The organism is Marinitoga sp. 38H-ov (assembly GCF_011057715.1).
Taxonomy (GTDB): Bacteria; Thermotogota; Thermotogae; order Petrotogales; family Petrotogaceae; genus Marinitoga.
In genome coordinates this window covers 1-57,671 of sequence record NZ_LNGH01000002.1, presented here as the reverse complement: position 1 = coordinate 57,671, position 57,671 = coordinate 1, and the positions used below count along the sequence as shown (strand labels likewise).

The following is a 57,671-nucleotide window of genomic DNA, read 5'->3' as shown; positions in this document are numbered from 1 at the left end:
AAAAACAAAAATGAACTTACAATAAAAGAGGTCGGATTACCAGGTAACCCTAATATCACTTTTTCATTTGTTTTTCCGAAAATAACTGGTTTCCCTGGTTTAACCTGAACTCCATTATACAAAACTTCTCCAAAATGCTCTATTGTAGATAAAGAATAATCTCTTGCTCCTAGTGAACTTCCTCCAGATATAACTACTACATCTCCATTTTCTAATCCCCAATTTACACCTTCTTTAAATTCATCAGGGTCATCTTTTATCAACCCATATCTTTTAACTTCAAATCCAAAACTCTTTAACCATGACATTAAAGTATATGAATTCCCATCCCTAATTTGTGTTTTAACTCTTTTTTTAGTTGGTTCTACTACTTCATCTCCTGTGGGAACAATACAAACTGTTGGTTTTTTATATACTTTTATCTTTGTTATGCCTAAGCTCATTAAATTATGTATATGACCAATATTTATTTTTTCTCCTTTGTTTAATACTATAGCATCTTTTTTTACATCTTCATCTTTTGATAATACGTTTTCTCCTGGAGCTACAGATTTATATATTTCCACTCGTTTTCCAAATTCCTTTGTATTTTCAACCATAACAACAGCATTTGCACCTTTCGGTAACATTCCACCAGTTGGTATTTTTACACACTCTCCAGATTTTATTTCACCAAAATAATTTTCACCCATTAGTACTTCTCCGGCAATTTTTAAAAATGCTGGATTACCGTCTCTAGATCCAAAGGTATCTTCTGCAAATACCGCATATCCATCAACTGTAGATTTATCAAAACCAGGCAAATTTTCAGGTGAATATATATTTTCTGCACTTGCATACCCTAATGCGTCTTCAGTATTTATTTCAATTACTTTAGTTCTTATATCTAAATTATTAATAAAATTATTATAAACCTCGTATCTAGGTACAAACACTTGAAATCTTTTTTTCATAATACTACCTCCCATATTTTCCCTGTATCTTTTAATATATATCCACCAAGATTATATGCTTCTTCTTTAAATTCCTTAGAAGTAATTATATTCATAATTAATTCAAATCTTTTATCATTTATAAAGCTCTCATGAATTAGTAAATCATATCGTTCTAATGCTATTGGTACAAAATCAAGATCATATATATTTGCAGCTGCCTTAATACCTAAACCCACATCTGCCATATCTTTTTTTATTTTCAAAGCTAGATTTACATGTGAATATTCTTCATCTGAATAACCATGTATTTTTTTAGGAGAAATATCTTTTTTATCAAGGTAATAATCTAATAATATTCTTGTTCCTGCAGTTTTTTGTCTATTAATATACCTTACCCCGTCTTTAGTTAAATCTTCAAAGTCTTTAATATTTTTTGGGTTCCCTTTTTGAATTATAAACCCTTGTTCTCTATATGATAAATTCATTAATTTAAAATTATCCATATATTCTTTTATATAAGAAATGTTGTATTCCCCAGTTTCTGGATCAAGCAAATGCATACCTGCCATATGTGCATATCCCTTAGCAATTGATAAAATACCTCCTAAACTTCCTACATTCGCAGATACAATATTTATATCCTTATCATACTTTTTTATAAAATCTGCTAATAAATCTAATAACAAATCATGACTACCTGTAATTAATATATTATTATCTATTATGCTTTTGCTTCTTCTTAAATGAATAAATAGTTCATCCCCATCTTCAACAACCTCTACACCTTTATCAATAAAAACAATACCATCTTGATTAGAAATTGAAGAAATGTTAGCGGCACCTCTTTTTAAAGGTATTGCTATATAATTATTCTCTACTTTTCCAACACCAACTCTTAAATATTCTTTTTCAGTTATCGAAGAATGTATTCTTTTAGCAGAAATTCCTTCAATTTTTTCATTATCATAATATATTTCATATTTTGTTTTATTTAATAGTAATGGTTTTACTATATCTTCCATAATAATATTACAAGATACAGGAAAACCTGGTAATCCTATAACAGGTTTTTCATTTACTATACCTAATACAGCTGGTTTTCCTGGTTTTATGTTAATCCCATGAATGATAACCTTTCCAAGATCATTTATTGCATGATATGTAAAATCCTTTGAACCTGCTGAAGATCCAGCATTTAAAAGAATTAAATCATATTCTTTTATTTTTTCAAAAATTGTACTTTTTATTATTTCTAAATCATCAGAAAGTATTTCATTTACATCAACAATTGCATTAAGCTGTTCTAAATAGTTTTTTATCATTAAGGAATTTGTTTCTGGTATTTGGAAACCTTCCGTTAATTCTTCGGGTTTAACTATTTCATTACCAGTTGGTATTAATAATATTTTCATTTTTTTTATTACTGGAATTTCAAAAACCTTAGCCATCATTAAAAATGAGATATCAGCAGCTGTTAATGTATGGTATCTTGGAAACAGCATTTCACCTTTACAAATATCTTCCCCGACTTTTCTCACATCTTTATACGGATAAACGCTATTTCTTATTTGAACATGCTCATCATCAATTATCTCTATATTTTCAATCATAATAACACTGTCATATGGATTATTAATGGGGTACCCAGTGTTTATATACTTAAAATCTTTTTCTTTTTCTAAAATAATAGGGTTTGATTCATTAGTTCCATATGTTTTTTTGCTTACAACAGCTATTCCATCCATAGCACTACTATTATACGAAGGAACATTTTCATTTGCAAATATAGGTAACGCTGTAATTCTATTCATCCCTTCTCTTGTATTTATATATTCTAATTCATCTTTAGAAAAATAATCTTTTAGCTCTTTAAAATATACTGAAATAGATTCTTCTAAATCTTTTTTATTAAGATAAAATCTCCTTTTCAAAAAAATCCCCCCTATTTTATTTTATTTAAATTATACAATAAAATAACAAAAAAATGAAGATTATTATTAATTTAATCTATGAGAAATAAAAATTCCGGGTTTTGTAAAAAAAATGAAAAGTGATATAATTTTCTTGAAAATTTCTTTTCAGTAAAATATAAAGTTTTATTTATAAGGGGGGAATTATGATGAATTCATATGTAGTATCAATAAATATTTCAAGGAAAAAAGGAGTTACTAAAGAGCATGTTGATTTTGCTATTTTAAAAGAAAATTGGGGAATTGAGGGAGATGCCCATGCCGGTAATTGGCATCGTCAAATTTCAATGCTTTCAGAAGAAAGTATTGATAAAATGCGAAAATATGGTTATGAATTAAATTATGGTGATTTTGCTGAGAATATAACTATAAAAAATGGTGATATATATAAACTTCCAATAGGCACAAAGGTAAAAATTGGTGATACATTATTAGAAATAACGCAAATTGGAAAAGAATGCCATACGTCATGTGCAATTTCACAAACTATAGGTAAGTGCGTTATGCCATTAGAAGGTATATTTTTAAAAGTATTAAAAGGTGGAGAAATAAAAGTTGGTGATGAAGTAATATTTTTTATAAACGAAAAACTTAATGTATAAGGAGGAAAAATGGAAAGAAATATTCATAAAAATTATATTCATAAAAAAATATTTATCATAATATTATTGATGTTGTCTATAATTTCTTTTTCGGATAATTTAGTTATTTTTCATGCTGGGTCATTAACAAACATATTAAATGAATTAAAAAATAATTTTGAAAAAATACATCCTGAAACTAATGTTAGATTAGTAAGTTCAGGAAGTCTTGTTTTAGTAAGGAAAATTTCTGAATTAAATCAAAATGCTGATCTAGCCTTTGTTGCTGATTATTCTTTAATACCTAAATTTTTATATCCTAAATATGCGAAATATAATATTATTTTTTCTAATAATAGTATAGTCTTAGCATATACTGATAAATCAAAATATAATGATATTATTACCAAAGATAATTGGTATAATATTATTTTTAAAAAGGGAGTTATTTATTCACATTCAAATCCTAATTTAGATCCTTGCGGATATAGAACATTAATGACATTGCAATTAGCCGAAAAATATTATAATTTAAACGGTTTGTATAACAACTTTATAAATTCTAAAAATAGAATGATATTAAAAAAATCTGTAGATATCATCGCTTATTTAGAAGCAAACGAAATTGATTATGCGTTTTTATATAAATCAAATGCTATTCAAAGTAACTTGAAATATATTGATCTTCCAAATGAAATTAATTTATCTTCAAATAAATTTGATGAAATTTATAAAAACGTGTTTGTTGAAGTCCCGAGAGATGGTGAAAAAACAAAAATTTACGGAAAAGCAATTAATTATAGTTTTACAATATTAGAAAATGCAAATAATAAAAAAGATGCTATAGAATTTATAAAATTCATATATTCAGAATTAGGCAAAAAAATTTTTGAAGATAAATTTATGAATTTATTTGTAGATGTTGATAATCCAAATAATCTACCTGATGAATTAAAAAACATGTGGGGGTATTAAATGAATTTATATATTAAAAATATATTTATCAAATTAGATAAATTTGAATTAAAAATTGATAATTTAAAAATAAAATCTGGTGAATATATTTATATTATTGGACCTACTGGTTCAGGCAAGACTTTATTATTAGAAAGTATAGCTGGTTTTATTATTCCTAAATCTGGTGAAATTTTTTTTGATAATAAAAATGTAATTTCATTACCTCCAGAAAAAAGGAATGTTGGATTTATGTATCAAAATTATCACTTATTTCCACATTTGAATGTAAAAAAAAATATCGAGTTCGGATTGAAAATGAAAAAAAATTATGATAAAAATTTTTTAAATTATATAGTATCTAAGTTAAGTATAGGAAAATTACTAAACAGAAATATACAAAATTTATCTGGAGGGGAAAAACAACGTGTTGCATTAGCAAGAGCATTGGTAATAAAACCCAAAATACTTCTTTTAGATGAACCTTTGTCCGCGCTAGATCAAGATACTAAAAAAGATATTTTAAAATTATTACACGAATTAAATTTAGAATATAAATTAACAACTATACATGTTACACATGATAGGAATGAAATAATAAATGATTGTAGAGTATTTAAAATAAATAATGGAATTTTATCGGAGGAACAAAATGTTCAAGAATATAATTATAACTATTAGTTTATTATTTATTATTTTCATCATTTTACCTTTTATAACTGTTTTTTTAAATGTAGATTATAAATTATTATTTGAAATTTTCAAAACACCTGAATTTTTAAACGCTGTTAAAACTACATTTTTAGCTGCATTAGTTGCAACTATATTTGCTATAATATTTGGAATACCCTTTGCATATGCTATAACAAGGTATAATTTTCCATTAAAAAGTCTTTTTGAGGCGATAATAGATATTCCGCAAACAATTCCGCATACAGCAGCTGGTATAGCATTATTAATGACATTAGGACGTTCATCTGTTTTAGGAAAAGGCGCATCAATAATAGGTATTTCTTTTGTACAAACATTTTGGGGTGTAGTTGCTGCTATGGGATTTTTAAGTTTTAGTATATTAGTTAACTCAGTGAAGGAAGGGTTTAAAAAAGTAGATATTCGTTATGAAAAAGTAGCTCGCTCTTTAGGAGCAACACCTTTTAAAGCATTTTTTTATGTATCTCTACCTTTAATAAAACACGACATACTCACTGGTGCATTGTTAATGTGGGCTAGAGGGATTTCAGAATTTGGTGCTGTAGCTATATTAGCTTATTATCCAATGACATTATCTGTACTAACTTATGACAAATTCCAAGGTTATGGTCTTAAACAAGCCTTGGCTATTACGGCTTTAATATTTATTATGTCGATGATTATTTTTATTGTTATAAGGATAATTCAAAATATATGGAAATATACAGAATCGAGGTAATTCGTATGATTGATAAATATAATAGAGAAATTGATTATGTCAGATTATCTATTACTGATAAATGTAATTTCAGATGCAATTATTGTATGGATGAAAACGCTAAATTTATGAAAGAAGAAGAATTACTTTCTTTAGATGAAATTAGAATTTTAGTACGTACATTAAAGAATTTAGAATTCAAAAATATAAGGCTAACTGGGGGAGAACCAACTCTCAGGAAAGATATTATTGATATATCGAAAATAATTCAAGAAACATTTGGTAAATTTAGTATTACTACTAATGGATCTTTAATGAATATTCTTGCCAAAGACTTAAAAAAGAATGGTTTGGAAAATGTAAATTTTAGTCTCGATTCATTAAACAGATATACGTTTAAAAAAATCACAAAAAGAGATGACCTAAATAATGTTCTTTTAGGACTAGAAAAATCTTTAGAAATAGGTTTAAATGTAAAAATAAATACAGTAATTCAAAAAACGAATTTAAGTGAAGTTTTTGATTTAATAGCTTTTGCTGCTAATCACAAAATACCTATTAGGTTTATAGAATTAATGCCTATTGGAAATAATTATAACGATGATGATTTTATAAGCGAGGATATTCTTAAAGCAAAAATTGAAGAAAAATATACATTAATTCCATATAACAAAAATATTGGAATTGGTCCTTCAAAATATTATATTGTAAAAGAATTAAATTCTTACATTGGGTTTATATCTGCTATTACACATAATTTTTGTTCATTATGCAATAAAATTAGAATCTCTGCTAAAGGAGATATTTATCCTTGTCTTGCCTTTGATTATCATGTTTCACTTAAAAATTATTTTTATAATGAAAAATCTTTAGAAAAAAGAATACAAATGGCAGTTTTAGAAAAACCTCAAAAACATTATTTAAACGAAATTAAAAAAATTACACCTATGCATAAGATGGGAGGATAATATGAATTTTACTCATTTAGATGAAAATGGAAATGTGAAAATGGTTGATGTTTCAAATAAGGAAATTACTTCTAGAATAGCTAAAGCACATGGCAAAATTATAATGAAAAAAGAAACATTGAAAGCTATATTAAATGGCGATATTTTTAAAGGGAATGTTTTAACAACAGCCAAAATTGCAGGAATTATGGGGGCTAAAAAAACCTCTGAATTGATACCTATGTGTCATAATATTTTTATTTCTAAAATAGAGATAGAGTTTAAAATAAATGAAGATAATATAGAGATTTTTTCTTTAGCAAAAACAGAATCAAAAACTGGGATAGAAATGGAAGCGTTAACTGCCGTTAGCATAGCAGCTTTAACAATATATGATATGTGTAAAGCAATTGACAAAGAAATGGAAATCACTGAAATATATCTTTTAGAAAAAGATGGAGGAAAAAGCGGACATTTTAAAAGAGGTGATAATTGATGAAATATTATGTATTAACCTTAAGTGATAAAGGTTCAAAAGGTGAAAGAGAGGATATAAGTGGAAAAGTAATACAAGAAATTATGAATTCTATAAATGGAGAATTAGTTGGATATAAAATTTTACCGGATGAAAAAGATTTAATAACTAAAGAATTAAAAGAATTAATAAATAAAGATATAGACATTATTTTAACTACAGGTGGCACAGGATTAACACCTAGAGATGTTACACCAGAAGCTACTTTGGAGGTTATTGAAAGAAGAATTTATGGAATGGAAATTGCTATGATAGTTGAAGCATTAAAACATACTCCTCATGGGATGTTATCAAGAGCTATTGTTGGTGTAGCAAAAAATACTATTATTATAAACTTACCTGGAAGCCCAAAAGCTGTAAAGAAAAATTTAAATGTACTATTACCTGCAATCCCTCATGCAGTAAAAAAAATTAATAATATTGGCGGTGATTGTGCAAGATAAATGACATTATAGTGTCATTTATCTTATTATGAGAATATCTTCTAAATCTTTTCTTGCGTATTTATGTTTATTATCTATTGAGTATCCAATTGGAAGTATTACTTCAAGTTTGTAATTTTCTGGTGGATTTATAAATCTTGATATTTCATTATAATTAGAAGGCGTATATGTAACTGTTGATAATCCTTTTTCTTCCAACGCTAAAAGTAAGTAACCAATTGATATCCATACAGATTCTTTTGAGAATGGTGATTTTGAATTTGAAAATACAAATAATAAATATGGGGCTTCTGATAAAAAATCTTTTTCCCAAGAAAAGCTCATTTTATCCAACCATTCTTTTAATCTGCCTTTAGAATTTTTATAAAAAGCTTTTTCTCCTTTTTCACAAATTTCTCTAATTTTTACTTTTTCTTCTTTGTTTGTTATTAAAATAAATAACCAAGGTTGATCATTTTTTCCAGATGGGGCTTCTTTTGCAATATTTATAGCATATTTTATATCTTCTATTGGTGGAATATCCTTAGAAAACTTTCTGACTGTTTTTCTGTTTTTTGCTAATTCTAATATATTCATTTTATACCTCCTATATATCAATATCGTATTTTACATTATAATTTTCTTCATAAACTGCTTTTTTTGCTAGTTCATCAGATATTTCATTATATTTTTCTCCAGAATGTGATTTTATCTTTTTGAATCTTATTTTAAAGAAATTACAATAATAGTTATATTTTTCTTTATATATTTTTGTTAAATCCGCATTTGTTTTCCATAGACCTAAAGCCCATTTTTCTATACCTTCATAATCATAATTTATTTCAATACATTTTAAATTTTCATTTTTTGCATATTCAAATGCAAGTAATGCTGCAAATATTTCTCCAGCCACGTTCCTATGTTTTATATACTCTTCTTTTATATATCCTTTCCAATATTTCTCAATAGTATCTTTTAAAACTACAAATCCCGCTCCAAATTTTCTAATATTATGATCATAACTGCCATCTATATAAATTTTTATACATTTTTCGTTTTCTATATAATTATTTTTTTCTATATCATTTTTCTGTAATTCTTCCATATTATTTTGTTTTTCTAAATCAAATATATTTAAAAATTCAAAAGCTGTTTTTTCATCTGTTGATTCCATTACCTTTAACCGTGTAGGTTCGAAATTTTTATTATAATATAATTGAACTTTTAAATATTCATTGTTCTTTTTTATATAATATATTTCTTGATATTTAAAATGTTCAACACCGATTATTTCAAAATATTTATCTGAAATTATATCTCTAAAAGCAAGATATAATTCTTTTAAATGAGAATTTGAAAAATTTAAATTATAAGAAATATTTATATTTTTCTTTATATAAAAATCATTCTTTAATTTCAATTTGTTATATGGAAATGTTCTTATAGGTAATTCTTTAATATATACACACTTCTTTGCCCTTGTTATAGTTGTATATAGCCATTGATAATATTCTTTTGTTTTTGGTGAATTATAATAATATGGATCAATAAATACTTTATCCCATTCACCGCCTTGTGCTTTATGTGCTGTTATAGCATAACCATATTTCACATGTAAAGCATTAAAGTATGGATCATTTTCCATAATTCTTATAATAAAATCTAATGGTAATTTTGTTTCTTGAGATAAGTTATTTATACAAAAACTATAGATAGCTTTTTTTAAATTAATATCTATATCTGTATTTTTTGAAAATAATGAATTTGATATTATTTTAAATTTTATAATTTCATCTGAAAATACATTTTTTAAAGCCAAATCATAAAAATCTAAAATTATATGTTCATTCTTTCCGACAAAAGCATCTTTTTTTTCATGGTTTAATATATCAATGACTTTAAAAAATTCTCCATTAAATATAGTTTTTTCATTAAAATAGGTATTTTTTGTATTTAATAATATATCGCCTATTTCAATTTTATTTTTAAATCCTAATTTATTTCTAATTTTTAAATTATATTCTATAGCTTTTTCATTTGTTGAGGTTATTATTATATCTTTTCCAAGTTCTTTATAATTATATTTGTTTGTGAATAAATCAGTCTTGATAAAATTATTATTGTATTCAAGTTTTAGATTAATAAAAGTATTATTATTAATATTTTCTTTAATTTTATTAGCGTTTTTTAAAATATAACTTTCACTTTTTTGTCTAATAACCTCATTTAGAAATAGTTTTTCTCCTTTTATATTAAAATTTTTTTCAATATATTCAATATTTAGAGCTGGAGAATATCTTGAGTTTATTGGAGGAAGTTGATATTCATCTCCTAAAAATATTATTTTATTAGATTTCCCCATTTTTATATAATTTATAAGATCAGATAAGATTTTTCCACTACCAAATATCAAATTATCATCTAATTGATGTGTGTCTGATATCATAGAGCTTTCGTCTAATATAAAAATTGTGTTATTATAAATTGTGTCTTTTAATTTAAAATAAATTTTAATTTCATCATTATTTAAATTTATCTCTTTATGAAATAAGCTATAAATTTCGCTATGGATAGTTTTAGCTTTAAAATTTGACTTCATATAAATGATTTTAGCCGCTCTTCCTGTGGGAGCTAAAATCATAAAGTTTAAATTTTTTCTATGTAGATATTTTACAAACTGAGAAATTAAAAATGTTTTACCAGTACCAGCACTACCTTGAATAATTAAAAAATCTAAAGAGTTATAAATAAATTTATCTAATTCTATAGCTACATATTTTTGATCTTTAGTTAAATTATAATTATAAAGAAAATCTAAAAACATTTTTATCACCTAAATATATTTTTTTTTAATTATATCATATATATAATTTTTTTTAATGTTTTATGTAATTATGATATAATTTTATAAATAATGATTTTGGAGGGATTTTATGAAAAAAGCTATTATTATTGATTTAAATAAAAAACATTTTGAGAATATTTCAAATTTTTTGATCCCAATATATGAATCAGATCCATTAAATTTTGTATTTCTTGGGCCTTCAGGCGATTATGTAAAACAAGTAGCAGAAAATGTAGCAAAAAAAATAAATAAAACATTAAATAGAGATGCATTTAGGGTTATAAATCAATATATTGTTGAATTATTTAAAAAATATGAACCATCTTCGCTTTTTATTGATAGAGAATTTTTAAAAGCCTATATAGCAAAAGAGTTAGAGGACTTAATAGAAATAGAAAAAAATAATATCGAATTTAAAAATTATATAAAAACTTTATCTAAATCAAAACAGTCAATTGAATATTTATTAGAAATTTTTGAAAGAAAATGGGAAATTAATAGAATATCAGAAAAAGATATTATTGAAAAAAATAAGTTATATTCTGAAATAGATAAAGATATTGAAAGTGATGACAGATTATTAAAATTATATAAACATTTAGAGGAAAAATTAGAAAATATATTAAATGAAAAGTTTGATAATTCAAGGACAGAAAATAAAAACTACGATCAAATTAGCGTATTTAAGTGGTTTTATGAAGATTTTTCAAAAGTTAAAAAAAAGCTAGGAAATACTTTGGTAATTGGTGGTTTTTTCGACTTACAACCTATTTTACTGAAAGTATTAAATGTATTATTTAATATGTTTGATAATGTATATTTTCTTGCTTGGAATTCAGTAAATGAAGAATCATTTGATAGTTTAAATAGAATACAATTGTTTTTAGAAGAAAATGGTTTTATTATTAATAATAAAATAAATGATTTGAAAAATATTTTTTCTAATACCAAATTTTATAAAGCAAAATTTAAAAATAATGTTTTGGAAATAGAAAATATTGCAAAGGAAATAAAAAGAAAAATATTATATGAAAATTTTGAGCCTCAAGATTTCGGAATAATTGTTCCTGATAGTCAAACTGCAAATGCATTTGCAGAGTTTTTTGAAGAGTTAAAAGTTCCATATAGATTAAAAAATGATATTCCACTTTCAGAAAGCTTAGTTGTTTCAAAATTATTATTACCTTTAAAAACGAAATATTCCGGATATGAGATAAATGATTTAATCGCATTAGTAGAAACAGGATATGGAGGAGAAAGAACATTATCGATAGATGAAATAGAAAACATATTAAAAAATTTAAATTTATTCTATGATTTCCCAAAATCTTCATTAAAAAATAGAAAAAATAAATGGTTGAACACAATGCAAAAAAGAATAAATGAAATAGAGGATGAAATTAATTTTTCAGATGAAAAAGAAAGACTTGAAAAACAGTTGGAAGAAATAAAAGAAGTATATTCTTTATTTGGATCTCTATTTAATCTTTTAGAAGAAATAGATAAAAATGATTTTGAACTTTCATATTATAGAAAACTATTAAATAATTGGATAAACGCTGGAATAATTAATTTTAAAAACTTAGAAAAGGTAGAAAGCGAACTAAATGCGTTATATAAGTTTCAAGAATTATTATTAAAAACAGAAAAAAACTTAGAAAAACTACTTACAGGTAATATCAAACTTTCAAAATTCTATAATATTTTATCTAGTTTAATAGAGACGGAAAAATATAGAATTTCAGAACGCTACTCAAATACTGTGGAAATTTTTACTTTAAATGATTCAAGATTTGTATACAAAAAATATAAGATTTTTGTATCTTTTACTGATAATAATTATCCATCTATAGGCATCAATCCACTTCTTTCATATATTACAGAAAATAATAATTATTCTAAAATTTCTGAACTACAATTTAGAGAAAATTTATATATTTCAATGATTTTTGCTGATAATATTATTTTCACATATCCAAAAGCTACTCTTTCTGGAGAAGAAATATTATCTTCTCCATATGAAAAGGATTTTGAAAAAATATTTAAAATACAAGAATATAATTTCCTTTCAAAAAGTGAAGAAATCATTCCTGGAAATACAAATGAAATTTATTCGTTTAATCAAGCTGCATTGTATTTTTCATATAATAATTTAAATTCTAATATAGATGAAATTAATAAAATTATTGATGAAGTAAATGAATTAAGCAATATAAAAAATAATTGGATTTTAAATGAAGAATTTGATATTGGAGAGATTAGTCACAATAAAATATCTACATATGTGGACTGCCCTTTTAAATATTATTTAAATTATATAGCAAAAATAAAAACAAATAAGGATTTTTCCATATTTTATAAAGGTAATTTGAAACATAAGATAATGAAAGAATTATTTGATAAATATCCCAGTTATAATAATATAAAAACCAAATTACAAAATACAGATGAACTATATAAGGAAATAAAAAGTATTGCGTATGATGTTTGGGATAATTCCGGCGTTGAAGAATTAAAAACATATAATATAGTAAAAGAAATTGAAATAGAAGAAACTTCTGTAGAATTAGTGAATGTAATTGAAAAATTAATAACCTCTTATATTTATTTTGGTTCTGCAAGATCAAAAAATAAAGAAGAAAAAACTATATTATATAACAAGGTATTAAAAAGCGAATATTCTATTAAAGGAGATTATAATAACTATTCTTTATTTTCAAGAATTGATAGGATAGATGAGCTAAATGAAGACTTAATTTTTGAATACAAAAAAAATGAATTAAAACCAAATAAAAAAAATGAAGAACAAACATATTCTATTATTGATTATAAGAATAAAAATAGTTTTCAATCAGAACAACTATTTTTTTATTATTTACTTCTATTAAACAATGATGAATGGAAAAGACTAATAAAAGACAAATCAACTTTTCTTAGTTTTTTACCAATGAGTGAAATAAATGGAAAATACAAATCATTACAATGGATAAAAATAGAAAATGAGAGTATATATATTAAATATCCAGGAAATTCCACATCATATGAACAAGTTAGCTTAAGAGAATTTGAAAACTGGTTTAATGATATTATTAATTCCATTAAAAATGCAGAATTTTTCCCTGCTTTTATTAATGAGAATAACAATTTAAAGCTTAGATTTTTAGATTATTTAAAAGATAAAGGTTATAATGTACAAAATTCTAATGAAAAATATTATTCTTGCATAATAGGGAATGGGGATTATTGCGAATACCAAAAATTATGTAGTCTATTATTATGGACCGGTGATTATACACTAAAAAATAGAAGTCATATTACAAGAGGTGAAAATAATGCCTAATGTATTAAATATTGAAGAAATGAAAAAAAACTTAGATAAAAACTATTTTATATCTGCTTCAGCTGGCACAGGAAAAACATATACTATAACACAATACTATTTAGCAATATTAGAAAAATACGAAAAGGAAAATAATCCCGATATTGTTCAAAATATATTAGCAGTTACATTTACTAATAAAGCTGCGGGTGAAATGAAAGAAAGAATTTTAGAAGAAGTAGATAAAAAATTAGAAAAAGGGAAAAATTATAAATATTGGAGACAAGTAAAAACTAATTTAAATAGATCATGGATAATGACTATAGATAGTTTTTGCTCTAAAATATTAAGAGATAATAATATTATTATTGGTGTTGATCCTAATTTTACCATTATTAATGAATTAAGAATGGAGTTGGAAATAGAAAAAGCTATATATAATACTTTGAAAATATTATTTCAATTATACGAAAATACAGAATATGACTTAAATGAATTAACTAATTTTTTAAACGATAGAAAATACACAGTCAATAAATATTTAAAAGAAATATTAGAGAATAAAGAAATATTTGAAAAATCTTTAAAATATATACTTAAAGAATTGAAATTAGATACATTTAAAAATGTATTGTCTGATACATTAAAAAATTGGAGAACAGAAATGAAATTAAGTTCTGTTCCAGAATTAGATTTAATCAATAAAGATTTTAATGATGTATTATGGTTATTTAAAATATCTGTATTAATTGCTCAAGAAATATATTATTCATATACAAATGATCAATATCAATTTGATTTTAAAGGAGTACTTGATAAAACACTGGAAACTTTAGATGAAGAAAGAATAAAAGAAAAATACCAAAGAAAATTTAAATATATTATAGTTGATGAGTATCAAGATACAAATTTTCTTCAAAAAGCGTTATTTGATAAGATTCATAATAAAAATAATTATATATTCTATGTTGGAGATAGAAAGCAATCAATTTATAGATTTAGAGGTGCTGATGTATCTGTTTTTGCTGTTACAGAGAAAGAGTTTGATGAAAATAGCAGATTTCAATTAAACATAAACAGACGTTCAAATGCTTCAATTGTAGAATTTGCAAATGCTTTCTCAAAAGATGTTTTGTTTAATAAAGAGTTTTTAGAAAATTATTCCAAAGAAGAATACATAGACGTTTTTAATAGCTTATTATATAGTGAAGATAAGGATAAATCAGAATATGAAAAAGAAACCAAAGATGACGTTATTCCAACTATTGGGAATAATGATATACATAGAATAAAATATGTGTTTGTTTCTAAAGATAACAAGAATTATGTGGAATATGAAACAATTGCTAAAACTATTAATTCTTTAATTGGGAAAAAAATGAAATTTAGAAAAAGAGAAAATGGAAAAATAGTTTTTGAAGAAAGAGAAATTAAATATAATGATATAGCTGTTTTGGTTAGAGAATTAAAAAATTCAGAAGAACCTATTAGAATTGCTTTTAAAAAGTATAATATTCCTTTTTATATTTTAGGTAGTAAATCATTCTATAACAAAAACGAGGTTCAGACTGTATTACTAGCATTAAACGCTGTACAAAACCCACATAATGATTTTAATTTTATAAGCTATATGATGTCTTTAATGGTTGGAATGAATTTTGAAAAATTAAATAAATTAGTAAAAATTAAAAAAGAAAAAAAATATGAATCATTATATGAAACAGTTGAAAAAGAAAATATATTATCTGATTCTGAAAAAAAAGGATTTGAAGTTTTAAAAAAGTATGTAGAATTAAAATATTATTTAAAGCCCACTATTATCTTAAAAGGGTTAATTACAGAAAATAATTATTTATCCAAATTAACTATACTACCTGATTCTCATTATGCAATAGCTAATGTGAAAAAACTTATAAACGAAGCAGAACAATATAATACATTAGCGGTTTCGTTTTCAGAATTAATTAGATTACTTAGAAAAACATCTGAACTTACAGAAAGTGAAGCAGCTATAGAAGATGAAAAACAAAATGTTGTAAGGGTTTTAACTATACATAAATCAAAAGGTTTAGAATTTCCAATTGTGATTTTAAGTGGATTAGATAAAAAATCACAAATTAATAGTGAAGAAAAAAGTGATGAAGATATGAAAATATCTAAAGAAAATGTTGAATTTTCTCTTCCGGATAATAATATAAGATATTTCATATTAAAAAAATTATTTTTAAAAAAGATAAAAAGTATGGATATATCTTCACTGTCTATGCAGGATAAGATAAAAATAGAACTTGGTGAAAAATATTTAAAAATGTTTGATATTAATAAATTTTTAGAAGATACCGAAGAATTAAGATTGCTATATGTAGCTATAACAAGACCTAAGGAAATGTTGATTCCTATTATTGTTGAAAATAAAAAATCCAATACTTTATCTGAATTATTTAAAAAAGTTAAATATGAAAAAATAGATATCATTTCTTCAAATGATATAAAATACGAAATTAAACCTAAAGAAAATATTAATAATAATATGACGGCTGATATTAATGAAAAAAACTTAAAAGATTTAAATTATTTTGCGTATAAGAAATATATTGCACCTACATATATCATAAATGAATTAAAAAGAGAGGAAACCAGCGAAGATTTAACAGATGAAAATTATATAAAAGTGGATTTAAATGATTTCTTTTCTGAACAGGAATATATTTTTAAGGGCACTGAATTACATTCTTTAATGGAAAGTATAAATAGTTTTAGCCAAATAAAGAATCTAATTAAATTAGATATACTTCCAAAAGAATTAGATAATAATTTGATAAAAAGATTATTTTCATATGAAAATTATAAAACAGAATGGCGATTAGTAAAAAGAAAAATAATAAATAATAAAGAATATATGATTTTTGGGGTTCCTGATAGGGTCGTCTTTGAAAATAATAATATTGAAATATTGGATTATAAATATTCTGATTTAAATAATCCTGAAAAAATTAATGATTACAAATTCCAATTACAGTTTTATATGTATCTTTTAAAAGATTTTGGATTCCCTAAAAAAGGTTATGTTATTAGTTTGAAAAATGGGAAAATAATAGAAGTAGAACCAAATGAAAAATTTGAAAAGCTATTAGAAGAGAAAATAATTAAATTATAATTGTAGGTGAAAAAATGAAGATATTGCATACATCTGATTGGCATTTAGGAAGGCGCCCTGTTGGTGGTATTGGTGAATATTCTAAAACAAGATATGAAGATTATTTTAATGCGGCTGAATATATAGTTAATGAAGCTATCAAAAATAAAGTAGACGTATTTATAATCGCAGGAGATTTATTTGATAGAAGTTCATTATTACCTGATATATTATTTAGAACTGAAAAAATATTAAATAAATTAAAAGAAAATAATATAGATGTGTTATTAATTGAAGGTAATCACGATAAGATATATACTCATGACGATTCATGGATAAAGTATTTAGAAAATAGGAATTTAGTTATAATGCCAAAAACTAAAAAAATTAATGATAATTTTATTTTTGAACCATATATCAAAGATAATATTTATTTCTATGGAGTGCCGTATCAGGGAGTAATAATTGATGAAGTTTTGATTGAATTATCAAAAAATATTGATGAAAATAATAAAAATATTGTTATTGTTCATACCGGTATTGGAGGAAATTTTATTCCTGGATGCACAAAAAGTGAAATTATTGACCTTTTTAAAGGTAAAGTTTTATATATAGCTGGAGGTCATTTGCATACATATAAATATTATCCTAAAGAAAATCCATATTTTTTCGTACCAGGATGTCCAGAATACTGGGATTTAAATGAAAAAGGTAATAAAAGTTATATTATATATGATACCGAGACAAATAAATATGAATTTTTTGAATCAAAAAAAAGAAAAATATCTACATACAATTTTGATTCAAATTTTTTTGAAATAAAAAATTTAGATATTGAAAAAGGTGAAATAATTAAAATAAATATTAATTCAAAAAACAGTATTGATAATATCGATAATTATGAAAAAATATTATTAGAAAAAGGTGCGCTAAAGGTGATATTTAATATAAATTATTCTAATATATCAGAAAGTTATGATATAGAAAACATAGATAAAAAAGTTATAGAAGAAAATATTATAAAAACATGGGATAATATTTATTCTGCAAATAGTAAAAAAACTATTGAATATTTGGAAACATTAAAAAATAAGGTATATGATAATTCACAAGAAATCTTTGATTCATTTGATCATTTTTTAGATGTGATTTTAGAAGGTGAAGAAAATGAAAATTAATAAAATTCAATTAAGAAACTATAGAAATCATAGAGATACTACACTTGAATTTAAATCTGGAATAAATTTATTATTAGGTAAAAACGGTGCAGGGAAAAGCTCCATTTTTGAAGCTTTAGGCATAGTTCTTTTCGATGTTGAACCAAGAGATAACAACTTAAAAAACGCTGTAAGCAAAGAAGAAAAAACAGCAACAATAATTGTTGAATTTACTGGAAATGATTTTGTTGATTATATTGTAGAGAGAAAAATAGGCAGTCAAAGCAAATATGTTTTAAGGGATATAAATGGAAATATTATATCTGAAAGAAAAAATATTGTTTTAGAAAAAATTGGTGAATTAGCTGGTATAAATGGTAAAAATACTAAAGATATTTTTAAAAATATAATTAGTGCATATCAAAATGATTTAGTAAATATTTTTAATCTAACCCCTGCTTTAAGAAAAGAATTGTTTAATAAAATATTTGATACAGAAATTTATGAAAAAATATTTTCTTCGCTTTTAAGTGTTGAAAATGAATACAGTAAAAAAATATTAGCAGATAATGAAAAAATTAATATATTATCTGAACAATTGAAGAATTATGAAAATATTGAAGACAACATTAAAGATATTAAAAATAATATTTTTAATATTGAAAAAGAAAAAAATGAGTTAGAAGAAATATTTTCTAATTTAGAAAATGAAAGAAAAGCCATTCAAAAAAAACTTGATGATCTAAAAACATTAAATAATACTTTATATAACGAAAAAGAAAAGAAGAAAATTTTAGAAAAGAATAAAAATACTATTGAAAAACAAATAATTGAATCTCAAAAAGCTACAGAAATAGTTAATAATACTGAAAGTGGATATAATGAATATATTGAAATAGAGCATGAATTAAATAATTTGTATATGAAAGAAAGAGAGTTGAGAAATAAAGAAAAAGAACTTAAAAAAATACAAGAGGATATAAATAAAAAATTAAATAATATTAACGTCTTAGAAGTTGAAATAAAAAATATTAATGAGAAAATAGAAGAAAGTGAAAATTCTATAAATGAATTATTAAGCGAAAACTTAAAACTAAACAATAATTTAATAGAGAAAACAAATGAATTGAATAATATTATTAATACTGAAAAAAAATTATTAGAAGATTTTGAGTTATTTAAAAGAGATTATGAAAAGTATAAAGAATTAGAAAGAAGTATAAATGACATTAACAATAAAATTTCAGAAGAGGAATATTTAAGAAAAATTTTAAAGGAGAAAGAGGATGAATTGAATATTTTTCAAAATTCTTTAGATGATATAATTTTGAAATTATATGAAAAAAAAGAATTTGAGTTTAAGCAAAAAGAAGTGATTTTAAAATTAGAAAATATAAAAAAATCTAAAGAACAACTACAAGATGGTATTTGCCCCATTTTAAATGAAAAATGTATTAACTTAGAAAAAAAAGGCGGGAGTACTAATTACTTTGATTTAAATATTATAAATTTAGAAAAAGAAATAGAATTTATTAATGAAAAATTAATATCTTTAGTAGATTTAGAAAATAAAAAGGGCACATTGGAAAATAAAATTAATGATGTCAAAGTACATATTGAAACTATAAAAAATAAGTTGTTAGATATAGAAAAAATTAAAAATCAAAAAGAGGAAAAAATTATTGAAAAAAATAATATAGAAAAAATATACGAAAATCTATATGAGAAAAAAAATGATTTTGAAAATAAGAAAAATAATATTATTTTTAAAAAAAGCAAATTGGAAAATGAATTAAAAAATCTAAAGGAAAATATAGATAAAAATAATGTGGAAATAAACAAATTAAAAAATAATATTGATGATTTGAATAAAAACAAAGAATCACATTTATTGGAAATAAAGGAATTAAATAGTGGTATACATACTTTAACTTTAAAAGAAAAAGAATTATCAAAAATATTAGTAGAAGTAGAAAGCATTGAAAACAATATTAGAGAAAAAGAAAAGAAAAAATTATTATTAAAAGAAAAATACGAAGATTATATAAAAAATAAAGATTTAGCTGAGAAATTAGAAAAATTCAATTTAGACTTAGAAAAAATAAATAATGAAATATCTCATATATCAAATAACATACTAAATCTCAATAAGAAAGTAAATGAATATGATAATATAGAGGTATTAAACAACGAATTATCTAAAATCGAATCAAAAATTAGCGATTTACACAAAAAAAGCACTGAAATTTCATCTAAGCTAAGCGAATATAAAAATGAATTAAAAAATCTAAATATAAAATTACAAGAAAAAATGGAAATTGAAAAACAAAAAAATAAATATGAATTAAGTTTAAAAAAATACGAATTAAAATTAACCCTAACAAAAGATTTTAGAAATAACATAAAATCTATGGGAAAATATGTTAGTTCCGAATTTACAAAATTCATATCATCATTAGCTACAGAAAATTATAGAAAGATGACTGGAAAAAATGAAACTATTATTTGGGATTCTGAAAAAGATTATTTAGTAATACTTGAAGATCCATCAAAAGGTAAAAGAGAATTTTCAATTTTATCTGGCGGTGAACAAGTAAGTGTTGCTATATCACTCAGAACAGCTTTAGCAAATTTATTATCAAAAGCTAATTTATATATATTAGACGAACCTACTATAAATCTTGATGAAGAAAGAAGAAATATGTTAGCTGAAAACCTTAAAAATATGCTGAACGAAATTGAACAAGCTTTTATAGTAACTCATGATGGAACTTTTTCTGAAATGGCAGAAAATATTATTGAGTTATAAATTTAATAATATCAAAGAAATTAAAATTGTAAAAAGGCCAACTTTTTGATTGATACTAATTTTTTCTTTGAAATAGAAATAACTAACTAATGTAATTAATAATATACTTCCTGTAGAATAGGAAATAAATACAATTGGAGCTGATATATTATCTAATGCCAATATTAAGAAATATGAAGAAAACAAATTTGGTATTCCCACTAAAAAGCCTATAATAATATCTTTTTTTGATAGTTTTTTTACTTTAAATAAACTAAATATCATAGCTGATAAAAATACAAAAAATAAGAATATATCTTTTTGTTCAATCATACCGTATTTCTGAAAAATTTTGTTAGTAAATTCGGATATTCCTCCAAATAAAGATAATAATATTAAATCGGAATTTATTTTTATCCCTTTAGCAGGAAAATAAATGATTATTATTCCTAATATCGCTAAAAATATTCCCGCTAAGTTAATAATTTTAGGTATTTCTTTCCATATTACCATTGATAAAAAAACTGGATATAAAATACCTAATTTAGCAAAAGCTCCAGAAAGTGTTGCTCCATTATTTTTAATGCTTTTTTGGTAAAATAAGAATGAAAGAAAAAATATTAATCCTGTTGGAATACCAAGTAGAATTGGAAAATTTGTAAAATTTTTATCTATTAAAAAAAAACTAATCATTGATGCTATAAAATAATTAGCTGAAGTTACTAAAAAAATATTTGGTTTGAATTTTTGTGAATATTTAAATATTAAAGCGATAAGAGAACTGCATATTATAGCTAAAATTAAATTAATCATAAATACCTCCTATGAAAGGGTGATAAAGTGAAAAAAGTATTTTTTATTATTTTTAGTGTTATTATAGTTGTTTTAGTGATTAATTTTTTTATTCCAAAACAAGAATTTCAAAACATATCTCCTAAAGAAGCTTATGATTTGATTCTAAAAGAAGATGTAATTATTTTAGATGTAAGAACACCTGGAGAGTTTAATTCAGGACATATAGTAAATGCCATTAATATTGATTATTATAATTCTTCTTTTAAGTCTGAACTCTCTAAATTAGACAAAAACAAAACATATATTATCTATTGCAGATCAGGCAATAGAAGCGGGAAAACATTAGATATTATGAAAGAACTTGGATTTAAAAATGTATATAATATCTCAGGTGGAATATTAAGTTGGAATTCATATAATTTACCATTAAACTAGTCTATATATTTTAATTAATTTTATTTATATTATCTTGTTTATATTATCGCTAGCGGCTTTAGCTGAAGAAAAAGCCCATTGAATATTATATCCTCCGGTGTCCCCGTCTACATCTAATACTTCGCCTATAAAATATAAATTTTCAACTAATTTCGATTCCATAGTTTTGGAATCGATTTCTTTTGTATCCACGCCACCTAAAGTAACTATTGCAATGTTAAAGTCTCCAACTCTTTCAATAACAAAACTTTGTTTGAATAAATAGTTGATTATTTTACTTCTTTCTTCTTTACTTACATTATTACATTTTTTATTTCTTTTTAAATCAAGTCTTTTAAACATTATTGCTATAAATCTTTTTGTTAAATTATATCTTTTTAAAGCATCAAATAGAAATTCATTCTTATTTTTATTTAATAATTCTAAAAAATCACTTTTAAATTTCTCTTCGTTGTCAATATTTACAAAGGAAACTGTTATATTATCGCCATCATTAAAATATCTAGACGAATTTAATATCACTGGTCCAGAGAATCCTTTGTGAGTAAATAATAAATTCCCTTTAAAGATTTTTTTCTCTTTTCTTATTATAACATTCATTGAATTCCCTGATAAATCTTTAAAAGGAAAATCTTTAATTATAATAGGGGTTAAAGCAGGTTTTGGTTTAACAATATTATGACCAAAGTTTTTTGCAAATTTATATCCATCCCCATTTGAACCTAACACTGGATAGGATTTACCGCCTGTTGCTAATATTAAAAACTTTGAAGTATATTTTCCTTTATTAGTATTTACCATAAACTTTTCTGTTTTATCAATGTTATGAATCTCTATATTATATTTAATTTCTACATTCTTTTTATTATTTTTTTCTAACAACCAATTCAAAACAGTTTTTGATTCCATGCTTTTTGGAAATGCTTTTCCGTCGTCTGTAATTATATATTCAAAATCAACTTCATTTAATAAATCTTTGTTAGAATAATTATATAATGCTCTTTTAACAAAGTTTTTTTTCTCACCATAATGAGTATATAATTCTTTGATATCATCAATATTTGTAAAATTACATTTACCTCCACCTGTAATTAAAAGCTTTTTTCCAGGTTTTTCATTTTTTTCTAATATTAATACTTTCTTATTTTTTATTTTATAAGAGCAGAACAATCCTGCTGGACCTGCTCCTATTATTATTACATCAAATTCCATATTTACCTCCAAAAGAAAAAAGACAGCAAAAACTGTCTTTTAATTAACTAAATTATCAATTATATCTTTATAAAATTTTATGATATTATTATACTGAGATGCAAATATATCAACTATAATTTTTTTATTTTTTAGATTATTTAAGATAGAATTGTCATAATTAACATTAGAAATTATTATTTTTTCTTGAGTAATCAATTCGTCTTCATTTAAAGTAGAGTAATTAATATTATATCTTTTATAAAAATGAACAAAAGTATTATTCACATCTAAAATATTTATTTTTTTATCTTTAATAACTTTTGAAAATTCATCAGATAAATCCACTAGTTTTTGTGTAAAAGATAATAAATTATTTCTAAACTCATAGGCTTTTTCAGGATAAATGCTTTCTAATTTTTTTTCTATTTTATATGCAATTACTACTGTATATAATGGATCAGCCCATAAAAAAGGATTTTCATTATAAGGATAATATAATACTCCTTCTGATAATTTAACAAAATTTTGTTTTTCATTTAAATCTATTTCATTATCCAAAACAATAAATAAATCAATATTTTTAAAATCTTCTACGTTAAAATCACTATTTTTATAAACAGTTATAATATTTGCATTTGATACTAATTCTTTTGTAACCAATTCTAATGGTTTAACAGAAGTAACGATGTTTATTGAAAATAAATTCAAATAGAGAAAAATTAAAAAGATTAATAGAATATATTTTTTCATCTTTTACCTCCAGTAATTTTTTTGACTGAATTATTATAACATAAATTTTTTAAAAACAAAATTATTAATTATATATGTTTCAACATAAATTAAAAAAATTTTTCTATCTAAGGAGATGATATAGTGAAAATAACGAGTATTGTAGATAATTTTAAAATCCATCCTCTGTTGAAAAGAGATTGGGGAATATCTATTCTTATAGAAAGTGAAAAAAAAATTCTTTTTGATACTGGAGCTGATTATAGAATATTGGAACACAATATTAAACATTTAGGTTTAGATTTAGAATATATTGATGCGCTTTTTTTAAGTCATGACCATGATGATCATACTGGTGGTTTAGATTTTGTTTTAGATAAATTTAATGTCAAAAAAGCTTATATTCCTTCAAATTTTTCAAATGACTTAATAAACAAATTAGAAAAAAAGACTAAAGTAAATATGTGTGAAAAAGTAGTTGAAATTAAAAAAAACATTTATTCTACTGGTACTTTTGATGAAAACGTATCAGAACATTCCCTAGTTTTAAAAACTAATAATGGTTTAATAGTAATTACAGGATGCGCCCACCCGAAAATTGAAAGTATCCTTGAATTTTCAAAGGAATATTTTAATGATAAGATTTATGCAGCAATAGGTGGATTCCATTTTTATAAATTATATGAGGAAAAATTATATGTAAGATTAGATAGAATTAAAAAAATAGGTGTTGATTACATATTGCCATCTCATTGTACTGGAATTGAATCAATAAATGTAATGAATGTTGAATTTAAAGATAGAATAATAAAATTTGGTGTTGGATCAAAAATAGAAATTCAATGAGGCTTTCGCCTCATTTTTTTATAATATTTAAAATAAGTATATAAAATTATAAAATTAAACTTGACAAATTATAAAAAATGGTTTATAATTTTATATGTAGGGGGTGATTATTTTGGTTGGAGCATCAATATTAATTATTTTAGGTTTAATATTAATATTTTTAGGATCAAAATTTTTTTGGCATCATTCTTTATACTGTTAGGATTATATATAATTTATACTTATTATTCATCTTTCAAAAGAAAAAGAGAACAAAAAAAACTTTTAAAAAATTCGATTGTAAAAATTATTAAAGAAAATGATCCAGATACTGCAGCAAATATAATATCTAAAAAAATCGATTTTCCAGTTGGAACAAAAATCGTTATTAACGTAGTATCTGAAGACACAAAAGTTAATTTAGTTTTCCCATTAGGTATTCTTACCTTAACCAAACCATTATTATATTCATTAAAACCATTTTTAAAAAAATCAATAATGTCAAAATTATCTAAACAAGAAATAAATGACGAAGTTATAGATAATTTAATTGAATCATTAGATTTTCTTTCAGAATTTTACGGAGATTTTGTTGACGTAGAAACAGATAATGGTAAAACTAAAGTAAAAATATTTGTTGCTTAAGGAGATGGGAAGATGTACAAAGCGCCTGTTATTTGCCCAGTATGTAATAAAAAAATGCATATTGAAGTATTAAGATGTTTAAATTGCCATTCAAAATTAGAAGGGAACTTTGAATTAAATGAATTCGCTACATTGAGTAATGAAAATATAGAATTTTTACGGTTATATTTGCTGAATAGAGGAAACTTATCAAAAGTTTCTGAATTATTAAAGTTATCTTATCCTACAGTATTAAACAAGTTTAATAAATTATTATCTGATTTAGGTTATGATGTAAATGATATATCTAAAAATACAGAAAAAACTGTTATTGAAAAGAAAAAGATTATTGATGACTTAGAAAAGGGATTAATAGATCCTAAAGAGGCTATTAATAAATTAAAAACTTTAAAGGGGGAAAAATTATGAGGGAAGAGTTGGTAAGAGTATTAAATATGGTTAAGGATAATAAAATCGAGGTAGAAGAGGCAGCTGATTTAATAGAAGCATTCTTCTATACAAACAGTAAAGAGGTTAAAAAGGGAAATTCAAAAAGAAAGTTAGTTATTAAAGTTGATTCGGCAAATGGAGATAAGGTAAATGTAAAAATTCCGCTTGGATTAATAAAAATGGCTAAAGCTATGATACCTTTAAGTTTATCGCAACAGGGAACAAATATGAGTAAAGAACAAATTGATCAAATTATTGAAACAATTGAAAATATTAACTTTGACGAATATGAAGGAGAAACTATAATTGATGTTAATTCTGAAGATGGAGATATTGTAAAAATATATATAGAATAATTTAAACAATAATACTTGACTAACAAGGCTTTTAATGGTATAATATTTTTGGTTTTGCCGAGGTGGTGGAATTGGCAGACGCGGTGGACTCAAAATCCACTGAGGGTGAAACCTCGTGCGGGTTCAAGTCCCGCCCTCGGCACCATTGACCAGCGTTAGCTGGTCTTTTTTTTATATTAATTCTTGTTAATAATGTTTATTTTTGTTATAATATAAATATATCTGATATCTTAATTTGGGGGTGTATTATGCCAAAAGTTGCTTTTACATATGAAATTCCTGAAATAGCTGAAAAAAAATTAAGGGAAGCTGGATTTGATATTTGGATAAATAAAGAAGATAGAACATTAAGTCACGAAGAAATATTAGAATTAGCTAAATCAAATGATGCTTTAATAACTTTGTTAAGTGATAAAATTGACAAAGAAGTTATTGAAGCAGGAAAAGGTAATTTGAAAGTTATATCTAATTACGCAGTTGGATATAATAATATAGATGTTGATGCTGCAAAAGATGCAGGGATATTTGTTACTAATACTCCTGGTGTATTGAGTGATGCTACTGCAGATTTAGCTTGGGCATTGCTATTTGCTGTTGCTAGAAAAATTGTAGAAAGTGATAAATTTGTTAGAGAAGGAAAATTTGTAGGTTGGAGACCAAAATTATTTTTAGGTTATGATATAAAAGGTAAAACTTTAGGCATTATAGGAATGGGAAGAATTGGAAGAGAAATGGCTAAAAGAGCATTGGGATTTGATATGAATGTATTGTATTATAAAAGAAATAGATTGTCAGAGTTAGAAGAAAAAGAACTAGGTATAAAGTATGCGACAATAGAAGAAATAGTTAAAAATTCTGATTATATTTCTTTGCATACTCCATTAACAAATGAAACATATCATTTATTAGATGAAAAAGAATTTTCCTTAATGAAACCTAATGCAATTATTATTAACACAGCTAGAGGACCTGTAATAAATGAAAAAGTATTAATCAAATATTTAAAAGAGAAAAAAATAGCTGGTGCTGGTTTAGATGTTTATGAAGAAGAACCTAAAATACCTCAAGAATTACTAGAACTAGACAATGTTGTATTGACTCCTCATACTGGTAGTGCTACATATGAAACAAGAGACAAAATGGCTGAAATGGTTGCTGAAAATGTTATTGTTGCATTGAAAGGGGATGTGCCACCAAATAATGTTTATTGATTTAATAGATATTTATCAGAAATTATATTCTGTATATAATATTCCTGATGGATGGTGGCCGGGAGATAGTAATTTTGAAATAATGGTAGGTGCATTGCTGACTCAAAATACGAATTGGAATAATGTTGAAAAATCACTACACAATTTAAAAAATTTATTAACTCCTATTTCATTATATGATTTACCTATTGAAGAATTAGAAGAACTTATTAAACCTTCAGGATTTTATGGAGTAAAAGCTAAATATTTAAAAAATTTATTAGAATGGTTTAAAAAATATGATTTTTCGTTTGATGAGCTTAATAACAAAGAAAAAGATGAATTGAGAAATGAACTATTAAATATTAAAGGGATTGGTAAAGAAACCGCGGATTCAATTTTATTATATGCATTTAACAAATTATCTTTTGTTATAGATTCATATACTATAAGAATGTTTTCAAGAATAGGATTAAATATAAAAAAAGATTATGATACTTACAAAATTTTTTTTGAAAATAAATTACCAAAAAATATTATATTATACAAAAATTATCATGGATTAATTGTGGAACATTCAAAAAAATATTGTAAAAAAAAGCCGTTATGTAAAAATTGTTTTTTAAAGAATTTATGCTTGTTTGGAGAAAAATATGTGCGGTAGATACACTTTTTTTGCAAAAAAAGAAAATATTGAATTTAAAATTAAAAATATAAACTCTTTTGATTTTAAAGAAGATTATAATATCTCTCCTGGAAGAGAAATAAGGGGTATTATTAAGAAAGGAAATAACTATTACTTACAAAAGTTTATTTGGGGGATGCTACCAAATAAAAACAATTTTAATAATAATTTTAATAAAAGTAGTTCAAAATATTTTATTATTAATTCAAGGAAAGAAAGTCTTTTAGACATATATTATGATTCTTTTAAGAATTTTAGGTGTGTAATTTTAGCTTCTGGATTTTATGAATGGAGAATAGAAGGAAGTAAGAAAACACCTTATTACTTTAAATTTAATAACAACAAAATAATTTACTTTGCTGGTATATATAAAATTAGAGAAGACGGATTTCCTACATGTTCTATTATTACGGTAGAATCAAACGATAAAATAAAAAATATTCATGACAGGATTCCTGCTATTTTAGATTATAATCATGCTAAAATATGGTTAGATGAAAATAATGATGATATTTTATTGAATATATTAAAACCAGTAAATAATTTAGAATTTTATGAGGTTAATAGAAATGTAGGTAATACTGTGTTTAACTCCGTGGAAACCATTCTTCCATTTAAAAATGATTATAAATTATTTGAATGATTGGAGGGGGAAAATGTTAACTACTGTTTCAAATAGCGATTTCAAAATGTCAAGAATTGTTCAGGGTATGATGAGATTAAATAATTGGGGAATGAATATAGATGAGTTGGAAAACTTTATTTTAGAAACTATTGATTTAGGAGTTACATCATTTGATCATGCAGATATATATGGAGGGAATCATCTTTGTGAGTCAATATTTGGCGAGGTTTTGAAAAAAAATAAATATATAAGAAACAAAATTCAAATAATAACAAAATGTGATATTAGATATAATCATAATAGTAACGCTTTGGTGAGAAAATATTACGATACTAGTAAAGAATATATTATAAACACTGTCGAAAAATCTTTAAAAAGTTTAAATACAGATTATATTGATTTATTTTTAATACATAGGCCAGATCTTTTAATGAATCCAGATGAAATTGCTGAAGCTTTTTATGAATTACATAAATCAGGTAAAGTGCTATATTTTGGAGTGTCCAATTTCACTCCACAGCAATTTAAAACTTTACAATCAAGATTAAACATAAAATTGATAACAAATCAAATAGAAATATCACCATATTCTTTAGAACATTTCTATAATGAAAATGTTTATTTTTTAATGGAAGAACAAATTAACCCTATGGCATGGTCTCCATTAGCAGGAGGAAAATTATTAAATCCTGATGATGATAAATCGGAAAGAATAAATAAAGCATTAAAAATGGTAGCTAAAGATATTAATATAGATGAATTAGATATCATAATTTTTTCATGGTTGTTAAGTCACCCATTGGGCATATTCCCAATTTCTGGAAGCGGTAAGATAAACAGATTAAAAAACGCTGTAAAAGCTTTAGATGTGAAACTAAATAAAGAACAATGGTATGCTATTTACACAGCATCTCTAGGATATAATGTTCCTTAAACCCCACCAAATTGGTGGGGGTTTAATTATTTATGTTGGGGATGTTCGTGATTATGACCATGATGATGTTCATGGTTGTGATGTTCATGGTGATTATGAAATTCTATATCTTTTAGTTTATTTTCTTTAAATAAAGTCATTATTTCATCAATAGTGCCATTAGCTCCTCTAATAACCTCTATGCCAAATTTTTTTAAAATCAAGTATCCTCTTTCACCCATACCTTTTGCAATCACTAAATTTATACCATTTTCTTTCATAAATGTTGGGACTTCTCCAGGTTTATGAACAACTAAAGGATTTTCAATTATTTCTAATTCATAATTTCCATTATATTCAATTAATCCAAAATATGGAGCTCTACCAAAGTGATCACTTATTCTTGATTCTTTACCTAAATTTTCAATTAACGGAATTGCTATTTTCATCTTTACCACTCCTTTCATATTCTTCTAAAAATTTATTTAATATATTTATTCTTTCTTTTATTTCATTAGATAATTCATTTAAATATATTTCACCTAATTTTGTAATATAGAAAACTTTTTTTGGTGGACCTTCTTCGCTTACTTGTATATTTGAAAATATATATCCCATTTTTTCCATTTGCTTTAGTTTTCTGTATATTATAGTAGGTTCATTTATTTGAAATCCTATTTCTTTTAGTTTTGATATTAAATTATATCCGTGATTAGGTTTTTCTTTTAAAAAAAGTAATATATATGCTTCAAATAACATTGTTCCTTTAAATTTTTGACATTTTCTTTTCATATTATACCTCCTACTATTAATTATATATCACTAGTGACAATTTGTCAATATTAAAATTATAAATATTATTAATTTTAGAACAATATTAAGTAAATAATTTAATATTGAATAAAAAATTAACAAGATTTTTTATTTTTAATAAATAGTATATTTATTCCATAATTTATCAAATTCATTTTCGTATTCTTTGGATATATATTCACTATATATAATGAGAGAATTTTCATCATTGTTGTATTGTGCTGAATTAGTAAAATTAAAAGATCCTGTTAAAGTTATCTTTCCATCTATTATCATGGTTTTATAATGAAATGTTTTATTGTTTTTATCTAAAATTACGTTAACTCCATTTTCTTTTAAATAATTAATTTGTGCCCATTTATAATTTGATTGATATTCTTCAGCTATAACTTTAACATCAATACCATTGTTTTTAGCTCTTATTAAAGCATCGGCTATTTCTTTTTTGCTAAATGTAAACATCATAACATGTATAGAATTTTTGGCATTGTTTATTAATTCTATAATTCTATCTGTTAAATCATCTTCTGGTGTAAAGTATGGTTTTATAAGACCGCTATCAAATTCTACTTTTTTATATGGTTTATTATCCAACGATTGTTTCCCGTAATATTCATATTCGAACATTTCATTAAATTCATTCATATAATCTTCTGCTAACTCATTTGAAAATATAACAATGGAATTATTGGAATTATATCCAAATCCATTATTTGTAAAGTTTGTACTACCAGTTATTACACAATATCCATCAATAATCAAAAATTTATTATGCATTAATTTATAATTTTTGTCGTGTTTTGTTTTTATTCCAATTTTACTTAATTCATTTATATATGAATTTATATTATCAGTTTCATAAACTAATCTTACATCTATACCTTTCTTTTTTAACTCTTTTAATTCGTTTATAAAAGGATAATAATTAACATCATAAATTGCCATCCACACAAACTTTTTTGCTCTATCCAGTAATGATTTTATATATTTCCAATTAGCTTTTTCACGATTACCTTCATCAAAAAATAATACCGTAGAATCATCTGTAATATGATGAATTTCCAAATTAATACTAGTTGCATCTTTTAAGTCTTCAAGATGATAATCTGCTCTCCAAAAATATTCTTTTCCATCAAAATATACTCCTGGTAAATCAGATTTTTTTGATGATACTATCCATTCTCCTTCAGAAATAGCAAATGACGATATTATAAATGTTAGAAACAATAACAATGCTTGAAACTTCTTCATACATATACCTCCTATAACATAGTTTTTGCATATACCTCTTGAATTTCATACTTAAATGTAGTATAATTAATGTAGTTATAAATAATAAAATTATACATAAACTGGGTGATATTATGGATGTAAATGAAAAATTAAAAATATTATCGGCATCTGCTAAATATGATGTTTCATGTTCTTCAAGTGGAAGTGAGCGAGCAAATTCCAAAAAAGGGTTAGGAAAAACCATTAGTAGCGGTGTATGCCATAGTTGGACGAATGATGGTCGTTGTATCTCTTTACTTAAAATTCTACTTTCTAATGCTTGTATATATGACTGTGCATATTGTATTAATAGATCAAGTAATAATATTAAACGTGCAACTTTTACTGTTGATGAAATAGTTAATATAACTATAAATTTTTATAAGAGAAATTATATTGAAGGTTTGTTTTTAAGTTCCGCGATTATTAAAAATTCAGATTATACAATGGAACAAATGCTGAAAGTTGTAAAAAAACTTAGATTAGATGAAAATTTCAATGGATATATTCATTTAAAAGTAATACCTGGTGCTGATTTAAAATTAATTCATGAAGCCGGATTCCATGCAGATCGTTTGAGTGTAAATATCGAATTACCTAGTGAGAAAAGTTTAAAATTATTAGCTCCTCAAAAGAAAAAAGAAAATATAATAAAACCAATGAGTTTTTTGGGACAAAATACATTAGCTAATTTGGAAGAAAGAAAAAAATATAAAAAAGTTCCGTTATTTGTTCCCGGTGGTCACACAACACAATTAATTGTTGGTGCATCACCAGAAAATGATTTTCGGATTTTAAAACTAGCTGAAGGTATGTATAAAAAATTTAATATTAAAAGAGTATATTATTCTGCATTTATTAAGGTCACAGATGATCCTAAACTACCAAATATAAAACCTCCATTAAGAAGAGAAAATAGATTGTACCAAGCAGATTGGTTATTAAGATTTTATAAATTTTCTGCAAATGAGATTCTTGATGAGAAAAATCCGTTTCTAGATGAAGATATTGATCCTAAAACATCATGGGCTTTAAGAAACTTTAACTACTTTCCTGTCGAAATTAATAAAGCATCATATGAAATGCTATTAAGAGTACCTGGAATAGGTATAAAATCTGCCTTAACTATTTTAAAAATTAGGAAATATGTTCCTATTACTTTTGATCAATTAAAAAAAATTGGCGTTGTTTTAAAACGGGCTAAATATTTTATAACTTGTAGCGGGAAATATTATTCAAATGTCCTTTTAAATCCAGAAATAATAAAAGAAGAATTAATAAAAAGTGAAAAAAAATTAATTCCAATATTTCCATTAACTGATATTAAGAAGGTGGTGTAAATATGAATATTTATACATATGATGGCACGTTTCCGGGTTTTTTAAGTTTAATTTATCATTGTTATAATACAAGAAAAATACCTGATATAGTTTTTAGAAATTATAATCCTACTATTTTTAATTTAATAGAAAATATAAAAACAGACTATGAAAAAGCTAGAATTGTTATAGTTTTTATTTTAAAAAATTTAGATAAAGATGTATTAAGAAATATTTATTTATCATATTTATCTGAAATTGAAAATATAGAGGTTGATATTATAAAATACTTTAATTTATCAATTAAAATAGGCTGGAATGCAGAATTTTATATAGATAAAAATTATGTTTTAAAGTTAAAAGATTCTATTCAAAAAGTCATTAATGAAACACATAGATTTAAAGGATTATTAAGATTTAGAGAATTAAAAGATAATACTCTATATGCGCCATTTGAACCAGCTCATAATATAATAACATTATTATCTTCTTATTTTAAAGATAGATTAAAAAACGAAAATTGGGTAATTCATGATTTGAAACGCAATTTGGCACTTGTGTATAAAAATGAATGTACAGAGTTATTTGAAGTAGCAAACAATGAACAAAATTTTTATTTAAAAGATGAAAATCTATCATATTTAGAAAATGAATATCAAATTTTTTGGAAAAATTATTTTATTAGTTCTGAAATACATGAAAGATTAAATCCTAAATTGCAAAGGCAATATATGCCTAAGCGCTATTGGAAGTATCTTACAGAATTTTGATTAAGTATATATATTTAAAAATATTTATTAAACATGAAATATTATGATATAATAATATACATCAATATAATTAATAATAATATTTATAGAGGTGTAATATGGTTGGAATAAGAGGAGCAACATCAATAGAAAAAAATGAAAAAAGTCATATAATAAAACGTTCTACAGAATTATACAATGAAATTATAAAAAATAATCATATAAAAGATATTATTGCAATATTAGCTTCCGTAACTCCTGATATTACAGCATATAATCCAATTACGGCAATAAGAGAAGAATTTGATTTAAAAGATATTCCATTAATGACATTGCAAGAAGCAATGTTTGAAGAGTCTCATGAGGGTATAATAAGATTATTAATTTTATGTGAGAGTGAAACTAAAAATTTTGTGTTTTTGCATAAAGCTAAAAAATTAAGGGAAGATTTATTCCCTTGATTTACATAAAAAGTTTTCCTTATATGCCTCACAAATTTCTTTAAAATTACACCACTTGCAATTATAATTTGAAGGTTTGGCTAGAAAATATTTCTCATTTTTAGGAATATTTTTTTCTTTATCCAATAAATAATGTTCCATTATATCTATTCTATTACATATATATTTTTCAACTTCTAAAATACTTTCTTTAGGAAATGTTCTTTCTTCTCTTTTCCCGTTTAACAAGTATTCATTTACTAAAATAGTGTTTTCTAAATCAATATTATAATTCTTATAAGCGTATAAAGCATATAATTTTAACTGAAATTCATCATCCTTTGACTTTTTTCCTGTTTTCCAGTCAACTATATAAATAATATTATCCTTCTCATACATAAAATCTACTATAGAATAAATTTTGTAATTTTTTACATAAAAATTAGTATAATTTTGTTCTTTGTCAATTTCTATTATTCTAACACCTTGTTCCACATCTTTCAGTGTTTTAGAATTAAAATAGTTTTTTAAGATATTTTGAGTTTTAGTTTTTATTTCATAACCTAAATTATTTTTAAAAACATTTCTTGTATTATAATAAATTGAATGAAACATAATAAAATTCTTGGGATTCATTTCCCATTCTTTTTTTAGATTATATGACGAATATATAGCATTATTAAATTTATTTCCTATATAAAATATAGCAGAATTTAAATCTTTAGTTTTTAAAGAAGATATATTATTCGCAATATAATCATGAATTAATGATCCTAAAAATTGTTCTATAGTAGTTAATTTTGTTAATAAATAAGCTTTTCTTTTTCTTTCTGGGGCGTCAAAAAACCAGCCGCCCCACATCAAAAATTTTGAAAAATAATATGCTTTAGGACAAGAAGATAATAATTTATCTTTTGAAAAAGACCAAGATTTTTCAGGATATTCTGTCATTATATCACCTCTAAATAAGATACATAATTATTATACAATTATAATTTAAATAAATCAATTATATAGTATAATATATTAAAAAATAATAAGGAGGAATTTTATGAATAAATGGTTTATTGTTTTAATTATTATATCTATACTAGGAGCATCTTCAATAGCATTATTCAATTATGTTAATTATGAATCAGAAAATATTGTGCAAAATTTTTTAGTTTCCAATGAAAAAATTAATGTAATAATAAAAGATAATATTATCAATTTTCAACCTAAAATTAAAAAAGAAATTGGAATTATATTTTATCCTGGCGGATTAGTTTCTCCAGAAGCTTATGCGCCATTATGCTTTAATTTATCCAAAGAAGGATATGATGTATTTTTAATAAAAATGCCGTTGAATTTAGCAGTTTTTAATATCAATGCAGCTAAAAAAATTATAGATAAAGTTAATTATAAAAATTGGCTAATAATTGGTCATTCTTTAGGAGGAGCAATGGCATCGAAATTTATATATGATAATCCAGATTTAATATCTGGATTAATATTATTAGCTTCATATCCAGCTGAAACAAATAATTTATCAAATTATAATATTAAAGTTTTATCTATATATGGAGAATTAGATGGTTTAGCAACTAAAGAAAAAATCGAAAAATATAAATTATTATTACCAAAAAATACAAAATATATAATGATTAATGGAGGAAACCATTCAAATTTTGGATATTACGGATTTCAAAAAGGGGATAATAAATCAACTATCACAAAAGAAAAACAACAAAAAATAATTTTAAAAGAAATTTTATCTTTTTTAAGCAATTTATAAAACAAAAATAGGTGATGAAATGGGATATTTGGAAGATTTATATGAAGCAGTAGAATTAGAAAAAGAAGCTGAAATAAAATCTATGCTCAATGAGATAAAAGAATATGGAAAAAATAGAGAAAAAATTGGCCATGCCATAAATAATTTAAATGGTAAGTTTATTGGAAAAGAAATGGGAAACTTATATTTAATTAAATTTGGAAGAAAAGAGTCTTTTAAAACAGATATATCTGTTGGAGATGTAGTTTTAATTAGTAAAGGAAATCCATTAAAAAGTGATTTGATAGGTTCTGTTACCGAAGTTGGAAATAAATATGTTATAGTGGCATTTTCAAACAAACCACCATTTTGGGTGCAAAAATCAAAAAATATAAGAATTGATTTATATTTAAATGAAGTAACATTTAAAAGAATGCAAGAGTCAATATTAAAGCTTCATTATGCAGAAGGTAAATTAAACATATTAAAATCTATAATACTTGGAAACAAAAAACCAAAATTACCCAAAAAAGTTAAATTGAATTTTTTTGATATGAATTTGAATAAATCTCAAAAAGAAGCTGTAGAAAAAGCTATTGGCAGCGAAGATGTATTTTTAATACATGGCCCCCCCGGGACAGGAAAAACAAGAACATTAACTGAAATTATCCTTCAAGAAGTAAAGTTAGGTAAAAGGGTTTTGGCAACTGCTGATTCAAACACTGCAACTGATAATTTGCTTTTTAATTTAATAAAATACGAAAACATAAAAGTTTGTAGGTTGGGACATCCAACAAGAATTGATGAAGAATTAAAAGAACATTCATTATATTATATAGTAGAAAACCATGAAGATTATAAAAAAGTTGAAGATTTAAGGGAAAAAGCATCTAAATTAGCAGAAGAAAGAGATAAATATATTAAACCAACTCCACAATTTAGAAGAGGATTAACTGATGAACAAATTAATAAGTATGCATTAAAAGGGCGTGGCACAAGAGGAATATTTCCAAATGACATGAAATCTATGAGTTCTTGGATAAATTTAAATAATGAAATTCAAAAATTATACGAACAAGCAAAAGAATTAGAAAATAATTTAATTAGAAAAATAATATTAAATAGTAATGTAGTAGTAAGTACAAATAGTTCATCAGGTATTGAAGAAATGGAAAATATAATATTTGATACTGTAATAATAGACGAAGGATCGCAAGCTACAGAACCATCATGTTACATTCCTATTGTGCATGGAAAAAAAATTATTATGGGGGGTGATCATAAACAGTTGCCCCCTACAATATTAAATGATAAAGCAAAAAATATATTGTCAAAAACTTTGTTTGAAAAAATGATAAATGTTTATAAAGAAAATTCCTCTATTTTAACCATACAATATAGAATGAATGATAAAATAATGCAATTTTCCAATAACAAATTTTATGGCGGTATATTAAAAAGTGATAAAAGAGTTAAGAATCAAACATTAAAAATAAGCATTAAAGATCTGGAATTTCCATATAATAAAATTTTAGATGAATCTCCAATAATATTTGTTGACACTTCTTTAATTCCAGAAAAATTTGAGGTTGTAAAAAAGGGATCATTTTCAAAATATAATCCCTTTGAAGCAAAAATAATTTTTAAGATAACTCGAATTTTAAACGAAAATAATGTGGATTTTGGTATTATTTCTCCGTATAAAGATCAAGTGAAATTTTTAAAAGATAAAATAGATGGCATAATAAATACTGTAGATGGTTTTCAAGGAAAAGAAAATGATGTAATAATTTTTTCTTTAACAAGGAGCAACGAAGAAGGATTAATCGGATTTTTAACCGATGAAAGAAGATTAAACGTAGCTATTACAAGAGCTAAGAAAAAATTAATAATAATTGGAGATAAAAAAACTATTAATAATCATCAATTATTTAAAGATTTCCTTGAATACATATATGAAAACGGTAAAATAATTTCTCTTACTAATTCGGAGAATTAAAGTTATATATATTGAAATATTTTTGAAAAGGTAATATTGTGCTATTGTGATATAATAATTTTGAACTTAATTGAAAGAGGTGTAATATGTTAGTAAAAAGAATATTCAATTTTGCAGCAGCACATAATTTAATTAAATATCATGGAAAATGTGAAACATTACATGGACATAATTATAGACTAGAAATTACAGTAGAAGGTACTCCTGATGAGGAAGGAATGGTTATAGATTTTCTTGAATTAAAAAAGATAGTAAGAGAAGAAGTTCTTAATATTTTAGATCATTCATATATTAATGAAATAATTGAACAACCAACTGCCGAAAATATTTCTATTTGGATATGGAATAAATTAAAGAATAAATTAAAAATGGATAATTGTAAGTTATACGAAGTGGCATTATATGAGACAGAAAATAATGTAGTATATTATAGGGGTGAATAAATTGAAAGATGTGCAAGCAGAATTAGATAATAGAGGCATATATTTGCATGGAGTTGGTGTTTCAGACTTAGAATATCCAATTATATTTAATGGGAATCATACAATAGGGAATTTTACATTATTAGTCGATTTAGATGAAAATGTAAGAGGAACTCATATGAGCCGTTTTGTGGAAGTTCTTAATAAATATCATAACAATCTTTCGGAAAAGAGATTAATAGAAATGAGTAAAGAATTAAGAAAAGTTTTAGATGCAAAAAAATCATACATTAAAGTATCATTTCCATATTTTTCTTTAAGAAAAGCACCAATTACTAAAATGGAAAGTTATACTAAATGCGATATTACTTATGAAATAATGAATGAAGAGGTTAGATTATATTTAGCTATACCAATTATTACCTTATGTCCATGTTCAAAAGCTATTTCAAATTATGGTGCTCATAATCAGCGAGCATTAGTTGAAATTGGATTAAAATTAAATCATGATATTCATATTGAAGATATTGCAAAATATGTTGAAAGATCTTCCAGTGGAATGGTTTTTTCGCTATTAAAAAGAGAAGATGAAAAATATGTAACAGAACATATGTATGATAATCCTCATTTTGTAGAAGATGTAGTTAGAGATCTAAGTATATTTTTAGAAAATGATAGTAGAATAGATGGATATAAAATAAAGGTGATAAGTTATGAAAGTATACACAGCCATAATGCCTTTTCTGAAAGAGAGGGTAAGTCATGGTAAGGGTTAGAATGCTAGAAGATATAGATTTAGAAAAAGAAATAAAAGTAGATCCAGCAAGCATTCCTATTTTTAAATCTAAAATGTATAATTATAATATACTAATAGAAAATATTGATGTAACAAGTGCTAACATAGTAAAACAAGAAATGTTATCAAGAGGCGGAGATGCTGCTATACATAAATATGCTATAAATCATAAGATTGATAAAACTAATGTATTGTTAATAGGTACAAAAAAACAATATAACTTATTAATTCAAAAGTTAAAAATTATGAATTATTGGGATATTCCAAAAGTAAGAGAAGCTTTAGAAAAAATATTTAAAAATATTAATAGACGATATTGGGAATATAGTTTAAATAATAATAAAAAAATAATTCTTGGTAATAATTCAAAAATTATGGGCATATTAAATGTAACCCCAGATTCTTTTCATGCACCTAGTAGGATACGTAGTGTAGATCAGGCTGTAGAAAATGCAAAAAGAATGATAGGCGAAGGGGCAGAAATTTTAGATATTGGCGCAGAATCAACAAGACCTGGATCGGAAAGTGTTGAGTTAAAAGAAGAAATAGATAGAGTAATCCCTGTTATTAAAACATTAAGAGAGGAATTTCCGAATATAATTTTAAGTATTGATACATATAAATCGGAAGTAGCTAAAAAAGCTATTGAAAATGGTGTGGACATAATTAATGATATATCTGGAATGCAATTTGATAAGGATATGGTACATGTGGTTGCTGAATCTAAATTGCCAATTGTTATAATGCATATAAAAGGGACTCCAAAAGATATGCAAAAGAATCCGTATTATGAAAATTGTATAAGTGAATTATTAGATTATTTTGAAGAAAGAATACTTTTTGCACAAAAAAATGGGGTAGAACAAATAATTATAGATCCGGGTTTTGGTTTTGGGAAAAGAGTTCAAGATAATTTAAATCTTAGTTATAATATTGAAGAGTTTAGAGTGTTAGGATATCCTATTTTAATGGGGCATTCAAGAAAAAGCACTATAGGAAATATTTTAAATATAGATAATACAAATGATAGATTAGAAGGAACTTTAGCTTTAACATCTTACTATGCATTAAAAGGTATTGAGATAATCAGAGTTCATGATGTAAAAGAAAATTATAGAACCATAAAAATGATAGAAGCTTTAAGGGGGTATAAAAAATTTTAAGCGCAATCGCATTAGGTTCAAATGTTGGAAATAGAATTGATAATATTAAGAAAGCTATAGATTTATTGTCAGAAAATGTAGAAATAATAAAAGTTTCTAACATATATGAAACAGAGCCTTGGGGATATACAGAACAAGACTCATTTTTGAATGCATGCGTACTTATTAATACGGAAAAAAAAGCAGAAGAGTTATTAGAAATATGTAAAAAAATTGAATTAGAACTTAAAAGGCAAAAAAGGTTTAAATGGGGACCACGCGAAATAGATTTAGATATATTATATTATGGAGAATTAATAATAGAAAAAGAATATTTAAATATTCCACATAAGTATATGTTTGAAAGAGATTTTGTTGTTGTACCATTAAATGATATATCTCCCAATTGGAAACATCCCATTTATAAAAAGACTGTAAGAGAAAGATATAATGAAATAGATAAAAGTAAAATAAAAATCATTTAAAGGAGCTTTAATGCTCCTTTTTTATTTTATTCATATATATTTAAGATTAAGAGAATATAATTGCAAATGATTTGCATTTGCAAATTATTTTTATTTGGAGGTGTTTTAATGAAAAAAGTATATATACTTCTTTTTTTATTAGTGAATATTATAGGTTATACTATGAATATTTCTGTATCTATACATCCATATTATTTAATTTTAAAAGATATTGTTGATGAAAGTGATACTATAAACATTATTGTTCCGGTTGGGAAAAGTCCTCATACATATTCTGTTTCATCAAAGGATCTTGTTAAAATTTATAACAGTGATTTAGCGATATTTAATGGATTAAATTCGGAGATATTTTTAGATAATTTAATTTCAAATTTAAAAAATAAAGAAATAATATTTGTTTCAGATTTGATCCCTAAAGACGAGCTGATCTTAGAAGATGAAGAGGGAAATTATTATAATCCTCATATATGGTTAAATCCTTATATAATATATAAGTACGTTATTCCATCTATAGTTGAAAAATTAGTAGATATAAATCCTAATAAAAAAGAAATTTATATTAATAATGCTAAAATTTTAATAGAAAAACTAAAAAATTTAGATTCATATTTGTTATTAAAAGCAATGGAAATTAATGGAAGTATAATTACTTATCATGACTCATTTAAATATTTTGCCAAAAGGTATAATATTAATATTGCGGGAGTAATTGAAGAATCTCCAGGAGTTGAACCATCTATTTCTGAAATGAAAAGAATTTCAGATTTATCAAAAATAAATAAGGTTAAAGCGATATTTTCTGAACCTCAAATGAATCAGAAAATAGCTGAAAAACTTGCGAAGTCTTTAAAAATAAATTTAGGAATAATAGATCCATTGGGAAATGCATATAATTCTATAGATGAATTATATTTATTTAATTTTATAAATATTTTAAATGCTGTAAGGTGATAATATGAAGTTAACCAAAACACGTAGGGATATTTTATCCTTGTATGAAAAAATTGATCATCCATTAAACGCTGAAGAAATATACAATCTTTTGAATAATGAGTATGATTTATCAACTATATATAGAAATTTAAATTTTTTTGAAAAAGAAAATATTTTAAAATCAATTGTTTTTTCTGATAAAATAACTTATTATTATAAATCTGATGGACATTTTCATTATATTTATTGTATTAAATGTAAGAAATTTGAGAAATTAGATATTTGTTTTGAAAATCAATTTAAAAAATATATTGAAGATACAATCAAATTTAAAATTACAGATCATATCCTATATTTTGAAGGTATTTGCAGTAATTGCCAAAAAGAGGGGAATAAAAATGCGTAAAAAAATTATATCTGTAGAAAACATAAATTATAAAGTTGAAAATAATGAAATACTAAAATATATTACTTTTGATATATATGAAAATGATTTTGTTGGAATAATAGGGCCAAATGGTGCAGGGAAGTCTACACTTATTAAAATATTAATAGGTGAAATAGATGGTTATACAGGAAAAATTAAAATAAATGGGAAAATAGGTTATGTTCCTCAAAAAGATGAATTTGATAAATCATTCCCTATTAAAGCTTATGAAGTTATATTAATGGGAATGTATAATGAAATAGGGTTATTTAAAAATTTTAAAAAAAAGCATTATGAAAAAGTTAAAGAAATAATGAAAAAATTAGATATCGAATATTTATATGATAGGAAAGTAGGCGATTTATCTGGAGGAGAATATCAAAGATTAAGCTTAGCTAGAGCACTAGTAAGTGATCCGGATATTTTAATATTGGATGAACCAGAAGCAGGAGTAGATAGTAAAGCTCAATCAAAAATCTATAAAGTGTTAGAGAAATTAAACAAAAGTGGTATGACAATTATTTTAGTAAGTCATGATATATCTATGATTGTAAAAAAAGTTAATACAATAATGTGTTTAAATAAAACGTTACATTGTCATAAAAATGTGGTTGATATGAATTCTGATGATTTGAAAAAGATATATTCAGAAGAGTTAGAATTTCTTATCCATATAGAAAAACCTTTAAAAGTGGTGAGTGAAAATGATTGAATTATTATCATATGATTTTATGATGTATGCAATACTATCTTCAATATTGGCTAGTTTTAGTGCCTCGTTATTATCTAATTATATAGTATTGAAAAAAATGGAATTTATAGGAGAGGGAGCTGCTCATACAGCTTTTGGAGGTATAGCATTAGCCATTTTATTTGATTTTAATGTTGATATAGCAAGTGTTTTAACAGCTATTTTATTTGGTACAATTATATATCTTATTAGTAAAAAAGAAAAAATAAATGAAAACAGTATTATTGGAATGTTATTATCATTTTCAATGGCTTTAGGCGTGATTTTTTTATATTTAAAACCGGGTTATACTCCTGAAATTTCTAGTTATTTATTTGGAGATATCTTATTAGTAAATTATCAAGATGTAAAAATTTTATCAATAGTATCTATAATTATTTTATTTTTAATAATTATTTTTAATAAGGAATTAAAATATTATGCATTTAATTCACGAATGGCAAAAATTTTTGGGATACCAATAAATTTTATTAATTATCTTTTTTTAGTAATAGTGTCTATAGTAGTTGTTACTTCTGTAAAAATAATAGGAATAATATTAGTTACTTCATTATTAATAACCCCGGGTGTTATTGCTAAGATGTTTGCTAAAACTTTAAATCAAATGATATTAATTTCTAGTGTTGTTGGGGTTTTTTCTGGTTTTTTTGGCATTGTTATCGCTTATTATATTGATTTACCGCCTGGTCCATCTATTGTTGTAATTTTGTTTGCTTTATTTTTATTGTCATATATTGCAAATTATATAAAAAATATAGCATTTGTAAAAAAATGACGTAAATTTAGTTATATTTAAGAAAAATAACAAATAATATGATATAATTATATAAATCAAATAAAGCGAGGTGAATTTTGTGGATTATTTTAGTTGTAGTGAAGATCCGTTGTCTAGACCGCCATAGCAAAAAAAGGAGGAGATAAGATGGTAAAATTTTATAGTAGAATAGAGCATAAGTTAGTGGAGGCAAAAAGCTTTTCCCAAGATGCATTAATAAAAGTTGTTAATCCATCTCAAGATGAGATACATATGTTATCAAGTTTATTGAATTTTGACCCAGATTTTATTAATGATTCCTTAGATGAAGATGAGAGGGCACGTATTGAAATTGATGAAGATACTATATTATTAATTTTAAAGGTTCCAATGAGAAATCAAGAAGATGAAAAGATACCCTATAAAACTGTTTCATTAGGTATTATAATTGGGAAAAATTATATATTACTTTCAATGAGACAAGAAATTGATTTTATTGAAAAAATGATAGAAGCTAGTTTGCTCAATCCTCATAAAAAGAGTAAAATGATATTTCAAATATTTTTCAAAAATGCAAAATTATTTTTAGATTATTTAAAAGAAATAAATAAAACTATTGATAGGGTTGAGGAAGAATTGCATAGATCTATGAAAAATTATGAACTAGAAACATTGATGTATCTTGAGAAAAGTTTAGTGTACTTCACTACTTCACTTAGATCAAATGAAATTATGATGGAAAAACTATTAAAAGGTAAAATACTTGAGTTATACGAAGATGATGAGGAATTGTTAGAAGATACTTTGATTGAAAATAGACAAGCTATTGAAGTTACAAATATTTATAGTAATATTTTATCAGGTATGATGGATGCTTATGCGTCTGTTATATCAAATAATTTGAATATAGTAATGAAAATATTAACAGTTGTTACTATATTACTTCAAGTACCAACAATATTAACTAGCTTTTATGGGATGAATGTAAAACTTCCATTTCAGGAAAATCCTTTAACATATATAAATATAATAATATCATCCATAATAATAATGATTATGACTTTTTTATGGTTTAAAGGTAAAAAATGGTTATAAAAAATCCCCGTTTTGATCTGAACCCAAAAAATGAAACAATAAAAAAAACACCCCCGAAAGTGATAAAATAAAAGTAGGGGGTGTTTTTTAATGGCAAAGAAAGGACAGAAGTTTAGGGAGTACTCGTAAGAGTTTAAAGAAGAAGTAGTAATTGAAAAATTACCGTATCAAACAATAGCAAAAATGTACTAAATAGTTAAAACAAGAGAATAAAAAACGCAAAAATAGAAGGAACATCAAGCAAAAAACGTGGAAGACCTAAAAAAGAAAGCATAGAGGAAGAAATGATGTGATTAAAAGCAGAAAATGCATATTTGAGATTATGAAGAAATGGAAAATGACCCTAAAAAAAATAAGAATAATAGATAGATTAAAAGAGAACTATCCAATAACATTATTATGTAAGATAGCAGGGATATCAAGGAATAGTTATTATAGATACAAAAGAGGAATAAAAAGAGATACAGAATTAAGAGATTGAAGTATATTTTAAATTTAAAGGAAGATATGGATCGGTCTGCCCCCTGGCTATTGGAGAAGAAATAAGGAAAACATTTACAAACAATAAAATCATTAAACTTAATTGATTTAAATTCTTCTAAGTCAGAATTATTATATTGATCAGAAAAAAGATTAAAAACGAAATCTGGAGTAAAATAATATAAAGAACCATGAGGTCTGTTGTAAAAATAAATGTATGAAATATAGTAATTATAAACATCATCAATATAGTTAAATTCAATAGATTCAACAAATTCACGTTGAACGCTAGAATGAAATGACTCGACATAAGCTTGAGAGTTAGGATTATTCTTGTAACCAAATTCATGAATAATGTTTAATTCATCCATAAAAGCAGCAGTAATTTTAGCAAATGGACATTATCTGACCTAATAATGAGATTATCAGGAGTAGCACCTCTTAATAGCTTTTCTTAAAGTTGAAATAAAGTCTTTAGCAAATTACCAATATAAACACCAACAACAGCCCTATCAAAACTATCGATTATAGTAAGTATTGCGATATAACCATCATATTTAGTGGGGATAAATTTAATATCTGATTCCCAGTATTGATTAGGTCTGGTAATGTCGTGATTTTTAGGTCTTCTTTTAGGATGTTTTGGATGATGACGATAATTTCTAATAAGATTTAATTCTTTTCTTAATCTATGAATCTTTTTGTGATTAATTTATACTTGTGTCTAAAAATAGCAGCTAACTTCTTAGAACCAAGAGTTTTGTAAAAGAACTCAGGATTCAAAGTGTCATCAATAGATAACAAATCAACAAGCAATTGTTTAATATAATCATCAGAAACTTTTTTACCGTCAGCAGTATAGGAATGACCTTTAAAATAAGACTTTCTGGTTAACAAAAAACAACCTGTTATTGAACTGGAACTAATGTTATAACGATTGAGTAAAAAAGAAGTAGAAAAAATCTCTATATTTAAAAATAATCAAAAAAACACCAATAAAAGTTACTTTTTCCAGTTGTGTTAAAAAGTTAATCTCATCTTCTTGCATTTTAATAAGCAATTCCTTTTCAATAAGAAGACGTTCATAATATTCAATTTTTTTCTTCATAACAGCAGAATCATCAGAATTATTAGAGTTGTTTCTAACAATACCAGCAGACTCATATAGCGGAACCTTAGAAATATCAGAAATAATGGACTTAGGCCTTCCTTTCTTAGAATTAAATACATTATCATCATAACCGGATTCCTCATATTTTTTAACCCATTTATGTAAAGTGTGAGATGAAGGAATCATATAGCAATATCGGATAAAGACTTATCAGAATTAAGGTATTCTTTAACAACTTGAAGTAACCGAGAATACTTATTTCTATTTTTCATACCAAACACCCCTTTCATTTCTTTAGTTTAATGATAACATTTTCTTATTTTTTCTTTAAATATTCCATGGGGTGATTACGAGGATATAGAAGACATATATTCGCAAAAAATAATCAACCATAAAAGAGTGTATAGAATAATGATTAAAAGCTAAAATAAGAAAAACAAATAAACAAAGAATAATAAGTTATAACAATATTGAAATTAAGAATAATATTCTTAAAAGGAATTTTAAAACCAAAGAACCAAGAACAAAATTTGTTTCAGATATAACAGAAATAAAAGCAAAAGATGGGAAATTATTCTTATCTGTAATACAAGATTTATATAATAATGAAATAGTAAGTTTAAGCGTTACAAATGATATGATGCGTAAACACTTTGAAAAAATGGTAGAATCAAATGAAAAAATGCTATTTTTAATACTGATAGAGGTTTTCAATATACTCATCCATATGTTATAAACTTATTAAAAAATCATGGGATAATTCAAAGTATGTCAAAATTCCTATTGATAATGCACCAATTGAAAGTTTCTTTGGTCATTTGAAATGTTTATATTCAAGAACAAAAAACAAGAAATGAATATATTGATGTTATAGAAGACTACATAAATTTCTATAATAATGAGAGGTTTCAATCAAGATTAAATAATATGGCCCCAGTAGAGTACTGGAGCCATGTTGGATAAACCCATTATTTTATGCTTTTTTTAATTGTACCACTTTCGGGGGGCACATCATTTAAGGGGATTTTTAGTTAATTGAAAATGCCTAAAATTGAAAATGCAGAATATATAAGTAATATTGACATAGCAAAATTAAATATTTTTTCATATTTTGATAAAAAACTATTAAGTAAAGTTCCTATTATAGCCCAAGTAGAAGTAGCTAAAAATGCAATAATGCCTAATAATATAGATATCGATATAAGTGCAAAAATCGAATTATATGCAGGAATAATAAATGTGCCAGTAAGTGTAATAGCAAAAAAAATAGCTTTAGGATTAATAAACTGCATTAAAACACCAGTTTTATATGTTAAAAAAGAAGTTTCTTTTTCAGAAATATCATGAGAGCTATTTTTTAAAATCATATAAGCTAAATATATTAAATACAAAAATCCTATAGCGCTAATAATTATTTTTATTTTAGGTATTATTTTATATAACCAATAGTTGAAAATGCCACTTAAAACTAAAATAATAAAAAATCCTGTTCCGACACCAATTAAAAAAGGTATTGTTTTTTTATAACCATGTTTTCCTGAATATGCCATAGATAATATATTATTTGGCCCTGGTGTCCAAGAAGCAATTACAACCAATGACAAAAAAGCAATCCAATTCATTTTCTCACATCCATAATATTATAAATTTATTCCGTCTTTTAAATAATTAGAAAGAGACAATAAAAACGCTTTTTTATCTTTAAAAGTATTTTCAAATAAATACTCTATACCTGTATAATGTGAGATTCCCATTAAAAACATTGAGACAATTTTTTTGTTATCATTTTTTATATCATTTAAATTATTTAAATATCCATTTAAAAATGCTTCATAATATTTTTTTACTTCATCTTTTACTACAAACTCAGATTCTCTAATAATTTCATAATAATTTCTATTTTTTGAAAAAAATTCTAAAAATAGATAGATTCCAACAATTTCCTTTTCTAATCTGTTTAAATGTTTAGGAATATTTTTAGAAATAAATAATCTTGTTTTATAACTTATCTGTCTAACAATTTCTTTTAAAAAATCTTCTTTGCTAGAGAAATAAATATAAAAAGTTCCTACTGCTAATCCAACATAATTTGTTATTTCAAAAATCTTAACCTTATGATATCCTTTTTGGCTAAAAAGTTCTATACCAGCATTAATTAATAATTGTTTTGTATTTATTTGCTGTTCTAAACATTCTTCAATATTTAAATTAAATAAATCATGATTAATATTATTATAGAATATTCCATTAAACATTAAATCATAAAATGTATATTTATCTAAATTTACCCAATCATATGAAGACATAATTCCTAAAAATCTTAAACTTCCTATAATATAAATATAATCAACTTCATCAACTTCTTTTTCAAGAATTTTTTCTAGTATATCAATATATATTTCTCTTAATTCTTTTTCATATTTTGGAAATCTATATTGACCTTCTCTGAATATAGTAACAAGTGGTTTATATTTTTTAGCAGCTTCAAAAACAATTTCAAAAAATGATATTAATTTCTCTTTTTTATTTGAGCCATTATAATTATAGAATTCTTTTTTAAAAATTTTTAATAAATTTTCTAATAGATATTCAAATAATTCTTGTTTATTTTTAAAATAATTATAAAATACTCCGTTTGATAAACCTGCATTTCTACATATTTCGGCTATTGATACTGTCTCATACCATCGTTTAGAAAATAATTCAATTGCTGAATCAATTAGTTTTTCTTTTACATTTTTTTTCATACGACCATCTCCAATAGAATATTAAAAATTAACAAACACCTCTTTAAATAATTCAGGATCTTCTACAATAATAGAATGTCCAATATGATCAAATACTTTTATTTCACCATTTAGGTATTTGATTGTTTTTTTAGCCATTTCTTCAGTTATTAATAAATCTTTTTTACCAACAATAAACAAAACTTTATTTTTATAATTTTTTGCTAATTCTATATAGTTTATTCTTTCTAAAGCACGAGCATTTCCAGTAAAACATTCTTCTTTCATTAAAAGTGCTTCATTAGTCAATTCATCAAGCAATCTATCATCTTTATTTTCTGGCATAATACCTTTTAATGCTTCTCTTAATAGTGTTTTATTGCCTTTATACATATCCAATATAGGATAATATTCTTCTGGCGTTTTCAAACCATCTATAGGTGCAGAATCAATTAAAATCATTTTTTCTGATTTTTCAGGATATCTATAGCTTAAAGATTGAACAACTGCACCACCCAAGGAGTGCCCTACAATAATAGCTTTTTCTATATTTAATTTATCCATAAACATTTTTACATAATCAGCATAAATATCAATATCACACTTTTCAATTCTATCACTTCTACCAAAATTTGGCAAGTCTATAGCATAAGTATGAAATCCTTCTATATCCATTACCTTTTGATACCATCTAGCAGATGCAAAATTTCCATGTATCATTATAACAGGTTTTCCATTACCATTTTCATAATAACAAATTTTCTTATTGTTAATTTCAATATATTTTTCATTCATTCTTTTTCGCCTCCAATATAATTTTTTAAATTTTACATATGGCAGTTCAAAATACTTATAAAATCCTACTATTAATCCATAAATAATTCCTCTTGGAAAGAATAATACAAAAATTATTAATAATGTACCAAAAATTAAAGACATTGGAATTGAAGACCTAGAGAATATAAAAGGTAATCCTGTAATAATAAATGCACCAATTAATCCTCCATGAATGGTTGACATACCGCCAATTATTATCATAGCTAATAAGTTTAAAGAAGTAGCTAATCCAAAATCAGTAGGAGATATATATCCTAATGTATGTGCATATAATGTTCCAGATATACCTCCTAATACTGCGCTAATAACAAATGCATGTAATTTAATATATGATATATTTACTCCATATGCTTTAGATGCAACTTCGCTTTCCCTGACCATCTTATATTTTAGTCCTATTGGAGAATTAACTATTTTTGAAATAAAATATGTTAAAATTACATAAAATAATAAGTTTATAATATACATTCCAAAATCATTTTTTATTAATGGTTGAATATTTCTTATACCTATATGTCCTCCAAGTGGTTCTATAGCTCCTATTAATTGTTCAATTGCAATACCAAATGCCATTGTAGCAATGGCTAAATAAAAACCCTTTAATCTTAAAGCAGGTAGTCCTATTAATAATCCTAGAATTGCTGAAAGTAATATGGCTATTAATAGATTAATTAAAAAAGGAATATTGAAATTTAAAGATAAATAAGCTGTTGTATAAGCGCCTATCGCCATAAACGCGCCATGTCCAATTGAGATTTGTCCTGCATAACCCGAGATTATATTTAATCCCAATGCTGATATTGAAAAAATTAAAATGCTAGAAAAAATAAGTAATATAAATGGTTTAGATATAAATAAAATACCAATTAATAAGCCAATTAATAGTATATATAATGATTGTTTCATTTTAAACTCTCCCTTCGAAACCTTTAGAAAATATCCCTGAAGGTTTTACAACTAACATTATGATAATTAAAGCTAATACAATTGATAATTGAAAATCAGGAGAAATATACATACCAACAATTTTTTCAATTATACCTAATAGTAAACCTCCAAATATTGCTCCAAATAAACTAGAAAATCCACCTAAAACTCCTGCTGTAAAACCGTATAATTGCATATTAACCATCATATTAGGATGTATATATTCTTTTGGGGCAATTAAAACACCTACTAATGCAGATAACATAATTCCTATTCCCCAAACTATTGAATCTATTTTATCAATATTAATTCCAACAACACCAGCACCTATTTCGTCTTGAGATCTAGCTCTTATTGCTGTACCCAATTTAGTAAACTTTAAAAATAGCGCAATTATTATAGCTACTGAAAGAGAAATTATTGTTATCCATAAATCATTTATAGGCATAACTAAAATATTTTCACCTAAATTAAATATTAATGGAGGTCCAGAAAATAATACTGGAAAAGATTGATATTCTGTTCCCCATATTAAAACGCTTAACCCTTCAAATATCATTAATAATCCCAAAGTTACAATTAACATGCCACCATGAGATATATGTTTTATGGGTTTTAAAATTTTATCAATAACATATCCTAATATAAATCCAAAGATTAAAGCAGAAATTATTGAAATAATCAAATTGTTAGTAATTGAATAAATAGTAAATGCAAAAAATGTTGAAATCATTCCAGCGTGACCATGAGCAAAATTCATAACACCAACACTTCTGAATATCAATGCTATTCCAAAAGCCATTAATCCGTACAATGCACCTTGAGGAATTCCTAAAATAATACTTTGTAATATTAACATAATCTCACCTACCAAGATAAGCTTTTTTTATTTTTTCATCATTTAACATATCCTTTGCATTATCTGAATGAACTATTTTCCCTGTTTCTAAAATATATGCTCTATCACTTATTTTTAAAGCTTTCATAGCATTTTGTTCTACTAATAATATAGATATACCTTCTTTTTTTAGTTGAATTAATACATTAAATATTTCATCAACAATTATTGGTGCAAGTCCTAAAGATGGTTCATCAAGCATTAAAATTTCCGGATTACTCATTAAAGCTCTTCCTACAGCAAGCATTTGTTGTTCTCCTCCAGATAAAGATCCGGCAAATTGTTTTCTTCTATCCTTTAAAATTGGAAAAAGATTATATACTTTTTCCAAATTATTTTTTTCATTTCCACGAATGAAACTTCCCATTTTTAAATTTTCTTCAACATTTAAACCGGGGAAAACTCTTCTGTTTTCCGGACAAAGAATTATTCCTCTCTTTACTAATTTTTGAGTATTTTCTTTTGAAATATTTTCTTTGTTAAAAATTAATTCTCTTTTACATTTTACTAATTTTAAAATACCAAATAATGTTGAAGATTTTCCTGCGCCGTTTGCGCCTAAAATTGAAACTATTTCACCCTTATTTATCTTAAAAGATATATTTTTAACAGCATTTACATGACCATAATTGACAATTAAATTATTTATTTCAAGCATTTTCATTCTCCCCCAAATATACTTTTATTACTTCTTCATTATTAACTATCTCATTAGGCGTTCCTTCAGCTATTTTTTCTCCAAAACTCATAACAGTTATTTTATCTGAAATATTCATTACAAGATTCATATCGTGCTCAACTAATAATATTGTTATATTTTTTTCTTTATTAATTAATCTAAAAATGTCTTCGATTTCATTTGTTTCCTCAGTATTCAATCCAGCAGCTGGTTCATCAAATAATATAAGTTGAGGTTCTGATACAATAGCTCTAGCTATTTCAATTCTTTTTAAAATTCCATATGAAAGTTGAGTAGGATAAGATGATAATCTATTTTTTATTCCTAATAATTCAGCAACTTCTAGTATCTTTATTCTAATTTCTTTTTCAAATTTTTTTGATTTTCCATTTATCAATTGAAAAATATTTCCATTGAATTTATGTACAATTCCAGAATAAATATTTTCGTATACATTTAAAAAATTAAATAATTGCAAGTTTTGAAATGTTCTTGTTATCCCGTTGTATATAATTTCTTCTGAATTATATTTCAATATATTTTTTTCTTTATAAATCACTTCCCCTTTAATTGGTTTTACAACTCCTGTTATTACATTAAATAATGTTGTTTTTCCAGCACCATTTGGTCCAATCAAGGAATGTATTTTCCCTTTTTCTATTTCCATACTCATATTTTTAACTGCCGTTAATCCACCAAATTTTACTGTCACATTTTTTATTTCAAGCATTATTTCACCTCTTTAAAATATAGCGGGGAAATTCCCCGCTAAAAAATAATTCTAAAAATTAAAATTATTTTTCATAATAAATCCAATTTGTCATTTGTGACCAAACTCCGTTTCGAACTCTTAAAACATACATAGATTGTTTTCCTAATCTACATGTATTATCATTTGTATCATATGGTTTATATGTAATTTCATGAGCCAACATTCCAGACCATTTATTCATACTTTCTAAAGCTTTAACTAAACCTTCTCTTGTTAAATCTTTTCCAGCTCTTTGTAATCCTTCTACAAAAACCTCTGCTGCAATCATACCTGCTATTGCATATGCATTTGGCATTTGATTATAATATTTTTGATAAATTTGAAATGGTTTTAATTCAGGTTTTGAAAAATCCACATTTACCCATGCCATTGCCTCTACGCCCTCAACATCTTTTTTGCCTAAAAGAATATATGAAATATCTGAATTTGAATAAGTTAAAACATATTTTTGCTTTTGTAATCCATATTGTTTAGCTTGTTTTACAAAGTTAACAGATTGGGGAACAAATAACATAACAGCAATAGCGTCTGGTTGTTTTGTAATTAATTTTGTAAGTTCTGTTGAAAAATCATTTGCAGTCGGATTAATAGCAATAGTTTCTACAGGTTTCATATTATATTTATCTTTTAGAGTTTCTAATGCGGAATTTAAAAATTCTTTACCGGCATCATCATTTCTATATACAATAGCAATTTTTTTAGCTCTTTTTGTTTTTACTAAATAATTCATAACAATATTTCCTTCTAATGTGTAGTTAGGTTGTACAGGGAAAATATATTTTTTAGGTGGAATTGCTAATAATGATGAACCACTTGCTTGATATACATATGGCACTCTCTTTTCATTAACATAATCCATGACAGCTAAATTTCCTGGAGTTCCCAAACCACCTACTAATGCAAATACCTTATCGTTTTCTATCATTCTTTTTACTTCAACTGTTGTTTTTGCAGGGTTAAATTGGTCATCAGCAACTATTAAATTTATTTTTCTTCCGTAAACTCCGCCATTTTCATTGACGTAATTAAAATATGCATTCATACCATTTGCGACACTTTGTCCAATGACTGCAACAGGTCCTGACATTGCTTGGAATGTTCCTATCTTTATTTCTGTGTCTGTAACTCCATCTTTTGCAAAAACAAATCCAAACATCATAATAACACTTAAAACTACTAAAACTACTTTTTTCATTTTAATACCCCCTTATAAATAGCCTAATTTTTTGGCTTCTTTTTTTAAATCATCTCTAAAATCTGGATGAGAGATATTTATCATAGCTTTAACTCTCTCTCTAAAACTTTTTCCTCTTAAATGTGCAACACCATATTCAGTAACTACAAAATCTAAATCTTGTCTAGGTACAGTTACATATGATCCTTGAGGTAACATTGGTATAATAGTAGATATTGATCCATTTTTTGCTGTAGATCTTAAAGCAATTATCCCTTTTCCATTTTTGCTCATAACAGCTCCTCTATGAGTATCTAATTGACCACCAGTACCAGAATATTGTCTATTCCCTAATGATTCTGAACATACTTGGCCACTTAAGTCTACAGTAATTGCAGTATTAATGCTTACCATATTATCATTTTTTGCTATTATATATGGATCATTAACGTATCTTCCTCTCATTATCCAAACTCCAGGGTTATTATTCAACCATTCATACATTCTTTTTGTTCCTAAAGCAAATGTACAAACAAATTTTCCTTTCCACAATGTTTTTTTCATATTAGTTATAGCTCCAGCTTCAAAAAGATCTATCATTGATTCGGTAAACATTTCAGTATGAATTCCCAAATCCTTTTTATGATTTAATAATTTTGCTACAGCATTTGGAATACCCCCTATACCAATCTGTAATGTAGAACCATCATTAACTAATTCTGAAATATATTGAGCAATCACTTTCTCAGTTTCTGTTGGTTCAACAATAGGTAATTCAGGTATATCCCATGAGTTCTCAACAATGTAATTTGCTTGAGATATGTGAACTTGTGTTTCACCGTGTGTCCAAATAAATTTATTATTTACTTCTAAAATAACCATATCAGCATTTTCTAAAACATCAAGTTCATATACATTTGAAATTCCTAAATTTAAATACCCAGTTTTTTCATGCATTGGAGTAACTGTTCCCCAAAAAACTATTGTATTTCCTTCTTCTCTTTCATTCATTAATTTATCTGTCCCTGCCATGTGTAAATTATTAGGTATAAAATCAACTGTGTTTAATCCTATTTTTTGTGCTTTTCTTGTAGGTGGGCTTAAAAACCAAGAATTATTTTCATACGTATTTTCATATTCTTTATCCATAAAAAAGTCATATTCTTTCATATTTAAACATGTAACAACTTTTAATTTATCAAAATGATTTTTATATTTGTGCAAATTTTCTAATAACCCTTGTGCTTCTGCAGAAGCTAAACCAGTTATTATAGTAGCTTTTTTCGGTAAAGATAAAATAACCTCTTCAATAGATTTTAGCTTATTTTTATACATATCTTTCCACATATTATCACCCCTTAAATTCTCCCCATTTAACTACCGCAGATGCCCAAACAAATCCTAATCCTGCACCAACCATTACTATATTGTCACCATCTTTAATTTTTCCAGATTTTAGACCTAATTCTATAGATAATATTTGATCATTTTGCCCTATATGACCAAAATTTTCAAGGTAAGTAGATTGATGTTTATTTAATCCTAATTCATCTAATACAGCATAATGCGCAGAACGTTTGAAATGTAAAATAGCTAAATAATTTATATCTTTTCTAGTTAATTTTGATTTTTCTAAAGATTTATCAATTACATAATAAAAATTTGGCATTGTTTTTTCTTTAAGTTTTTCTTTAAAATTTTCAACATCTCTTACTACAAAATGCATGCTCTTTACATCTTTTTCTTCCATAGGCCATTTTTTTGTCCCACCAACTTCAACTACACAATCCTCAGAAAAAGAACCATCTCCCTTAAATGCAGTGCCTAATATAACATTTCTATTAAAGTTTTTTCTTAATACAATTGCTGCACCACCAGCGCCTATATCAAACATAAATGACGTTTCTTTTACATTATAATTAATTAAATCTCCATTTCTATAACCGCTTACTAATAATACAGTATTAATATCTTCATTAGCAATCATCATTGAACGAGCAACTTCCATACCAGACATCATTGAGCCACACATGGATTCCATATCAAATGACCAAGCGTTTTTTGCTCCTAAAGTATCTGCTACTTTTAAACCCGCTAACCAGCTTGGATAATCTTTATGTTGCCCTCCATTCCATATTACTAAATCAATTTCTTCAGGAGTTATTTTAGCATTTTCAATAGCGTTTTTTGCAGCTTCTATTCCCATATAACTAGTTGTATCTTTAGGTCCGGGAATAGGTTTTTTTAATACTCCAAATTTTTCTTTAATAACATCAGTAGGTATTCCACTTTTTTTAGATATTTCCTCAGCCGTCATATAATTATTTGGTATATATGTTCCAATTCCCATTATTCCAACATTCATTTTTTCACCTTCAAATCATAAATTTTTAATAACAATAGCAGTACCCATACCCCCACCAATACATAATGACGCTAATCCATATTCTAAATTTCTCTTTTTCATTTCATATAATAATGTTATTACTATTCTATTTCCTGATGCACCTATTGGATGCCCTAACGCTATTGCTCCTCCATTTACATTTGTTCTTTCCATAAACCATTCTTTGCTTAATCCATATTTTTCACTTAATTCTTTTATTACTGCTAATGATTGTGCTGCAAATGCTTCGTTTAATTCTAGTAATTCCATTTCTTCAAGTTTTATCCCTTTCTTTTCTATTATATTTGTTATTGCTGCTACTGGCCCTATTCCCATTATACTTGGATCTACTCCACCTTGTTCATACGCTACTATTTCTGCTAATGGTTTTAATCCATATTTTTTTACAGCACTTTCTGATGCTATTATCATTGCACTTGCTCCGTCATTTATTCCTGATGAGTTACCTGCTGTTACTGTTCCATCTTTTTTGAATGCTGGTCTTAATTTTGCTAATGTTTCTTTTGTTGTTCCAAATCTTGGATATTCATCTGTGTCAAATATTTTTGTTTCTTTTTTTGTTTTTATTTCTATTGGTACTATTTCTTCTTTGAATTTCCCTTCTTTTATTGCTTTTTCTGCTCTTTGTTGGCTAATCAATGCAAATTCATCTTGTTCTTCTCTTGTTATCCCATATTTTTCTACTAAGTTTT

58 protein-coding genes and 1 tRNA gene (1 of these 59 running past the window's edge) are annotated in these 57,671 nt (G+C 24.7%); 36 read left to right on the top strand and 23 right to left on the bottom strand.

Annotated elements, in window-relative coordinates; genetic code table 11:
- Both AS160_RS00400 and AS160_RS00395 read right to left on the bottom strand, forming a co-directional pair.
- Positions 1–953, bottom strand: the 5' portion of a protein-coding gene (locus AS160_RS00400) for a molybdopterin molybdotransferase MoeA (protein WP_165144002.1). 277 nt of this gene lie to the left of the window's left edge; 953 of the gene's 1,230 nt are visible here — the first part of the coding sequence; it begins with the start codon at positions 951–953; its stop codon lies off the left edge, out of view.
- Positions 950–2,866 carry a molybdopterin biosynthesis protein gene (locus tag AS160_RS00395; protein WP_165144001.1) on the bottom strand — a complete coding sequence of 639 codons (1,917 nt, stop codon included), beginning with the start codon at positions 2,864–2,866 and terminating at the stop codon, positions 950–952. The genes AS160_RS00400 and AS160_RS00395 overlap by 4 nt, the downstream gene beginning before the upstream one ends.
- 188 nt (positions 2,867–3,054) lie before the next feature.
- Here AS160_RS00395 and AS160_RS00390 point away from each other — a divergent pair, with 188 nt between their 5' ends.
- From AS160_RS00390 to AS160_RS00360, 7 genes are read left to right on the top strand one after another with little or no spacing between them, the layout of a single operon-like run.
- Positions 3,055–3,507 carry an MOSC domain-containing protein gene (locus AS160_RS00390; protein ID WP_165144000.1) on the top strand — a complete coding sequence of 151 codons (453 nt, stop codon included), beginning with the start codon at positions 3,055–3,057 and terminating at the stop codon, positions 3,505–3,507.
- Positions 3,508–3,516: 9 nt separating this feature from the next.
- On the top strand, positions 3,517–4,461 hold the full coding sequence (locus AS160_RS00385; protein WP_165143999.1) for an extracellular solute-binding protein: 945 nt from the start codon (positions 3,517–3,519) through the stop codon (positions 4,459–4,461).
- Positions 4,462–5,121, top strand: coding sequence for an ATP-binding cassette domain-containing protein (locus tag AS160_RS00380; RefSeq protein ID WP_165143998.1), 660 nt, complete (start codon positions 4,462–4,464; stop codon positions 5,119–5,121).
- Positions 5,093–5,869, top strand: a complete 777-nt coding sequence (locus tag AS160_RS00375) for an ABC transporter permease (protein ID WP_165143997.1) — start codon at positions 5,093–5,095, stop codon at positions 5,867–5,869. The genes AS160_RS00380 and AS160_RS00375 overlap by 29 nt, the downstream gene beginning before the upstream one ends.
- Positions 5,870–5,874: 5 nt before the next feature.
- Positions 5,875–6,816, top strand: a complete 942-nt coding sequence (gene moaA / locus AS160_RS00370) for a GTP 3',8-cyclase MoaA (protein WP_165143996.1) — start codon at positions 5,875–5,877, stop codon at positions 6,814–6,816.
- Position 6,817: 1 nt separating this feature from the next.
- The gene (gene moaC, locus AS160_RS00365; protein ID WP_165143995.1) at positions 6,818–7,291 is read left to right on the top strand and encodes a cyclic pyranopterin monophosphate synthase MoaC; all 474 of its coding nucleotides are present in this window, start codon (positions 6,818–6,820) and stop codon (positions 7,289–7,291) included.
- A complete protein-coding gene (locus AS160_RS00360; RefSeq protein ID WP_165143994.1) occupies positions 7,291–7,773 on the top strand; it encodes a MogA/MoaB family molybdenum cofactor biosynthesis protein in 483 nt (160 codons plus the stop codon). The genes moaC and AS160_RS00360 overlap by 1 nt, the downstream gene beginning before the upstream one ends.
- Positions 7,774–7,791: 18 nt before the next feature.
- Here the strand turns inward: AS160_RS00360 and AS160_RS00355 are convergent, their stop codons facing one another.
- Positions 7,792–8,349 carry a nitroreductase family protein gene (locus tag AS160_RS00355; RefSeq protein WP_165143993.1) on the bottom strand — a complete coding sequence of 186 codons (558 nt, stop codon included), beginning with the start codon at positions 8,347–8,349 and terminating at the stop codon, positions 7,792–7,794.
- Between the two features lie 10 nt (positions 8,350–8,359).
- Positions 8,360–10,576, bottom strand: coding sequence for an AAA family ATPase (locus tag AS160_RS00350; protein ID WP_241244193.1), 2,217 nt, complete (start codon positions 10,574–10,576; stop codon positions 8,360–8,362).
- A gap of 109 nt (positions 10,577–10,685) precedes the next feature.
- On the opposite strand from AS160_RS00350, the gene AS160_RS00345 reads away from it, so the two are divergent.
- The 4 genes from AS160_RS00345 to AS160_RS00330 are packed head-to-tail and all read left to right on the top strand — an operon-like array spanning position 10,686 to position 21,018.
- Complete coding sequence (locus AS160_RS00345; protein WP_165143991.1) at positions 10,686–13,937, top strand: PD-(D/E)XK nuclease family protein; 3,252 nt, start codon at positions 10,686–10,688, stop codon at positions 13,935–13,937.
- Positions 13,930–17,073: a UvrD-helicase domain-containing protein gene (locus tag AS160_RS00340; protein ID WP_165143990.1), complete on the top strand. Its 3,144-nt coding sequence runs from the start codon at positions 13,930–13,932 to the stop codon at positions 17,071–17,073. The genes AS160_RS00345 and AS160_RS00340 overlap by 8 nt, the downstream gene beginning before the upstream one ends.
- A 14-nt stretch (positions 17,074–17,087) precedes the next feature.
- The gene (locus AS160_RS00335; protein WP_165143989.1) at positions 17,088–18,230 is read left to right on the top strand and encodes an exonuclease SbcCD subunit D; all 1,143 of its coding nucleotides are present in this window, start codon (positions 17,088–17,090) and stop codon (positions 18,228–18,230) included.
- On the top strand, positions 18,220–21,018 hold the full coding sequence (locus AS160_RS00330) for an SMC family ATPase (RefSeq protein WP_165143988.1): 2,799 nt from the start codon (positions 18,220–18,222) through the stop codon (positions 21,016–21,018). Before AS160_RS00335 ends, AS160_RS00330 begins: the two co-directional genes overlap by 11 nt.
- Here AS160_RS00330 and AS160_RS00325 read toward each other — a convergent pair.
- Complete coding sequence (locus AS160_RS00325) at positions 21,013–21,810, bottom strand: EamA family transporter (RefSeq protein ID WP_165143987.1); 798 nt, start codon at positions 21,808–21,810, stop codon at positions 21,013–21,015. The two genes, AS160_RS00330 and AS160_RS00325, sit on opposite strands and share 6 nt — an antisense overlap.
- A gap of 27 nt (positions 21,811–21,837) precedes the next feature.
- Between AS160_RS00325 and AS160_RS00320 the strand changes: the two genes are divergently transcribed.
- Positions 21,838–22,227, top strand: coding sequence for a rhodanese-like domain-containing protein (locus tag AS160_RS00320; RefSeq protein WP_206528007.1), 390 nt, complete (start codon positions 21,838–21,840; stop codon positions 22,225–22,227).
- A 24-nt stretch (positions 22,228–22,251) separates the two neighbouring features.
- Here AS160_RS00320 and AS160_RS00315 read toward each other — a convergent pair whose 3' ends face one another.
- Positions 22,252–23,439, bottom strand: a complete 1,188-nt coding sequence (locus AS160_RS00315) for an NAD(P)/FAD-dependent oxidoreductase (RefSeq protein WP_165143986.1) — start codon at positions 23,437–23,439, stop codon at positions 22,252–22,254.
- 39 nt (positions 23,440–23,478) lie between these two features.
- A complete protein-coding gene (locus AS160_RS00310) occupies positions 23,479–24,171 on the bottom strand; it encodes a zinc ABC transporter substrate-binding protein (RefSeq protein ID WP_165143985.1) in 693 nt (230 codons plus the stop codon).
- Positions 24,172–24,294: 123 nt separating this feature from the next.
- Here AS160_RS00310 and AS160_RS00305 point away from each other — a divergent pair, with 123 nt between their 5' ends.
- The 9 genes from AS160_RS00305 to AS160_RS00265 all read left to right on the top strand — a co-directional run bounded on the left by AS160_RS00305 (position 24,295) and on the right by AS160_RS00265 (position 29,839).
- The gene (locus AS160_RS00305) at positions 24,295–24,996 is read left to right on the top strand and encodes an MBL fold metallo-hydrolase (protein ID WP_165143984.1); all 702 of its coding nucleotides are present in this window, start codon (positions 24,295–24,297) and stop codon (positions 24,994–24,996) included.
- Between the two features lie 177 nt (positions 24,997–25,173).
- A complete protein-coding gene (locus AS160_RS00300) occupies positions 25,174–25,620 on the top strand; it encodes a hypothetical protein (RefSeq protein WP_165143983.1) in 447 nt (148 codons plus the stop codon).
- A 12-nt stretch (positions 25,621–25,632) separates the two neighbouring features.
- Entirely contained in the window at positions 25,633–26,028 is a 396-nt protein-coding gene (locus AS160_RS00295; RefSeq protein WP_165143982.1) for a DUF2089 domain-containing protein, read from the top strand.
- Positions 26,025–26,405 carry a hypothetical protein gene (locus AS160_RS00290; RefSeq protein ID WP_165143981.1) on the top strand — a complete coding sequence of 127 codons (381 nt, stop codon included), beginning with the start codon at positions 26,025–26,027 and terminating at the stop codon, positions 26,403–26,405. The genes AS160_RS00295 and AS160_RS00290 overlap by 4 nt, the downstream gene beginning before the upstream one ends.
- Positions 26,406–26,461: 56 nt before the next feature.
- Positions 26,462–26,550: transfer RNA gene (locus AS160_RS00285), tRNA-Leu, on the top strand.
- 103 nt (positions 26,551–26,653) lie between these two features.
- Positions 26,654–27,616, top strand: coding sequence for a D-glycerate dehydrogenase (locus AS160_RS00280; protein WP_165143980.1), 963 nt, complete (start codon positions 26,654–26,656; stop codon positions 27,614–27,616).
- Entirely contained in the window at positions 27,606–28,259 is a 654-nt protein-coding gene (locus AS160_RS00275; protein WP_165143979.1) for an endonuclease, read from the top strand. Before AS160_RS00280 ends, AS160_RS00275 begins: the two co-directional genes overlap by 11 nt.
- Positions 28,249–28,923, top strand: coding sequence for an SOS response-associated peptidase (locus tag AS160_RS00270; RefSeq protein WP_165143978.1), 675 nt, complete (start codon positions 28,249–28,251; stop codon positions 28,921–28,923). Before AS160_RS00275 ends, AS160_RS00270 begins: the two co-directional genes overlap by 11 nt.
- A gap of 13 nt (positions 28,924–28,936) precedes the next feature.
- A complete protein-coding gene (locus tag AS160_RS00265) occupies positions 28,937–29,839 on the top strand; it encodes an aldo/keto reductase (protein WP_165143977.1) in 903 nt (300 codons plus the stop codon).
- A 26-nt stretch (positions 29,840–29,865) separates the two neighbouring features.
- Here the strand turns inward: AS160_RS00265 and AS160_RS00260 are convergent, their stop codons facing one another.
- From AS160_RS00260 to AS160_RS00250, 3 genes are all read right to left on the bottom strand, one after another.
- A complete protein-coding gene (locus AS160_RS00260; protein WP_165143976.1) occupies positions 29,866–30,267 on the bottom strand; it encodes a NifB/NifX family molybdenum-iron cluster-binding protein in 402 nt (133 codons plus the stop codon).
- The gene (locus tag AS160_RS00255) at positions 30,242–30,610 is read right to left on the bottom strand and encodes a PadR family transcriptional regulator (RefSeq protein WP_165143975.1); all 369 of its coding nucleotides are present in this window, start codon (positions 30,608–30,610) and stop codon (positions 30,242–30,244) included. The genes AS160_RS00260 and AS160_RS00255 overlap by 26 nt, the downstream gene beginning before the upstream one ends.
- 135 nt (positions 30,611–30,745) lie before the next feature.
- Positions 30,746–31,882, bottom strand: a complete 1,137-nt coding sequence (locus AS160_RS00250) for a phospholipase D-like domain-containing protein (RefSeq protein WP_165143974.1) — start codon at positions 31,880–31,882, stop codon at positions 30,746–30,748.
- A gap of 113 nt (positions 31,883–31,995) precedes the next feature.
- On the opposite strand from AS160_RS00250, the gene AS160_RS00245 reads away from it, so the two are divergent.
- The 3 genes from AS160_RS00245 (at position 31,996) to AS160_RS00235 (ending at position 34,432) form a co-directional block, all read left to right on the top strand.
- Positions 31,996–33,243: a putative DNA modification/repair radical SAM protein gene (locus AS160_RS00245; RefSeq protein WP_165143973.1), complete on the top strand. Its 1,248-nt coding sequence runs from the start codon at positions 31,996–31,998 to the stop codon at positions 33,241–33,243.
- Positions 33,244–33,245: 2 nt separating this feature from the next.
- Positions 33,246–33,992 carry a TIGR03915 family putative DNA repair protein gene (locus tag AS160_RS00240; RefSeq protein WP_165143972.1) on the top strand — a complete coding sequence of 249 codons (747 nt, stop codon included), beginning with the start codon at positions 33,246–33,248 and terminating at the stop codon, positions 33,990–33,992.
- A 98-nt stretch (positions 33,993–34,090) separates the two neighbouring features.
- Positions 34,091–34,432, top strand: coding sequence for a chorismate mutase (locus AS160_RS00235; RefSeq protein WP_165143971.1), 342 nt, complete (start codon positions 34,091–34,093; stop codon positions 34,430–34,432).
- Here the strand turns inward: AS160_RS00235 and AS160_RS00230 are convergent.
- Positions 34,421–35,362 (bottom strand): PD-(D/E)XK nuclease family protein, encoded by a 942-nt coding sequence (locus tag AS160_RS00230; protein ID WP_165143970.1) that lies wholly within the window; start codon positions 35,360–35,362, stop codon positions 34,421–34,423. The two genes, AS160_RS00235 and AS160_RS00230, sit on opposite strands and share 12 nt — an antisense overlap.
- 100 nt (positions 35,363–35,462) lie before the next feature.
- Between AS160_RS00230 and AS160_RS00225 the strand changes: the two genes are divergently transcribed.
- The 12 genes from AS160_RS00225 to AS160_RS11340 all read left to right on the top strand — a co-directional run bounded on the left by AS160_RS00225 (position 35,463) and on the right by AS160_RS11340 (position 45,449).
- Positions 35,463–36,185, top strand: coding sequence for an alpha/beta fold hydrolase (locus AS160_RS00225; protein ID WP_165143969.1), 723 nt, complete (start codon positions 35,463–35,465; stop codon positions 36,183–36,185).
- Positions 36,186–36,204: 19 nt separating this feature from the next.
- Positions 36,205–38,163, top strand: a complete 1,959-nt coding sequence (locus AS160_RS00220; RefSeq protein WP_165143968.1) for an IGHMBP2 family helicase — start codon at positions 36,205–36,207, stop codon at positions 38,161–38,163.
- A gap of 86 nt (positions 38,164–38,249) precedes the next feature.
- A complete protein-coding gene (gene queD / locus AS160_RS00215) occupies positions 38,250–38,606 on the top strand; it encodes a 6-carboxytetrahydropterin synthase QueD (RefSeq protein ID WP_165143967.1) in 357 nt (118 codons plus the stop codon).
- A gap of 10 nt (positions 38,607–38,616) precedes the next feature.
- Positions 38,617–39,354: a GTP cyclohydrolase FolE2 gene (gene folE2 / locus AS160_RS00210; protein WP_241244192.1), complete on the top strand. Its 738-nt coding sequence runs from the start codon at positions 38,617–38,619 to the stop codon at positions 39,352–39,354.
- The gene (folP, locus tag AS160_RS00205) at positions 39,348–40,544 is read left to right on the top strand and encodes a dihydropteroate synthase (RefSeq protein ID WP_206528005.1); all 1,197 of its coding nucleotides are present in this window, start codon (positions 39,348–39,350) and stop codon (positions 40,542–40,544) included. Before folE2 ends, folP begins: the two co-directional genes overlap by 7 nt.
- Positions 40,538–41,008, top strand: a complete 471-nt coding sequence (folK, locus tag AS160_RS00200) for a 2-amino-4-hydroxy-6-hydroxymethyldihydropteridine diphosphokinase (RefSeq protein WP_165144134.1) — start codon at positions 40,538–40,540, stop codon at positions 41,006–41,008. The genes folP and folK overlap by 7 nt, the downstream gene beginning before the upstream one ends.
- 108 nt (positions 41,009–41,116) lie before the next feature.
- On the top strand, positions 41,117–41,959 hold the full coding sequence (locus AS160_RS00195; RefSeq protein WP_165143965.1) for a metal ABC transporter substrate-binding protein: 843 nt from the start codon (positions 41,117–41,119) through the stop codon (positions 41,957–41,959).
- 4 nt (positions 41,960–41,963) lie between these two features.
- On the top strand, positions 41,964–42,347 hold the full coding sequence (locus tag AS160_RS00190) for a Fur family transcriptional regulator (protein WP_165143964.1): 384 nt from the start codon (positions 41,964–41,966) through the stop codon (positions 42,345–42,347).
- Positions 42,340–43,080 carry an ABC transporter ATP-binding protein gene (locus AS160_RS00185; protein WP_165143963.1) on the top strand — a complete coding sequence of 247 codons (741 nt, stop codon included), beginning with the start codon at positions 42,340–42,342 and terminating at the stop codon, positions 43,078–43,080. Before AS160_RS00190 ends, AS160_RS00185 begins: the two co-directional genes overlap by 8 nt.
- Positions 43,073–43,894, top strand: coding sequence for a metal ABC transporter permease (locus tag AS160_RS00180; RefSeq protein WP_165143962.1), 822 nt, complete (start codon positions 43,073–43,075; stop codon positions 43,892–43,894). The genes AS160_RS00185 and AS160_RS00180 overlap by 8 nt, the downstream gene beginning before the upstream one ends.
- A 147-nt stretch (positions 43,895–44,041) precedes the next feature.
- Positions 44,042–44,968, top strand: coding sequence for a magnesium transporter CorA family protein (locus AS160_RS00175; protein ID WP_165143961.1), 927 nt, complete (start codon positions 44,042–44,044; stop codon positions 44,966–44,968).
- A 322-nt stretch (positions 44,969–45,290) separates the two neighbouring features.
- Complete coding sequence (locus AS160_RS11340) at positions 45,291–45,449, top strand: hypothetical protein (protein WP_165144396.1); 159 nt, start codon at positions 45,291–45,293, stop codon at positions 45,447–45,449.
- 683 nt (positions 45,450–46,132) lie between these two features.
- Here AS160_RS11340 and AS160_RS00165 read toward each other — a convergent pair.
- The 12 genes from AS160_RS00165 to AS160_RS00105 form a co-directional block, all read right to left on the bottom strand.
- Complete coding sequence (locus AS160_RS00165; RefSeq protein ID WP_165143959.1) at positions 46,133–46,345, bottom strand: hypothetical protein; 213 nt, start codon at positions 46,343–46,345, stop codon at positions 46,133–46,135.
- 31 nt (positions 46,346–46,376) lie between these two features.
- The gene (locus AS160_RS00160) at positions 46,377–46,745 is read right to left on the bottom strand and encodes a hypothetical protein (RefSeq protein ID WP_165143958.1); all 369 of its coding nucleotides are present in this window, start codon (positions 46,743–46,745) and stop codon (positions 46,377–46,379) included.
- An 845-nt stretch (positions 46,746–47,590) separates the two neighbouring features.
- Positions 47,591–48,181 (bottom strand): LysE family transporter, encoded by a 591-nt coding sequence (locus tag AS160_RS00150; protein WP_165143957.1) that lies wholly within the window; start codon positions 48,179–48,181, stop codon positions 47,591–47,593.
- An 18-nt stretch (positions 48,182–48,199) separates the two neighbouring features.
- Positions 48,200–49,306: a TetR/AcrR family transcriptional regulator gene (locus AS160_RS00145; RefSeq protein WP_165143956.1), complete on the bottom strand. Its 1,107-nt coding sequence runs from the start codon at positions 49,304–49,306 to the stop codon at positions 48,200–48,202.
- A 21-nt stretch (positions 49,307–49,327) separates the two neighbouring features.
- Positions 49,328–51,028, bottom strand: a complete 1,701-nt coding sequence (locus tag AS160_RS00140) for an alpha/beta fold hydrolase (protein WP_165143955.1) — start codon at positions 51,026–51,028, stop codon at positions 49,328–49,330.
- 1 nt (position 51,029) lies between these two features.
- On the bottom strand, positions 51,030–51,908 hold the full coding sequence (locus AS160_RS00135) for a branched-chain amino acid ABC transporter permease (RefSeq protein WP_165143954.1): 879 nt from the start codon (positions 51,906–51,908) through the stop codon (positions 51,030–51,032).
- A 4-nt stretch (positions 51,909–51,912) separates the two neighbouring features.
- Complete coding sequence (locus tag AS160_RS00130) at positions 51,913–52,605, bottom strand: ABC transporter ATP-binding protein (RefSeq protein WP_165143953.1); 693 nt, start codon at positions 52,603–52,605, stop codon at positions 51,913–51,915.
- Positions 52,598–53,356: an ABC transporter ATP-binding protein gene (locus AS160_RS00125; RefSeq protein ID WP_165143952.1), complete on the bottom strand. Its 759-nt coding sequence runs from the start codon at positions 53,354–53,356 to the stop codon at positions 52,598–52,600. Before AS160_RS00125 ends, AS160_RS00130 begins: the two co-directional genes overlap by 8 nt.
- 64 nt (positions 53,357–53,420) lie before the next feature.
- Positions 53,421–54,593, bottom strand: coding sequence for an ABC transporter substrate-binding protein (locus tag AS160_RS00120; RefSeq protein WP_165143951.1), 1,173 nt, complete (start codon positions 54,591–54,593; stop codon positions 53,421–53,423).
- Positions 54,594–54,605: 12 nt separating this feature from the next.
- Positions 54,606–55,919 (bottom strand): acetyl-CoA hydrolase/transferase family protein, encoded by a 1,314-nt coding sequence (locus AS160_RS00115; protein ID WP_165143950.1) that lies wholly within the window; start codon positions 55,917–55,919, stop codon positions 54,606–54,608.
- Between the two features lie 4 nt (positions 55,920–55,923).
- On the bottom strand, positions 55,924–56,937 hold the full coding sequence (locus tag AS160_RS00110) for a 3-oxoacyl-ACP synthase (RefSeq protein WP_165143949.1): 1,014 nt from the start codon (positions 56,935–56,937) through the stop codon (positions 55,924–55,926).
- A gap of 15 nt (positions 56,938–56,952) precedes the next feature.
- On the bottom strand, positions 56,953–57,671 hold a 719-nt coding region (locus AS160_RS00105; protein WP_165143948.1), incomplete at its 5' end, for an acetyl-CoA C-acyltransferase.

What these genes read in the sequence shown, in the direction of transcription:
- AS160_RS00390 (WP_165144000.1), top strand. Translation starts at nt 3,055, where the DNA reads ATGAATTCATATGTAGTATCAATAAATATTTCAAGGAAAAAAGGAGTT.
- AS160_RS00385 (WP_165143999.1), top strand. Translation starts at nt 3,517, where the DNA reads ATGGAAAGAAATATTCATAAAAATTATATTCATAAAAAAATATTTATC.
- AS160_RS00380 (WP_165143998.1), top strand. Translation starts at nt 4,462, where the DNA reads ATGAATTTATATATTAAAAATATATTTATCAAATTAGATAAATTTGAA.
- AS160_RS00375 (WP_165143997.1), top strand. Translation starts at nt 5,093, where the DNA reads ATGTTCAAGAATATAATTATAACTATTAGTTTATTATTTATTATTTTC.
- moaA (WP_165143996.1), top strand. Translation starts at nt 5,875, where the DNA reads ATGATTGATAAATATAATAGAGAAATTGATTATGTCAGATTATCTATT.
- moaC (WP_165143995.1), top strand. Translation starts at nt 6,818, where the DNA reads ATGAATTTTACTCATTTAGATGAAAATGGAAATGTGAAAATGGTTGAT.
- AS160_RS00360 (WP_165143994.1), top strand. Translation starts at nt 7,291, where the DNA reads ATGAAATATTATGTATTAACCTTAAGTGATAAAGGTTCAAAAGGTGAA.
- AS160_RS00355 (WP_165143993.1), bottom strand. Translation starts at nt 8,349, where the DNA reads ATGAATATATTAGAATTAGCAAAAAACAGAAAAACAGTCAGAAAGTTT.
- AS160_RS00350 (WP_241244193.1), bottom strand. Translation starts at nt 10,576, where the DNA reads ATGTTTTTAGATTTTCTTTATAATTATAATTTAACTAAAGATCAAAAA.
- AS160_RS00345 (WP_165143991.1), top strand. Translation starts at nt 10,686, where the DNA reads ATGAAAAAAGCTATTATTATTGATTTAAATAAAAAACATTTTGAGAAT.
- AS160_RS00340 (WP_165143990.1), top strand. Translation starts at nt 13,930, where the DNA reads ATGCCTAATGTATTAAATATTGAAGAAATGAAAAAAAACTTAGATAAA.
- AS160_RS00335 (WP_165143989.1), top strand. Translation starts at nt 17,088, where the DNA reads ATGAAGATATTGCATACATCTGATTGGCATTTAGGAAGGCGCCCTGTT.
- AS160_RS00330 (WP_165143988.1), top strand. Translation starts at nt 18,220, where the DNA reads ATGAAAATTAATAAAATTCAATTAAGAAACTATAGAAATCATAGAGAT.
- AS160_RS00325 (WP_165143987.1), bottom strand. Translation starts at nt 21,810, where the DNA reads ATGATTAATTTAATTTTAGCTATAATATGCAGTTCTCTTATCGCTTTA.
- AS160_RS00315 (WP_165143986.1), bottom strand. Translation starts at nt 23,439, where the DNA reads ATGGAATTTGATGTAATAATAATAGGAGCAGGTCCAGCAGGATTGTTC.
- AS160_RS00310 (WP_165143985.1), bottom strand. Translation starts at nt 24,171, where the DNA reads ATGAAAAAATATATTCTATTAATCTTTTTAATTTTTCTCTATTTGAAT.
- AS160_RS00295 (WP_165143982.1), top strand. Translation starts at nt 25,633, where the DNA reads ATGTACAAAGCGCCTGTTATTTGCCCAGTATGTAATAAAAAAATGCAT.
- AS160_RS00290 (WP_165143981.1), top strand. Translation starts at nt 26,025, where the DNA reads ATGAGGGAAGAGTTGGTAAGAGTATTAAATATGGTTAAGGATAATAAA.
- AS160_RS00280 (WP_165143980.1), top strand. Translation starts at nt 26,654, where the DNA reads ATGCCAAAAGTTGCTTTTACATATGAAATTCCTGAAATAGCTGAAAAA.
- AS160_RS00275 (WP_165143979.1), top strand. Translation starts at nt 27,606, where the DNA reads ATGTTTATTGATTTAATAGATATTTATCAGAAATTATATTCTGTATAT.
- AS160_RS00270 (WP_165143978.1), top strand. Translation starts at nt 28,249, where the DNA reads ATGTGCGGTAGATACACTTTTTTTGCAAAAAAAGAAAATATTGAATTT.
- AS160_RS00265 (WP_165143977.1), top strand. Translation starts at nt 28,937, where the DNA reads ATGTTAACTACTGTTTCAAATAGCGATTTCAAAATGTCAAGAATTGTT.
- AS160_RS00260 (WP_165143976.1), bottom strand. Translation starts at nt 30,267, where the DNA reads ATGAAAATAGCAATTCCGTTAATTGAAAATTTAGGTAAAGAATCAAGA.
- AS160_RS00255 (WP_165143975.1), bottom strand. Translation starts at nt 30,610, where the DNA reads ATGAAAAGAAAATGTCAAAAATTTAAAGGAACAATGTTATTTGAAGCA.
- AS160_RS00250 (WP_165143974.1), bottom strand. Translation starts at nt 31,882, where the DNA reads ATGAAGAAGTTTCAAGCATTGTTATTGTTTCTAACATTTATAATATCG.
- AS160_RS00245 (WP_165143973.1), top strand. Translation starts at nt 31,996, where the DNA reads ATGGATGTAAATGAAAAATTAAAAATATTATCGGCATCTGCTAAATAT.
- AS160_RS00240 (WP_165143972.1), top strand. Translation starts at nt 33,246, where the DNA reads ATGAATATTTATACATATGATGGCACGTTTCCGGGTTTTTTAAGTTTA.
- AS160_RS00235 (WP_165143971.1), top strand. Translation starts at nt 34,091, where the DNA reads ATGGTTGGAATAAGAGGAGCAACATCAATAGAAAAAAATGAAAAAAGT.
- AS160_RS00230 (WP_165143970.1), bottom strand. Translation starts at nt 35,362, where the DNA reads ATGACAGAATATCCTGAAAAATCTTGGTCTTTTTCAAAAGATAAATTA.
- AS160_RS00225 (WP_165143969.1), top strand. Translation starts at nt 35,463, where the DNA reads ATGAATAAATGGTTTATTGTTTTAATTATTATATCTATACTAGGAGCA.
- AS160_RS00220 (WP_165143968.1), top strand. Translation starts at nt 36,205, where the DNA reads ATGGGATATTTGGAAGATTTATATGAAGCAGTAGAATTAGAAAAAGAA.
- queD (WP_165143967.1), top strand. Translation starts at nt 38,250, where the DNA reads ATGTTAGTAAAAAGAATATTCAATTTTGCAGCAGCACATAATTTAATT.
- folP (WP_206528005.1), top strand. Translation starts at nt 39,348, where the DNA reads ATGGTAAGGGTTAGAATGCTAGAAGATATAGATTTAGAAAAAGAAATA.
- AS160_RS00195 (WP_165143965.1), top strand. Translation starts at nt 41,117, where the DNA reads ATGAAAAAAGTATATATACTTCTTTTTTTATTAGTGAATATTATAGGT.
- AS160_RS00190 (WP_165143964.1), top strand. Translation starts at nt 41,964, where the DNA reads ATGAAGTTAACCAAAACACGTAGGGATATTTTATCCTTGTATGAAAAA.
- AS160_RS00185 (WP_165143963.1), top strand. Translation starts at nt 42,340, where the DNA reads ATGCGTAAAAAAATTATATCTGTAGAAAACATAAATTATAAAGTTGAA.
- AS160_RS00180 (WP_165143962.1), top strand. Translation starts at nt 43,073, where the DNA reads ATGATTGAATTATTATCATATGATTTTATGATGTATGCAATACTATCT.
- AS160_RS00175 (WP_165143961.1), top strand. Translation starts at nt 44,042, where the DNA reads ATGGTAAAATTTTATAGTAGAATAGAGCATAAGTTAGTGGAGGCAAAA.
- AS160_RS11340 (WP_165144396.1), top strand. Translation starts at nt 45,291, where the DNA reads ATGAAGAAATGGAAAATGACCCTAAAAAAAATAAGAATAATAGATAGA.
- AS160_RS00160 (WP_165143958.1), bottom strand. Translation starts at nt 46,745, where the DNA reads ATGATTCCTTCATCTCACACTTTACATAAATGGGTTAAAAAATATGAG.
- AS160_RS00150 (WP_165143957.1), bottom strand. Translation starts at nt 48,181, where the DNA reads ATGAATTGGATTGCTTTTTTGTCATTGGTTGTAATTGCTTCTTGGACA.
- AS160_RS00145 (WP_165143956.1), bottom strand. Translation starts at nt 49,306, where the DNA reads ATGAAAAAAAATGTAAAAGAAAAACTAATTGATTCAGCAATTGAATTA.
- AS160_RS00140 (WP_165143955.1), bottom strand. Translation starts at nt 51,028, where the DNA reads ATGAAACAATCATTATATATACTATTAATTGGCTTATTAATTGGTATT.
- AS160_RS00135 (WP_165143954.1), bottom strand. Translation starts at nt 51,908, where the DNA reads ATGTTAATATTACAAAGTATTATTTTAGGAATTCCTCAAGGTGCATTG.
- AS160_RS00130 (WP_165143953.1), bottom strand. Translation starts at nt 52,605, where the DNA reads ATGCTTGAAATAAATAATTTAATTGTCAATTATGGTCATGTAAATGCT.
- AS160_RS00125 (WP_165143952.1), bottom strand. Translation starts at nt 53,356, where the DNA reads ATGCTTGAAATAAAAAATGTGACAGTAAAATTTGGTGGATTAACGGCA.
- AS160_RS00120 (WP_165143951.1), bottom strand. Translation starts at nt 54,593, where the DNA reads ATGAAAAAAGTAGTTTTAGTAGTTTTAAGTGTTATTATGATGTTTGGA.
- AS160_RS00115 (WP_165143950.1), bottom strand. Translation starts at nt 55,919, where the DNA reads ATGTGGAAAGATATGTATAAAAATAAGCTAAAATCTATTGAAGAGGTT.
- AS160_RS00110 (WP_165143949.1), bottom strand. Translation starts at nt 56,937, where the DNA reads ATGAATGTTGGAATAATGGGAATTGGAACATATATACCAAATAATTAT.